Genomic DNA, 45,397 nt, shown 5'->3' with positions numbered 1-45,397 from the left:
TAAAGTAATTCGGCAATAGCGCGGGCATGGGCTTTGATTTTCTCTGCTTTAGATGTGTCCATGATTGTTCTAAGGCCTCAGCACAAATGGGGGCACTTTATAAGATAACCGACGTGAATCATTTCTTTCCCCTTAAGTATTTATGCTTACTTCAAAGGTGAGATGCACCCAACGATAGTGCCCCTGGCGCATCTCTAGCTCAGCCATCTGCACCAACGCCAGAGGATATCGCGGCAGAATTTCCAGGGCCTCTTGGTAAAGTTGCCGAGCCCTTTGACCATCACCACGGCTGGCGTAGAAGCGACCCATCAAGGTACGGGTCCAGGCAGAACTGCCCGCTTCTTGGGGTTCCTCGACTTTGAGGGCAGCTTCGAAGTTTTGGATCGCCAGGGCATCCTCACCTTGGGCGACATGGACTAGAGCCCGCAGGGTGAGGGTCCCCAGGGTGGGAACTTGCTGCACAAGTTGCTCCGCAATTGCTTTAGCTGCGGTCAAGTTGCCCTTGCCTAGGTGAGCCGTAATCAGGATGGATTGAGCTTGTTCGGAAGCGGGCTGGGTGATTAAAACTTGATCGGCTAAGAAAACAGCACGGTCAAAATCATGGCGGGCTTCAGCCACTTTGGCTTGAACAAGTTGGGCTCCCTGGTTGCTAAAGGGGAGCTTTTGCAAAGACTGTTCAGCGGATTGTTCAGCTAGGAGATACCAATTAGCATCGCCCGTGGCGCGGGCAAGGTTGAGATAGGTATTGGCCAGGGCCGATTGGCTAAGACCATCGGTTGGGGTTTGGCGGATGCGATTTTTATGAAAGGCTAGTTCCTCCTCTAGTTGGCCGGTGATGTCACTATTGTTAGGGGAAGAGAAGGGATAGTTATAGGGGTTAGAGCTGAGTAAAGGTTTAAGTTGTTGGAGAATGGTGGCGAAGAGAATGAGACCAAGGCCCCAGAGGAGTTGTTGACGGCGCTGAAGAAAGTAGGGTCTTAAGGTTAAAAGCATGGTTATCTAGGGGATAACGGCGTAGGTGAGACTTAAGCAGAGAATAAACTCAAAGGCTCCCATAAATGGGGGTTTATGGAAACTTTAGGGAGTCTTTGAGAGGCCTGCCATGTTGCAAAAAAATTGATAGCAGTGCCTTTAGCAGGCCCATGGCAGCTAAAGAGAGATCTTCAGAGGGAGCGATCATTTATGACATTGTCGTACCCCCTCTTCTGTCCCCTTAAAAAGGGAGAAATCCCCCCCTAATTAGGCAATGCCAAGTAAGGAAACGCCGGCTGCAAAGGCCGATGTCCCTGGGCCGGATTACCCGGTGTGCCATCATAGGAGACATTGTCTGAGGTTATCACCCCATTAGAAAGAACACTCAACGTAATGTCAATGACATCATCCTTGAGCATACGTCCACGGACAGGGCTCCCTGCCGCATTGAGCTCATTGGCATAGCCACTGGGGCCGTTGGTATCAATCCGCATGACATCGGGTAGGAATGCTCCAATTAGGGCGTTGGTACGTGCTTCATCGTTACCCAGGGCGCGTAATGTTTTCTTCGCTTCGGCGACGATGGGTCCAGCAATGCCGGCGGCGGGTTGTTGCCCAGCCAGAGCAGCGGCTTCGAAGTCAGGACCAACACTGTTGAGGGCATTGAGGAAGTCATTAGTCAAGATCAGACCTTCATTGATGCCTGGTCGGGCTAGACGCTCGACTTGGGCGTATTTGCCATCGGCCCTGGGGGTGGAGATGGTGGTCCAGACATCAAAGACATTGCTGCTGGCATTGCCTTGTAAAAACGACCTAGGAACCCGGACGGCAATGGTATTCACGTTATAGCCCTTGGCGAAGTCCAGTGCTTGGCTAGCGTTACGGAAACCCACGACAGGGCCAATGCCAGCGGCTCCAGCCCGAACGCGGAAAAACTGTTCCACATCAAAGAAGAACGGATCTTCCCGTAGTCCCGCAAAGACAGCTAGGTTTTTGCCCCCAATAGTCAAATTGTTTACACTAGCAGTGTTTTTGAGTAGGGGAGTGGTAATAGCTTCACGCTTGACAACTTTACCACTTCTGATAGCGGTGAGGGTAACTTTCTGTCTCTGTTGGTTGTCAGGGGCACCAAATTCAAAGCGCAGGGTCACATCTGGCTGGCCAGTGACTCTGGCATTCTTATTAGCAACAGAGTCAATGTGAAACTCATAGCGGGCATTGGTGCTGAAGTAATATTGTTGCCGTGCTACAGAACGGGGATTAGTGTTCATCATCAGGATCAGATTATCCCCACCTGCATTGGGGTTTTGGTCCTTTTCCCTAAAAGCATAGAGATCAGTCAGGTTGAGGCTTCGGCCCTTAACATCCACTTCGCCGTCATCATGGTCAGAGGCCTGAATAAAGGTGGCCGTACCCCCCAGGGTGAGGGCGGTAACAAGAACGATACCACTGAGTTTGAGCCAAGTTTGACGTTTGGTGAGGCGGCCTAGGGTGGTTTGTAAAGAGTTCAGCATGGTTTATTTTTCCTTCGGGGGAACGAATAGGATAGAATTTGAGAATTGCACGCATTTCAAAGCAGACCCGGTTGCTTGGGAGCATGGGCCATGACAACATATGGAAAGTCGTCAATACTGTCGGAGCAGCTAATATCTGCTCTACTGGGTAGGGATGATTTGGTGCAATCTGAAAAGGTATACGCTGCGTCTGGCGGATTGGATCTCTCGGTTTCAAAAAAAAGTTGAAATAAATGGCTCGACTACCATCCAAAGATGAAACTGAATTGATTTTCGGCATGGTCCAGGGAGACCAAACAGCCCTGAGTCAGCTCTATGACCGCTACGCCCGGGTGATGTATTCATTGGCATTCAAAATTCTAGGATCGGTAGAAGAAGCAGAAGAAGTTGTCCTGGATGTATTTACCAAGGCTTGGCGAACAGCCGCCCGTTACGATGCCAGTCGTAGTCGGGTAGATTCGTGGCTATTTCTAATGACCCGCAGCCGATCGTTGGATCGATTGCGGCAACGGCAACGGCAAACCAAGGTGGTGGAAGCCGCCACCAATACGGCCCAGGTGAGTTCATCCAATCTCCCTGAGGATGCGTTGATGATTGACGAACGGCGAATGGTGGTGATCCAGGCCCTGACCGAGCTCACCGATGAGCAACGTCTGGTGATTGAGTTGGCCTATTACCGAGGTTACAGTCAGTCGGAAATTGCGCAGCAAACTGGCATCGCCCTAGGGACGGTTAAAACGCGGATACGGCTAGGTTTACGCAAGCTGAAGGCATCCTTGAGTACAGACTAAAAATGAGGTCCAATCCGTCAGAGCCAGCATATACCTCCTATATAGATTCCGGTGTATATGGCCATGCTTATTCTTCAGTCATCGAGTTAATATTAAAGACATGACCACTCCCGAACCCTATCCAAATTCTGATGCCGCGGATACGGCTGCCCTCTATGCCCTGGATGCGCTAGAGACAGATGAGCTTGGGCAGTTTGAACAGATGTTATTGGATAGTAGGGAACTCAATCAGATCGTTCGTGAGTTTGAAGCAACAGCGGCCACATTAGCCTATGGTGCGCCACCGATGTCCATGGCGGCGAATCTAAAGGAGCGCTTATTTCAGCGGATTGCTGTTGACCATATAGGACCCAGTTCGGACTTGGTAAGACTGTTGGATTTGCCCATGGCTGAGCTGAAGCAAAAGGCGGCTGAGTTGAACTGGTCTTTGCTGCCGGGTAATACAGGGGCTGAGTTTGCCACTTGGCAGTTGGATGAACCTTCCCGAGAAATGGCCTTTTTTGTGCGTAAAACTGACGGCGGCCTATTTCCGAACCATGCCCATGCCAGCGGTGAGACCGTCCTGGTATTGGCAGGAGACTTTGTCGTAGATAACCAGGTGTATCGCACCGGAGAACGCATTTCATCGCCTGGTAATACTAGCCATCAGCCAGAAACGATGGCTGGGTGCCTAGTGTTTTGTGTGTCGTCCATGGACGATGATATCTTGGGCGATTGACCTGGTTGACTGGATTGACTTCCTAGGGCCGGGTACCAACTCAAAGCGGAACGTTTTCCCAAGGATAGTATTCAGAAGTCAGGGGTCAGGAATCAGGGCCTCACTGGCTTCTGGCTTCTGGACCCTGATTCCCCACCTAGTCAGGATTTTCCGGCTTAAATTGATACCCCTAGGGCCAATCCCGAGCCAATGGCGGGCAGATGGCAGATGTCGATTATGCATTTGCCAAGCTAATATTAGAGACATGAACAGTCCTGATCTCAACCCAAATGTGAATGCTTCTGATCTGGCCCCCCTTTACGCTCTGGACGTGTTAGAGGCAGATGAGCGTAGGCAGTTTGAGCAGGTTCTACTGGATAATGGCGAGTTGGGTCAATCCGTTCGTGAGTTTGAAGAGATCACGGCCCAGTTGATCTATGGTTTGCCGCCCATAACCATGGCGGTAGATCTGAAGGATCGACTATTTCAGCGGATTGCTGATCTGTCGCTGGGGGCGAGTTCAGACTTATTGCGACTGTTGGATTTGCCCATGGCTGAATTGAGGCAAAAGGCGGCTGAGTTGGACTGGTCTTTGCTGCCTGGGGAGTCAGGGGTAACGGTGGCCACTTGGCAGACCGATGAAGTATCTCGCGAGGCCGCCTTTTTTGCTCGTAAGGTTGGCAAGGGACTATTTCCAAATCATTACCATGCTAGTGGAGAGACTGTGCTGGTATTGGAGGGAGACTTTATTGTGGATGGGCAGGTGTATCATTCTGGTGAGCGGGTTTCTGCGCCTGGGAAAACAAGTCATCAGCCAGAATCTTTGGGTGGTTGTTTGTTGTTGTGTGTGTCGTCGATGGATGACGATATTTTGGATGTTTGAGAGTTTTCCACCATATCCGACGGCAGACAACTGGCTACAAGAGTTCTATGAACCTGGGAGGGGTGTTTATCAACCACGTCCAAGTTGAAACCTTGAGTTTCCTCACCAGAAAGACTACAGTTCTGGACGTGGACAAGGTTTAACTGCCCAGGCGGAATGTTATGGGTAGAAAAATCCCTCAAGGAAGTTTACTATGGATGAAAATTTTTGGTTGCAGGCGTGGAAAACGAATAATATTGGTTTCCACTGGAGTGAAGCTAACCCTGTGCTAGTTACTTACTTCAAAGAGCTTGCTTTAGTCAAAGGCAGCCGTGTATTTGTGCCATTATGCGGTAAAACCCTTGATATTGCTTGGCTGTTGTCCAATGGTTACCATGTGGCTGGAGCCGAACTAGTTGAAATTGCGATTGAGCAATTGTTTATTGAGCTTGGGGTGGAGCCCAAAATATCGGAGCTTGGTCAACTCAAGCAGTACAGCGCCTCCAATATTGACATATTTGTTGGCAATATCTTTGATGTGTCTAGCCAGATACTTGGCTCGGTAGATGCCATTTATGACAGAGCCGCGTTGGTCGCCCTGCCTGATGAAATACGCCATCGATATACGGCACATTTGAGAGAGATTACAGGCCAAGCGCCGCAGTTGTTGGTTAGCTATGAGTATGACCAAAGCCTGATGTCAGGTCCTCCTTTCTCTATTAGTGATGAGGAAGTTAATCAACACTATGGAGATAGTTATGATTTAACTCTCATGGCTAGCACAAATATACCTGATGGTTTGAAGGGAAAATTTGCAGCAACAGAGAATGTTTGGCTACTTACAAATAATGTTAGCGTCCCCGGAGCGAAGTCGTTGGCATAGTCGTTCCAAATCGGCTAGGGGAAGCTGGTGGGGAAAGTTGACTGATGATTCCGGATGGCAAGTGGTTATGGGAGTGTCTTTTGGTGGGCTGGTGAGGAGGCTAAAGATGTTGCTTGGGGTCCCTCCGAGTTCCCCAAACCCCCATGGTTAGGGCCGGAAGGCCGCCCTAAAACCCAACCTACTGTGTTATCCCTGGTGGCATTAAGTTGGGGTTACGGCGGGGGCAATTATATGGGTGCTGACCTGGCTTGTGGAGAAAATTCGGAGCGTAAAATTCTCCAAGCAAATTCTTATCCACTATCAACATCGTAGCCCATACTTTCTCCCCTCCTGGGAGGGGCAACGGGGTGGGTCTCCCGCCTCGCTATCAACCCATAGCTCCCATTTTCTTTTTCCTAGAAGAACCTTCCTGAAGGGGTTTCGGGCTGTGGCGCTAGCGGTTAACCCACCCCGCCCGTTGGGCACCCCTCCCGGGAGGGGATGATGGAAAATTGTTTCAGCGGGAGGACATAGTTCCTCGTTCGTATTATCTCTATCAACGCAAGCCCATACCTATCCCCTCCTGGGAAGGGCAACGGGGTGGGTCTCCCGCTAGCGCTAAGGATATGTAGAGTGGGCACAGCCCACCTTCCCATGGGATTAGAATAAATTCTTACGGAAGATTGTTTTCAATGCGACGGATAGTTTGCTCCAGGCTATCTGCTTTGGGAGATCTTATTTGCTGATAAATGGTCAAGGCTTGATGCAAATAGGTGAGACCTGTCGTAGGTTCTTGTTTTTGCTCAGCAAAGAGTTGGCCTAACCACCATAATGTAGCGGCTTTAGTTTGGACATCACCGATTTTTTCAGTGATGTTTAAGGACTGTTGGAAGAGTGCGATCGCACCCTCCACATCCCCCTGGTCCGCTTTGAGGCTGGCCATTTGGTGCAGGGTGGCGGCTTTGCCTTGTTCATCGCCGATTTTTTCTTTGATGTCTAAGGACTGTTGGTAGAGTGAGATCGCACCCTCCACATCCCCCTGGTTTGCTTTGAGGATGGCCATTTGGTGCAGGGTGGAGGCTTTGCCTTGGACATTGCCGATTTTTTCTTCGATGTCTAAGGACTGTTGGTAGAGTGCGATCGCACCCTCCACATCCCCCTGGTTCGCTTTGAGTCTGCCCATTTGGTGCAGGGTGGCAGCTTTGCCTTTTTCATTGCCGATTTTTTCAGTGATGAAAAAGGACTGTTGGAAGAGTGCGATCGCACCCTCCACATCCCCCTGGTTCGCTTTGAGGATGGCCATTTCGTGCAGGGTGGCGGCTTTGGTTTTGACATCGCCGATTTTTTCAGTGATGGCTAAGGACTGTTGGTAGAGTGCGATCGCACCCTCCACATCCCCCTGGTTCGCTTTGAGGATGGCCATTTGGTGCAGGGTGGCGGCTTTGCCTTGGGCATCGCCGATTTTTTCTTTGATGGCTAAGGACTGTTGGTAGAGTGCGATCGCACCCTCCACATCCCCCTGGCCCGCTTTGAGAATGGCTGACTCATGAAATATTGCAGCTTTCAAAAGTTCATCATCATCAGGACAGGTCTCCAGTGCCTGGTCAAAAAACGTTAATGCCAAGTCAACCTCCCCAATTTCCCTTGCAGAGGTCGCTAATTCATGGGAAAGCTTATAGCTTGTAGTTACCTGAAGAGATTTTTGACAAAGATTGACAGCTTCTTGATATCGACTTTTAACTCTGAACTGTCCAGCTAATCGGTTAGCAATCTCTACTACAATCTCTCCCTCTTCCCCCACCATCGCCAACCGATGTATCTCCAACCGCTGGACCTCACTAGAGCCCTCTGCTTCTTGCCACCACAACCGATACAATTCCTTCGCCGCCAGTCCTGCCAGCTCTTTACTCTCCGGCACCTCCAACGGCAGCACCCTCGGCACCCGCAAACTATCCTCTGTCGTCCGCTCCATCAACCCCAGCGCCACCGCCCGCTCAATGTGCCGCTCCCCATCCCCCACCGCCAGCATCGCCTCCCTCGGCACCGGCAACTCATACACCAGCCCCCGACTCAAAAACTCTCGCATCTCCGCCGACTGCTGCCCTAGCAACGTCTCCGCCAAAATATTCTCCCGAAACTCTTCGGTCTTCTCTGCCATTGCCGCTAAAATCGCCTCAGTGTCAGTTCTCTGATCCACCAACACCTTCGACAACCATTCCAACAATCGCGGATTCCCATCCGACAATTCTTTCGCCTTTGTCTGCAACACCCCATCCACCCCAGACCCCGGCTGAAACGCCGCCAGCCGACTACACTTCTTCTCTAGGTTCGCCCCTTTAAACGTCGCCAATGGCTGCCGATAAATCTGCGACAACCCACTAAACTCAAACTCATACCGACAGGTAATCAACAGCCGATGGTCGCTGTCCGTCTGTTCAATCGCCCACAGCATCGCCTTCAGCAGGTCTGCTATCCCCGGCTTTAACCGCTGCGGATTTTCCGTCTCCAGATTCTGCTCAAAATCGTCCAGCACCAGCAATAACGGCGTTTCCAACTGCCCAAACACCGCCTCTAGCCGATACTTCAGCGGTTCATCCGTCTGCCGTAACCGCTGCTGCAGGTCCGCCCCTTTCACCTGGTCCGCCAGCCGATTCACCAGACCGTTCTCATCCACCGGCCCAATCCACACCACCTTTTCATAGCCCGTCAGCCGATCGCACAGCCGTAGCGCCAGGGTACTCTTCCCATTTCCCCCCATCCCATGGAGCAACACCCCCAGGGCTTCTTCCTCGCCATAGGGCATCAGCGCCCGCAAACAAGCCTGTAGCTCCCGCCGCCGTCCCACAAAACTCTCCCGACCGGCCACCGCCCGACCCACCCCATCCTGATCCAAAAACACCGACACCACCGATGGTTTCGGAGCCTTTTTCCGTCCCTGCGTCCGCATGGGCGTCACCAACGCTCCCGGTATCGCCGCCGCCACGTACAGCCGCAGCAAATGCCAATCCCGTGCCTTGGCCTCTAACATCGCCTGATACGTCAACGCCAACGCCTCCGGCAAACTTTTCGCCGCGGCCAACCCGCCATACAACGCTGCCGCTGCGGTAGTGCCATCCTGGTCTAGCACCGGTTGCCCCCAACCCAGCACCGCCCCCGCCCCATGGCCCAATAGCTGCGCTGCCATGGAGGGTACCGTTCCTGCTTTCCCACTCTGCCCCGTCCGACAACCCGACAAAAACACCACCGCCGGAAACCGAAACTGCACCGCCTTAGCAATATCCTGGGCCGTCGCATCTCGCCGCTGGCCTAACTCCGTTTCGGTGATAAATATCGGTCCATCATCGGTGTGGCCTGCATGGCCCGTCAGATGTAGTACATCAAACCAGCCCCGGTCATGGGAGGCCACCAGATTCTGTAACTCCTCCAGACAGCCACTTTCCTCCACCGTCAGGGCCAGGGGCTGCCTTTTCGTCGCAGTCAGAATGCGCCCCTCCTCCGCTTCAAAGTCCAGCTCCGGCTCCACCCCTGTCGGTGAGGTGGCCATAAACAATACATTTAAAGCCCGGTTAGCCGGTTCAGCCTCTGCCACCGTCAATGGCTGGGTGCCTGTCCCCGACCACCGCACCGGCACCACGGCCCGTGCCAGCTTCGCCACCAAAAACTCTTGCCCATCATGCAGGACTTCCCAAGGTAAATGGGCCAACCGCCCCGCCGCCGCAATGGCCAGCACCGTCAGATCTGGTTCATTACTCAGCTGTCCCGCCAGCCAGCGATCGCTGCCATCCAGCCATTGATATAACCGCTGACCCGTAATTCCATAGTCGTCTGGTAGCAGTTGCACATAATAGTCCCGTTCTGCCCTGGCGATTAAGTCAGAAATCTCTGACATGGGCAGGATTCGTTCTGCGAAGTCGCTCAGATTTTCCCAGCCATAGCGGAGGGCAATGTGCTGATCGTCTTTGGGTTTGAGATCGATGTGAAAAATGCGCATGGCAGGGGGAGCGGAGAGTGAGTCAAGCGGCAGGGGTGTTGACTAGGCCGAGCCTGGGAACCAGAATTATTTTGCTAGGGGTGCCAGTATCTTCGCGATTTCTTCTACGGTGGCTCCTTCTAATAACAGACGCCCCTGGGCAGTGACGATCAGGACCTTCTCAATCTTGGGCTGATCCTGCTGCTGCTCCCGCCAGGCGGCATACCACCTATATATCTGCTCCGCGATGGTCATGACGCCGCCAACGATCCCCACAATGGTGGCCACCGCCGTTAGGCCGCCGTCTTTTTGCACTGCGCCACTGACTTCGTAGCTGCCGTCCACACCGTCTAGGGCGACCAACGCCTCGGCGGCGGTGGCGGCGGCGGCTCCTTCAATTGCAACCTGTAATTCTGCCATAGGTGAATTTATTCCATTGAATCTGGATGGGGGGGCATTTATGCCGATTTCTAATCAATTTTCGTTGGTAAACATAACCTACCCAAATACCGGTGGCGTTGGGGCACCCCATCCCCTATAATTGGGGACCGGAATATTCCTATCAAGGAGACTAAACGCTACATGTCGCGATATAGAGGTCCTCGCCTTCGCATCACCCGCCGTCTCGGAGAACTTCCCGGTCTCACCCGGAAAGTTGCCCGTAAGGCATATCCTCCTGGTCAGCATGGCCAGGCACGGAAAAAGAAATCCGAATATTGCATTCGTCTAGAAGAGAAGCAAAAGCTTCGCTATAACTACGGCGTCACCGAGCGTCAGCTACTGCGCTACGTGAAAAAAGCACGTCGTGCTGGTGGTTCCACTGGGCAGGTCATCCTGCAGCAGCTAGAAATGCGTTTGGATAACACCATTTTTCGACTGGGCATGGGGCCTACCATCCCTGCTGCTCGCCAAGTCGTGAACCATGGTCACATTACCGTCAACGGTCGCGTAGTTAGCATTCCTAGCTACCAGTGCCGCCCCGGTGATGTCATCGGTGTGCGTCCAAAAGACGTCTCGAAGAAGCTGGTGGAAGCCAACCTGGAATTTCCTGGTCTAGCTAACATTCCAACTCACCTAGAGTTTGATAAAGCCAAGATGGAAGCCAAGGTGAATAGCGTCATCGAACGCGAATGGATCGCCCTCAACATCAACGAGCTGCTCGTGGTTGAGTACTACTCCCGTAAAGCGTAGACCTTTTTTCGCTCTACTCAAATATGTTGGGTATACCCGGCTGTATTTTGATTGGGCATTGCTGATTCTCGATGGGCCAACCCTTGATGTTTTGGATCAAGACCGTTAGGCCCCATTGATGTATTCCTCCAGGTCAGCAATCGCTCTTACCGCGCTAGTTTAGTCATTTCCATTAACCCCTAAGGTCCGTCAGCCTTAGGGGTTTTTATTGTGCCTATGGCTGATCCCTGGTTGAGCGGATAGGCCTCGGTAGGCCGACCCGGTTTATAACGGCATCCAGGACAAAACAATTAATTCCCCATGCACTGCGCCAATGTGTAGCTCATAGACAAACTCATATCGATCTTCGTTTCTATCCCAGGCCGTAATCCACAGCTCGTACCCACGGGTACCGCGTTCATAGGTAGACCGGGGGTGCATGGCATCAATCTGATAGCCACGGTAACTTTGTAAAAGATCCGCAACAGCTGCGGTAACTGCCGTCGTATAGTGTTGCTCTGTGTAAGTTTTCGGAAATACCATGGTAGATATTGTGAAGCGATAGAAAAATCATACGTACCGTATAGGTGACGTTACGGAGTTACTGAATAGTTTCAGGGGAAATGTAAAGTTTTGGGAAAAAAGGACCTGGGTTAATGGGTGTAGATACGGAAAGACTTCAATCATTACTCGCCCGTGCTCAGCAGCTAACGGAATCGGAAGTATTGGCTGATCTGCCAGCGGCGGTGGTGGAACGCTTAAAAACAGAGGCTGCTACGCCGTTGGTGGCGGCCCTAGGGCTGAGCGATGCCCTGTGGTTGGATAATCCCTACAAAAGTGAAAAGGGTGCTTCGCGAGCCATTCGCATTGTCCAACGGGATGAGGCGTTGATTCGTGCCCTGGCGTTCTATCGTCTGAAGGGGGGAACTGAGTTGGAGAAAACCGCCGCTTTTTTTGATGAATCCTTTGCGGCGGAGAACAGGCATGATGGCCAAGCCCAGCATGGGGGCTAGAGCTTTGAGTAATGGATTAAATGGATTACTTGTGATGGGTATTACTTGTGGTGATTAATGGTGTGGGGAATTAACGAATGGGGTTTTTCTAGATCGTAGGTTTCCATGAGGCGGTCATTGCTCATGATCTCTCGGGGATGACCGTCGGCAACAATTTTGCCTTGGTACATGACTAGGGTGCGATCGCAAACCTCTAACAAAAATTCCAAATCATGGGAGGCAATCACCATGGTTTGTTCCAGTCCTTGCATAAAGGTAATCAACCGGCGGCGACTGCGAATATCAAGGCTGGCGGTCGGCTCGTCATACAGTACGATCTGGGGCTGCATGGCCAATAGTCCTGCAATGGCCACCATCTGCTTTTCGCCACCAGATAGGTGGTGGGGTGGGCGATCTGCCAGGGACTGTAATCCCGTCATATGGATGGCTGCCTCCACCCGTTCATTCACCTGATGGTGGGGCAAGTCCATGTTGGCGGGGCCAAAGCGAATATCTTCCCTGACCGATGCGGAAAAGAGTTGATCGTTGGGGTTTTGAAACAAAAGACCAATTTGGGGATTAAACCCATTGGCAACTACTGGTTTATCCATCAGCCGAACCGCCCCAGAGGTGGGGGTAAGGGCTCCACACAGGGTCATAAACAAGGTTGTTTTGCCGCAGCCATTGTGGCCAATAATGCCCACCCGTTCACCGGGGTTAATTTGCAAACTGAGATTGTCGAGTACCTGCTGTCGATCGGGATAGGAAAAGCAGAGATGCTCAATGGCAATGGCCGCTACGGTGACGCGGGGGGCAGCCGCTATTGATTTCTCAGACAAGTTTTTAGGCAGTAGAGATGTCATAGATACTACTCAGAAGAGCTAGAGAGAATCATAGTAGGAAGAGATTTAAATCTGTTTTTAGAAATTAGGGAAGATTCTTTAAGGGTATTTACGGATGATCTTTTGGCTGATCTTTATTAGTTGGTCTTTCTTAAGGGCTAGGTGCTACGAACCACATCTGTAAGCTGATCAGGATCAGGGCAATGGTAGCGCATAATCCAGTCGCTGCTAGATCTGCCGGTTGTCCCCAACCCCTAATCTGGGGTGAGAGACGACGACCATAGCCATAGCCCCGCAACCGCATGGCCTTGTAGACCCGTTCTGACTGTTCATAACTACGTATAAACAAGGTGCCCATGACGGTGGCTAGTTGGTGCCAGCTGCGGCGGTTGCCCCTGGGCTGAAACCCTCGGAGCCGCATGGCCTGACGGAGCAAATCTAGCTGATCCGCCATGTCAAATAGGTAGCGGTAAGAGAGCAAGGCCATTTCTGCTAACAGCGGCGGCAGCCCCAGGGAAACCAGGGTGTCGATTAGGGTAAGCAGTGGGGTGGTGCCCAGTAACACCATGCCCAGGGTGACAATGGAGAGAAACCGACCGGCAATCAGCCCCATGGCCAGCAGTCCTTCCTGACGAATGGCTAGGGGACCCCACTGCCACAGTACGGTGCTGCCAGACAGCAGCGGCAGGGCGATCACCAGGCCCAGGAGAAACAAACCGGGATAGCGCAGGCGCGATCTCAAAAAGGACCAGGGCAGACCCGACAGACCATAGAGGACGATCGTCACTAGCAAGCACAGGGGGATCAGCTGCAAGGTTTGGACGGAAGCAAATCCTAGGATGAGTAGTCCCATGCCCACCAGCTTGGCCCGAGGCCACCATTGGTGAATGGGAGACTGCCGCCCGGCATAGGTATCTAGGGTTAGTCGCATAGTCGCTCTCCTGCGCTCACGGATTGACCAGGGTGCTGATCTGGCCGGCTAATGGGGGCCAGACCATTTAATAGTTCTGGTTTGGTCCGTTGTAAAAATGTTACCAACAGGGCCGTAAATACCCCTTCCACAATCACCAGGGGACCATGGGCAAGGCCGAGGGTGAGCAGGGCAGCCCGTTCGGTGGCCACATCAAACCCCACGGGCACGGCAAAGATCAACAGACTGATAAACAGGGTAACGGCTAGGGCCATGCCGATGGCCCCGGCCAAGAATCCGCTGATGCCATAGCTCAGGGCTGGACTCAGGGAGCGGGGTAACCAACGCCGCAGTTGGAAAACGCCATGGCCCACCAGGGCAGGCACGCCGATAATGATGGCATTTACCCCCAGGGTGGAAAGACCGCCATGGCCTAAAAACAGGGCTTGGAAAAACAGACCGATCAAAATTGCGAGGAAGGAGTAGTAGCCCAACACCGCCCCTAGCAGACCATTGAGCACTAGGTGCAAACTCATGGGGGGCAGCGGAATCTGGATGGAAGAAGCGACAAAAAAGGCCGAGGCCAACAGGGCTGCCTTGGGCATTTGGGCCGTTGGATCGGGTTGCCGATTGACTTGTCGTAGACAATGCCAGGTGACTAACCCGCTGAGACCATACCCCACAATGCAAAGTTGGGGTGGGACAAAACCATCTGGAATATGCACTAAGACTGTTTACCTCGCGAAAAAAATAAGGCCGTGCCCACCAAGCCCCACAGGGCGGCTCCGGCACTGGCCCAACGTTGCAGGGGGCTGCTGCTAACAGATGTGGCTATGGCTGTTTGGCTGTTTGTTTGGGCCTGGGCGGTGGACGGTGCCATGGCCACGGGAACGTTCACGGTGGTACCATGGCCCGCCTGCCGAATCACCACCTCCCAGTTTCCGGGCGCATCGGGACTAAATTCAAATTCTCCCTGCTGATTGGTTTGTCCCGTGGTCCACGGTTGTTCGGGCTGGTCAGGGCTGTAAACAACGACCTGGGCTAGGGCCATGGGCTCCCCCGAAGTAAAGGCGGCTTCGATGGAGAAGGTGGGGCTGACGGTTGCGATCGCGCCGTGGGCCCATCCAGGCTGGCTGGATAACAGCATCAGGCCAAGACCATAGAACAGGATGCAACAGCTTCGGTCTCTGGCACTATTAGGCCTGAGACTGTCATGCCTAGCTGGATATCTGACTGGAAACTCCTGAAGCAAGGCGACCATAGCGAAACGTTAGAAATTTCCCCAATAAGTAAATCGCCTTCACTCTAATGGATTCAATGCCCCAGGGGGGGACACGGGGGAAACTCACTGGCAAAACCAAAAAGTCGCTGGCGCCCAACCTAGGGTACCAGCGACTTTAAGAGGAATCGAAAGACTTCTTTATCCCTGGGAAAGGAATAAAGAAATGCAGACTTAGCGAATGCTCACGTTTGCAATCCGACTGGCAAGCAGTTCGGGAGCCGTCAACACCTGAGCATAGAAAGGTCCGTGATCAGCATTTTGGGCCAGGCGGATATTCTGTACCCGGTTAGCCAGTTCAGTGCTTTTCACATCGTAGGTTTGGGTCGCCAGCTTAGGATAGAGACCAATACCAATGATGGGTACGAGCAGGACAATGGCCACAAACGCTTCCCGAGGCTTGATGTCCCAGGAGGTGTTGTTGGGTAGCTCTAGCTCTCCCGCATTGCCAAAGAAGATGCGACGCAGCATGGACAGCAGGTAGATCGGGGACAAAATTACCCCGATAGCGGCCAAAATGACGATAACTGCTTTAAACAGGGTGCTGTAGGCATCGCTAGTGGCAAAGCCTAGGAACACAGCCAGTTCAGCCACAAATCCGCTCATGCCAGGTAGAGCCAAGGAGGCCATGGAACCGGCGGTAAATAAACCGAAGGCCACGGGCATAGCTTTACCCATGCCACCCATTTTGTTCATGGCTAGGGTGTGGGTGCGCTCGTAAGCCACACCGGACAGGAAGAATAACACTGCTGCAATCAGACCGTGGGAAATCATCTGCAGGAGGGCACCGCTCATGCCCAGGGTGGTAAAGGCGGACAAGCCAATGAGCACAAACCCCATGTGGGCGACGGATGAATAGGCCATGCGGCGCTTGAGGTTATCTTGGCCAAAGGCGGCTAGGGATGCATAGACAATGTTGATCACCCCCAGGATGGCTAAGATAGGGGCAAAGTAAACATGGGCATCGGGCAACATCTCGATGTTCATGCGGATCAGCCCGTAGCCTGCCATTTTCAGCAGTACCCCAGCCAAAATCATGGATACCGGCGCTGGAGCCTCACTGTGGGCATCGGGCAACCAAGTATGAAATGGAAATATCGGCAGCTTGACGCCAAAGGCAATCAGGAAGCCGGTGTAGGTGAACAGCTGCATGGGTAAGGAATAATCCTTTGCCGCTAGCTCGCTGAAATTAAAGGTGACGTTGTCACCGTAGAAGGCCATGGCTAGGGCTGCCACCAAGATAAAGATGGAGCCAATGGCCGTGTAAAGGATAAATTTAGTCGCTGCATAGAGGCGCTTTTGGCCGCCCCAGATAGAAATCAGCAAATAGACCGGGACTAGCTCCAGTTCCCACATGATGAAAAACATCAGCATGTCTTGGGCCAGGAAAACACCGACCTGGGCACTAAACATCAACAGCAGCAGGGAGAAGTAGAGGCGAGGCTTGAGGGTGATGTTCCAGGAGGCGACCACCGCCAGGGTGGTGACCAAACCACTCAAAATCACTAGGGGCATGGATAGACCATCCGCCGCCAAGGACCAATTCAGGCCGATTTGAGGTACCCAGGCATAGTTATCAACTAGCTGCAGACCAGGTTGGTGGAGATCGTAGTAATTAGCAAACGTATAAAAAATAAGACCAAGTTCGGCTAAGCAAGCGCCCAGGGTATACCAGCGGAGGGTTTTGCCTTCGCTATCTGGCAGCAAGGAAATGGGAATAGCGGCCAGTAGGGGGAATATAACTAGCGCTGTTAACCACGGAAAGTGTTCAACAATCATGCCAACTCATGCGTACAACTCATTATTCAGAGGCGTGATTTGCCGAGAGGCAGTTGGTCTAGGTGAAGCGAAAAGGCTTATTGTCTGCAACACAACCCTGCAAGGGAACCGATGGATCCTGAAAGGGGATACTGTTTTCGCGGCGGCCTTAGTCGAAGAGGTCGGAGGAATTCAGGAAAGCATTGCATTTATGAAAACGCTAGGCTAACTGACCGGACGGCAATAAGGAAAAATACCTATTGATTTACGCCCAGTTACAGTATATGAAACTTAGTTAACTTTTGATAAGGCCAAATTACCTAAAAGTCAGCTACTTTTCTTGATTTGCCTGGTATGTAAAGCTTTCGGTAAGTATAGAATTTATTACACATTAGACATTGATATGGCTGTAGCCATTCACATTTAGGTAAATCTATATTGATAAAAATACTAAAGAATAAAAAATGCCCTTGATTTTGCTGGGTTAACCCTTGGTGAAACCTTTGTTTCAAAAGGGTTTAGTCGATTAAATGGGCCTGGGTGCCATGGGGATCAATGGCCAATGGGTGGACCGTGTAGGGAATGTTGTTTGCTTGCCAGGGGGTGCCTAGATTTTGGCTGACCCTGGGGGCGGTTTCTGGGCTGGCTAGGGCTAGTAGGGTGGGGCCAGCGCCGCTGATGACTAGGCCCCAGGCGCCTGAGGCTAGGGCATTACTGTAGATGTCGGTGTAGTTGGGGATGAGGGTTTTGCGGTAGGGCTGGTGGATGCGATCGCACAGTGCCTTAGTCAACCATTCACCATTACCGCTAGCTAGGGCCTGGGTTAGTAAAGCCAGATGAGCGGTATTAAAGATGGCGTCGTTGCGGCTGTAGCTACCGGGCAAAACCTGACGAGCCGCCGCCGTAGACAGCTCAAAGTCAGGAATAATCACGATCGGAATAATGGATTCATGCCAGGGGATTTGGCAGAGGGTGAGTTCATCATTTTCGCCCTGGACTGATAAACGGCAGCCCCCTAGGAGGGCGGGGACAACGTTGTCTGGGTGGCCTTCTATATCAGTGGCGAGGGCGGCAATTTCATTCTGGCTGAGGGGATTGCCCGCTAATAGGTTGGCACCGACCAGGCCACCGACGATGGCGGTGGATGAGCTGCCAAGGCCACGGGATAGGGGCACGTGGAGGTCAATGTGGATTTGGACTGGGGGGGTGGGTTTGTTGAGGTGGTGATAAAACGTTTCGTAGGATTTGTAGACTAAGTTGTCGGGGCCGGTGCTGAGGCGATCGGCTTCTTTACCGCTGATGCTGATGGTGAGGGTGTCAGCTGGGGTAAAGGTGAAGTGGTTGTAGAGGGTGAGGGCTGCGCCCAGGCAGTCGAAGCCAGGGCCGATGTTGGCGGTGGTTGCGGGGACTGTGATTTGGGCGGTTTGGGACATTGTTGGGTCGTTGAAATAAACGGGGTGTAATTCCTTTTGCCGGAAATATGGCTGAAGGTAGGGTCCTCCCCTTTAGGGCAGGGCGCCTCTGGGCGGGGCGCCTCTGGGGTAGGTGCTGGGCAGAGGAGGAACCGTTACAAACGCAGCCAACATCCCCGTAGGATGGGTTGAGCCCCCGAAAGCTATTGGGTCAAACCCCGAATAATCCTTGGGGGCCAAACCCATCCCGGTCAGAATTTTTGGGAGATGCTGGAGCAGAACTCACATTAGAAGTACCCGTGGCTATCTAGGGCGGCTTTTAGTCGGGTGATGACGTCGGGCACTGCGATCGCACCTAAATCTCCTGCTTGGCGGGTGCGAATGCTGAGGTTATTGTCCTCTACTTCCTTGGCTCCAATGACTGCCATGACTGGGATCTTGGCTTTTTCGGAGTTGCGGACCATTTTGCCGAGACGTTCGCCGCTGCGGTCGACGACAACGCGGATGCCCAGGGGCTGCATTTGTTCGGCTACTTGCTCAGCGAAGGGCAATTGCTCGGCGGTGACGGGCATTAGGCGCACCTGCTCGGGGGCTAGCCAGAGGGGGAAGAGTCCGGCGTACTGTTCGATTAGAATGCCGATCAGGCGTTCCAGGGAGCCAAAGGGGGCGCGGTGGATCATGACGGGGCGCTGGCGGGTGCCATCGTCGGCGACGTATTCCAGGTTGAAGCGTTCGGGTAGGTTGTAGTCCACTTGGGTGGTGCCTAACTGCCATTCGCGACCGAGGGCATCGGTAAAGATAAAGTCCAACTTAGGACCGTAGAAGGCGGCTTCGCCAATGCCTTCAAAATGCTCCATGCCGAGGGTTTCGACGGCCCGTCGGATAGCGTTCTCGGATTTTTCCCAGACGTCGTCGGAGCCAATGTACTTGTCAGAGTCGGGGTCGCGGAAGCTGAGGCGGGCTTTGAAGTTATCTAGCTGGAGGCTCTTGAAAACGGCCAGGATCAAGTCGACCACTTTGAGGAATTCGTCATCTAGCTGGTCGGGGGTGACGAATAGGTGGGCGTCATCTACCGTAAAGCCACGCACGCGGGTGAGGCCGCCCAGCTCCCCGGACTGCTCATAGCGATAGACCGTACCAAATTCGGCCAGCCGCATGGGCAGTTCTTTGTAGGACCGGAGCTCGTTTTTATAGATCTGGATGTGGAACGGGCAGTTCATGGGTTTCATCACGAAGCCCTGCTCGTTGGCTTTGTCAACCTCTGTTTCCGCCATCATGGGAAACATGTCTTCGCTGTATTTTTGCCAGTGGCCCGAGGTTTTGAACAGGTCTACCTTGGCAATGTGGGGGGTGACGACGGGGAGATAGCCACGCTTAATCTGTTCCTGTTTGAGGAAGTCTTCTAGGGTGTAGCGCAGTATGGTGCCCTTGGGGGTCCATAGGGGTAACCCAGGGCCGACGTCTTCGGAAAATAGGAAGAGGCCCAACTCCTTGCCTAGCTTACGGTGATCCCGCTTTTTGGCTTCTTCCCGGCGGCGCTTATATTCCTCTAGCTGTTCGGGGGTTTCCCAGGCGGTGCCATAGATCCGCTGTAGCTGGGCCTTGGTTTCGTCACCGCGCCAGTAGGCTCCAGCTACGCTTTCTAGGTCAAAGGCTTTGGGATGGAGTTGGCCCGTGCTTGCCACGTGGGGTCCGGCACATAGATCCCACCATTGATCGCCCAGATGGTAAAGGGTAATGGGTTCTTCGATGCGGTCTAAAATTTCCAGCTTGTAGGGTTCCCCTAAGGCTTCAATGCGGGTTCTGGCATCTTCCCGGGATACTTCTTCCCGCTCCACGGGGTAGTCCTTTTTGATGATTTTGATCATCTCCTTCTTGATCGTTTTTAGATCCTTGTCGGAGAAGGGATCGGGATTGTCAAAGTCGTAGTAAAACCCGTACTCAGTCCAGGGTCCAATGGTGACCTGAGCCTTAGGAAATAACCGCTGCACGGCCATGGCCATGACGTGGGAAAAGGTGTGACGAATGCGCTTTAGCTCGTCAGACTCATCCGTTTTGGGAAGGTATATGTTTTCAGGCTCAGCCATGGGGATGGTTTGGGTTTTATAACATCTGTCGATTGCGACACATGCCGCATATTAGCTTAGACAGACGCTATGGCTTTGGCAAGATGTTGCAGATATAGGTTAACTCTGGAGGCAACTGCTCGTAAAAATGCCCAATCCTGGGGATAACTTCAGGAAAGATGCTCCATGAACCTGTAGAGTTTAGTTAGGACATTTATCCCTGGAGTCCTGGCTGTCACTACTGTCTCTTTGAGAATATAAAGAGTTGTGTGGAAAGCCTACTCCATGTGATATGTTTTATCCTTGTGAAATTCAGCGCTGGGAAAGTTGGCGTTTGCGTCCCTGATTTGATGATCTGAGGACCCTGAATTTTTTGATGTTTGACAAAGTTTTTTCACAAAACTAAATCCTTTCATTTATGGCTAAATCCACAACAGCTGTTCCATTGGCCCTACATCCAATGGCCAAGTTTCAGCGTCAAGTGAAGTCCCTCGTAGAATCTGACGTCATTAAACCCACTGATAAACTCTGGAAAATAGCGTTTCTCTTTAGGGATAACTGGCAGCATTGGAAACATGAACTTGAAGAGTTTGAGTTTTCTATGCAAGACCCCATTAGTGCCCTACTGGCGGTAGAAAGCTGGGAAGAAGAGCAGTAGAGTTCTTTTACATCTTCTCTGTCAGGCTAAAAGACAACCATAGGCCCAGGAATGGCACTATAAAAAATACGCCTACTACATAGGCCACCGCCAGGATGCGATAGCGTCGGGCGGTGGCTGCTATGTGTTGGGCCACGGTTAGGGGTATCGTCCGTAGGGCAGGGATACCGTAGATCACGGTTACGGCTAGTAGGTTATAGCTTAAGTGCACTAGGGCCAGCTGGAGTGCCACTGGGCTATGGACTGCCAGGGTGGCGATGAGGGCGGTAATACAAGTGCCGATATTGGCCCCTAGGACAAAGGGGTAGATGTCTTCTAGGGTAACTAGGCCCGCCCCGGCGAGGGGGACGGTGAGACTAGTGGTGATGGAGGAGGATTGTAAAAGAGCAGTAATCCCAACGCCAGCGGCGAGTCCTCCTAGTTTGGAGCCATGGCCCGTGGCCCAGTAAATAGCCTCTTTGGCGGGGGTATCGAACCATCGCTTCAGCAGCCAGCCTAGGGCGGTGACGGAAATCATTAGTCCGGCCACGCTGCTGCCAAACAACAGGAGTGAATCCCAAGGGCCAGCTAGATGGTTCACTCCGTAGGCCATGAGTTGACGGATGGGCTGGGCCAGCACATCGATGGGGGATGCCAGTTTATTTAAATTGTCTAGTAAATTGCTGGGTACGTTGCTGGGCACATTCTTGGTTGCGGTGGCCATGGCAGCACCTTGACCTATAAGCCACTGGCTTAGTTTCTGTAGGGGATGCAGCAGCAGCTCTAGGGGAAAGAAGATCAGGAGGGCGAGGAGATTGAAACAGTCGTGGATGGTGGCGGCGGCAAATCCCCGTTCAAAGTCGTCGTCATCACTGATGTAGCCTAGGCTGACCAGGGTACTGGTGATGGTGGTGCCGAGGTTGGCCCCCATCACCATGGGAATGGCGGTGGCAATGGGGAGTCCGGCGGCCACTAGGGCGACGAGCAGAGAGGTGATAATGCTGGAGGACTGTACCAGGGCCGTGGCTAAAATGCCCAATAGGAGACCTAGCCAGGGGTTGGCGGCTAGGGTTAACAGACCCTCGGCCTGGGGCCCGAGAATGGACTGAAAGCCAATATTGAGCAGATCTACGGAGGTAATCAGGCCATAGATGGCGAGTAAGGCTCCTCCTGCGTAGAGCCAGGGTTGCTCTAAACTGGGTGTCTGGGAACTGGCTGTCTGGGACGTTTCTGATGTGTCAGCGGCGACAGCGGGTTTTGAGACGCTTTCGGAGGAAGGGATCACCATGGATGTTAATGCACTCGTGAACTGGGTTGAAGCATGGGCTCCGCCTGGGTGGCAGGAATCTTGGGATAACTGCGGTTGGCAGATTGAACCGGGCATCCGCGCCCAACCGGCGGGGGTATTGGTGTGTTTGACTCCAACGCTGGCGGTCATGGCCGAGGCGATGCGGCTTAAAGAGGAGGGTGCCCCGGTGAACCTGATTTTTGCGCACCATCCGTTAATTTTTAGTCCGCTGAAGTCTGTGGTGGCGGATGAGCCGGTGGGGGAAATGGTGCGGTTGGGGATGACCCACGGCATTGGGGTATATAGTGCCCATACTAATTTTGATCAGGTGGCGGATGGTACTGCTGATGTATTGGCTCAGCTTTTGGGATTAAAGGATGTGATGCCGGTGGTGCCAACCCAGCATGGGGTGGGCTATGGCCGGGTGGGGGAGTTACCTACGGCCCAACCGCTGGATGAACTGCTGGCGATGATTCAGACCCAGCTAAATCCGTCGAATTTGATTCATTCGCCGACGGCGGATTTACGGCAGAAGATTGACCGGGTGGCGGTTTTGGGAGGTTCCGGGGCGAGTTTTATGGCGGCAGTGGCGAAGACGGGAGCCCAGGCCTATCTGACATCTGATTGTAAGTTTCATCAGTTTCAGGAGAGTCGCGATCGCAACCTCATCCTGATCGACGCCGGTCACTACGCCACCGAACGCCCCGCCTGTGCCAAACTGGTCACAAAATTTCAGCAACAGGGCGTCGCCTGGACCCAACTCAGCAAAATTGACGAAGACTTCCGCCAATTTTGGTAGGCTCTTGCTGAGAGACCACTCATCAGAAGTCCCTATTTCTTTTTGATGCCCGGCTTGCAGGGACCCCCGCCCAATCGATTGATATCTTCCTCTAAACTAGTCGCTTTCCTATCTTTGGATTCTCCCTCTAATGTCTGGGTCAGGTGGCTAATGTAGCAAGACATACTGTGGTCAGTAATCAGATCAAACCCTGTCTCAAAGAGACTCTTGATCAACCCAATAAACCCATCCACAGCTCGGCTGATAGCCTTGTAATTAGCTGTCAACTGCCCCTTAGAATTAATGTATTTAATCGTACCCAGGTGACCATAAAACCGCAGCGAATTTCGAAAAGAGAACGGTGGCGGCACATGGGTAACAATATCATTGTTGTTCACAAAGCGAAAAACCTTACCGGCCAGATTCTTCTCCAACTGTCGGCTAAAGGTGAGATCCCCCACACGGGGCTGGCCAAATGTGTACAAACCCGCAACATTAATCCCATTCTCATGGAGTGACGCCGCCGCCATGGTGGCCAGTGCGCCCCCCAGGCTGTGGCCCGTAATCAGCAGCGGTGGGAGGGGCGACCCCCCAGGTTTCTGGCATTCATTTTGCCAGTACTCTAACTGGGCCAGTACATCGCGTTCAATGTCTGCCCAGCCCAGAAAGAACCCCGTGTGAACTTTACCCTTGTAGGTCGATATGGTGGTTTTACCTGCCCGCCGAATCGTAAAGTTACGCATTTTTATGTCCAGATTGGTGGTCCAATCACGAATCTCTTGGGTGCCGCGAAAGGCCAGTACCATAAACTCATCGGTGCGAAAAATAAGTGCCTGGGTATCCCGCTTGTTGGCATTAAAAAATCGAAAGTTGTTACGAATATCGATTTTCCATAGATTGGCTATTTCAGTAACGTATCGAACATCTTGGTAGACTAGCTGCGATACCTTGGCCAAACTAAGGGCAAGCTCAGTACTGTATTGGTTTACATCCCCTAGTTTCTGAAAATCAGTTCCTTGGTAAGGCGATCGCAAAATACGATAGCCAAATTGATCAAACAGCTGTTTGACCCCATCAAAACCATGGTCATGGATGTAATTATATAGCTGATCGTAAACCCTCGAATCACAGTTACGGCGGTAAGTCTCATCTGCAATCAGCCGGACCCAGTAGTTAAGCCAGGGTTTTACCTCTTTGACTGTAAACACACCAGAATCAACCATGTGACCAAAATGCTCCAAACCGGTGAGCATTTGGTTAAACCAATCACGGACCGATGTCTCGGCATAGTAAGTCTGCATGTCAGACGTATGGGATTGTCCGTCAGAGGGCCACTCCAGCGTTTGTCTGCGATTTTTTCGAGCCTTAGAACTACTCAAGGCTCGGCTGAGGAGGTCATTGGTGACCTGAAACGTGACAGCTGTTTTTTCGGTTGTCCCCGGTGTATTGATTGTATAGTCTCGATATTCTTCAAAATCCAAAATACTGAGTGCTTGGGCAACACCGGGATCATTCTCAAACTCTTGTGTCGCCCGACGCAAAAAATCAATCCGCTGCCACTGGTGATATTTACGGTAGCTGCGTACGCCATAGGCTAAGGCTAGGGAACTGAGCCCTACAGCCGCAGCAAAGGCGGATTGGATCAACAAAAATCGCTTACGGTGACGGGTTTCAAGATCATCATTGGGATTACCGGAGCCGGTCAGGGTCATCACCTCATCTTCAATCCGAGGCAGAATAACCTCTTCGAACTGATTGATGGCAATATTGGCTTGGCTCCTAGACTCCTGGTTTACGGGAACTGCTCCCATCAGAAGTACACCACCAACCAGTGAGAGCGCTACATTTGTACTAATTGAACGAATGCTGGCTGAAAGACGCACTGACTAGTCTCCTGATGAACCATATTCCTTTGATGCTAACGAAGCATACCCCGTTTAGTATAGAGAATCATGAAAATTGATGGACCTAAAACCTGGCCTGTGGATGCAAATCAGGCCATTGCCACTCAAAATCGACTGCGGGGGCAGGTGATTACCACTGACCAATTTGAGACGATTGCCACCGTCGCAGGGGTGGATGCCGGGTTTGAGCAGGAAGGCACCATTGTCCGGGCGGCCGTTGTGGTTTTGCAGCTACCAGATCTGACTCTTTTGGAACAGGCCATTGCCTACCGCCCCACCACATTTCCCTATGTCCCTAGTCTGTTATCGTTTCGCGAAATGCCAACGGTGTTGGATGCCTTGGCCCAGCTCACCTTAGAGCCAGATCTGATTCTCTGTGATGGGGCGGGCATCGCCCATCCTCGGCGGCTAGGGATTGCCAGTCACTTGGGGGTATTGATCGATAAACCCACCATCGGTGTGGCAAAGTCTCGTCTGCTAGGCACCTATGGTGAACTCCCGCTAGAAAAAGGAGCCTGGATGCCACTGATGGATCGGGAAGAACGGATTGGTGCGGTACTGAGAAGTCGGACGGGAACAAAGCCGCTCTATGTGTCTGCGGGCCATCGTATTAGCTTAGAAACAGCGGTTGATTATGTACTGCAATGTACGCCTAAATATCGGTTGCCAGAGACGACGCGGTTGGCAGACCGGCTTGCGTCAAATCGTGGACCGATGCCAACTGTGGGTACATCGGCTAAGGGTGCATCAGGACAGATGGAACTATTTTGAATGGCTTACATTTTGGCTGAAGCTGATTTTGGTTTCTATGGCTTGATTTCTATGGCTAAACCTTGGCTAATTCGGAACCTGGAGTTTTGCTCACCCTGAATCCCTCTCACTTTCCCTCACCCTAAATCCCTCTCCCGGGGGGAGAGGGACTTTGAGGGTTTTCTGGTGACCTGTCTGCTGTGGAGATGCTTTGCGAACGTCCTTCGGGGAAAGGGGGTGAGAGGTGTAGCTTGTTTCCCGTAGGGTGGGTCAGAACCTGGAGGTTCCCTCTCCCTAAATCCCTCTCCCGGGGGGAGAGGGACTTTGAGGGTTTGCTGGTTACCTGTCTGCTGTGGAGATGCTTTGCGAACGTCCTTCGGGGAAAGGGGCTGGGTGTGTGTAGCTTGTTTCCCGTGGGGTGGGTCTGAACCTGGAGGTTCCCTCTCCCTAAATCCCTCTCCCGGAGGGAGAGGGACTTTGAGGGTTTGCTGGTTACCTGTCTGCTCTGGAGATGCTTTGCGAACGTCCTTTGGGGAAAGGGGCTGGGTGTGTGTAGCTTGTTTCCCGTGGGGTGGGTCTGAACCTGGAGGTTCCCTCTCCCTAAATCCCTCTCCCGGGGGGAGAGGGACTTTGAGGGTTTGCTGGTTACCTGTCTGCTCTGGAGATGCTTCGCGAACGTCCTCCGGGAAAGAGGGCTGGGGGGGTAGCTTGCTTCATCTAACTCGAAACCTGGGGTTGGTTTATGTGCTGGTGATTGAATTCACTCTGAATTAGTCGATGGCTTATCTGTGGGGCGATCTGGCTGTTTCGGATGATGTTGCGGGTAGGTAAAACGTGAGTGGCCCATTGCCCTTGCGGGTGTTTTAGCCCAAGGGCAATGGGTGGGGTCTAGGTTAGTGGGTTTTTAGTTATTATGGCGCTGAGAGCGGTTGTAGAGAACAACTTCATGGAGGGTAACGTTACCATCACCATTCCGGTCAGCTTTCATATCAGTAGGACTGACCTGGTCGGCAGTGGCCGCGCTGGTGATGGCCCCCATGGACATTAAAACAGTTAGGACAGAAAGTAAGAAGCGTTTCATGGTAAAAACCTCAATTCGACTAAGGCACGGGCCTACTGGCTACATCGCCTATGGTTCTAAGGTAGAAACGGTTTCTGAATTCTCCCGAATGGTGGAGTGAGAACTTGCTGAGGGAAAATGGTTTGTTGCAAAAAAGCGATACTTTTTGCGATCGCAACCTAACCTCATACATCATCGATCACCCCTACCCGTTCCCTATGACTTCCTCAGAACCCTTTAAGTGGCGTCATTTCAAACCTGAGCTCATCCTGCTGAACGTCCGCTGGTATCTCCGCTATAGCTTGAGTGATCGGGATTTGGAGGAAATGAAGAGCGAGCGTGGTCTGACAGTCGATCACCCAACTATCTCTTTCATCAACGAAATCTTTGGAGAGGTTGCATAACAAGAGTGAGATCGACAGGGATCTTCTCTCTTTATGATCTCTTTGCAACGTAACCTAATAGGTTGCTCTGGAAACCAGTGCTTACGACTTCTGGCTTCTAAAGTTTCTAGGCGTCATCCCCATGACTTTGCGAAATTGCTTACTGAGGTGACTGTGACTCGTGAATCCACAATCCAGAGCAATATCGATGATGGCTTGATCACTGTCTTTCAGAAGGTGTTTAGCGCGTTCTATCCGCTGTTGAATGACGTATTGATGGGGCGAAATCCCGATCGATTGCTTAAACATACGCCCGAAATGGAACGGGCTCATACCCAGCAATCCGGCCAGGTCAGACAGCTTAATTTCCTCGGCTAATCCAGCATCGATGTAGTCGAGGACCTGATGAAGTTGATACGTCGGTAACCCACCTGCATAACTTGGCAACTGAGCCAGACTTGTCCCATGGTGGCGCAGCAACTGCACCGCCAGCATATTGGCCAGTGAGTCTAGATACAGCGCACCGCCAGGTTGATGTTGCTGCGCCTCTACCATCACTAAGTTTGCGATCGCATCAAGCTGCCGATTTCGACTCTGAAACGTTGGTACTAAAGTGAGACGATCGCCGTCCTTACCTAGGGTTTCCTCCGCAACTCGCTGCAGAAACGATGCAGGCAGTTGAATCTGCAGACAATTTTCATTCCCCTCCCACCGCACAAATAGTGGGGTATTAGCGGGGGTGATCAACATATCGCCATGACGATACAGCCCAGTATGGATTTTCCCATCCTGTCTCTGCAAATAATGTATGGGACGGGATGTTAGATTCACAAACAGCGTGTGAGCCGCTTTAGCATGGAAATACCCCTCACCTGGTGGAAATCGCAAATGCTCAATCCGAATTGTCTCTGTTCCCAGGGCTAAGGCGGACTCGCTTGGACGCGAGTCTGCCGGAAATGAATCAGTTGTCTGGGGTTGAGCAATAGCCATAGGTTCAAGGCCGCAGTCAGACTGCTGATAGCAAGATCCTGAGTACACGTCATCACAGGTACATCTCGGGCACTTCATTACAGATTGACATGTTGCTTGATCTTAAGCGCTACTGTCTGGTCTCACAAGTCACCGCAAGAAAGTGACAATCCCGCAAGAAATGGCAAGCGCTAGCCGGCCACTCTTCGTAGGCTAAGGATGTCTTCATTGGGGAATCAATCCATGAAACTTGTCATCTTTGGTGCAACCGGAACCATTGGTCGTCAGGTGGTGCAGCAAGCCTTAGGGCAAGGATATACCGTCACGGCCTTTGCCCGGCATCTAACCAAGCTCGATATCCAACATCCTCAACTCAGCTTCGTCCAAGGAGATGTGATGGAGCCCCAGGCGGTAGAAACCGCCATCCGTGGACAAGATGCAGTGGTCTGTGTCCTGGGCTCTGGCAAAAAATTGACTGGCACCATTCGGTCAGCAGGGACTCAGCAGATTATTCGGGCAATGGAGAAAGTGGGGGTGCGCCGATTAATTTGCCAGTCCACGTTGGGAGCTGGGGATAGCTGGGGCAATTTAGACTTCTACTGGCGGTACATTATGTTTGGCTTCATTCTGCGCCAGGTGTTTGCCGATCATGAACGGCAAGAAGCTCTGGTGAAAAGCAGTAGCCTGGATTGGACCATCGTGCGTCCGGGAGCCTTCACCGATGGGCCACTGACCGGGCAGTATCGCCACAGTTTTCCAAGCACCGACAGGACCATTGCCCTGCAGATTTCTCGGGCGGATGTGGCGGATTTCATCCTGAAGCAGCTTGCTAATCCGTCATCCGTCTATCAGACGCCGAGCTTGTCCTATTGAATGTAGCTTGAATGTAGCCGTTTGCAGAAGGAAGCATCGCACTCGACACGTTTGTTATTCCCGATCTGTTACCCCTCAAATCAGGAGACTCCACCCATGTCAACTGTAGCTAGCTTTCAAATTGTCTTGATCCTCGCAACCTTGCTATGTTCCCTCGTCGCAGGGTTACTGTTTGCCTTTGCCTCAGTCGTTATGCCAGGAATCAGTCAGTTGAATGACCGGGAGTTTATTCGAGCCTTTCAAGCGATCGATGGCATGATCCAGAATAACCAGCCCGTGTTTATTGCCGTCTGGGTCGGTTCCATTGTGGCGTTGCTGGCTGCCGCTGGGCTAGGGATTGGACTACTGGAGGGTACTCAGCGTCTGCTACTGATCTCGGCCCCACTGCTATATATTTTGGGCGTCCAACTTTCCACATTCACCATTAACGTACCGCTGAATAACCAACTCCAAACGCTGCACGTCGATAAGATGGGTGAAACGGCACTCAAAGCAGCTCGCCTGCACTTTGAACCCCGCTGGAACCAGTGGAACGTCAACCGAACCCTGTTGGCCAGCTTGACCTCAATCCTGTTGATGGTGTTGCTCTTGCAACTGTGAGAAAAGAGACTGCCAAAGCAGAGGTGTTTGTTCATTCAATATCTGGACAGATGACCTACCCAACCCAAACTACCAGTACAGAACCAGCGGCATGGCCGGTCGAAAGTCTTTAGTCTGTCCTGCAGTATGGCAATCCAACGTGATTTCCATCAGGTGTTGGTTGGCTGATTGAATCGAGATGCGATCGCACCCAGACGCCAGCTCCAACACCCCGTGAGTATCAGTCGATCGCGTAGAAATGACCACCTCGGTGATCCGTTGGGGATTGCGTTGAGGTTGGGGACGGGGTACGCCCGGATCATGAAATGGAAAATAGAAACAGAGTGGTTCCATCAAATTTCCTGAGTTTGCCCCCACATGAAACCCCTTGGGCGGTGGAAAGTAGTCAGGTTGGTAATGCCAGCCCGGAAACGGCATTTCGGGACTGGCCTGAGCGACGCCAGGAACAAAAATCAGGCCGAATGGGGAGGCATCAGGATCTGCCGCTCGCTCCGGAAAGCACAGATCTCGCCCCGGTCCAGCTCTGGCCTCATCCGCATCCCGCACCCAGAGGAATTCCACCATGCCATTAGCAAAGTAAACTCGTCGGTTGGCGGTGCCCTGCCCCGGATGGGTATTGCCTGACCCCTCTTGAAAGCCCTGTTCAAGCAGGCGATTGGCTACCTCGGCCGCTGGTTCCACCAGCATAAACACGTGATCCAGTTCCAGGTTCATCACTGTTTTATCCCGGCTTTTTGGCGACAATAAACACCGCTTTGCCCTTACCGGGTTGCCACTGGTAATCTAGCTCGAACCCGGCCCTGGTCAGACTATTTTCCAGCGATTGGGAGGTGAAAACAGCGACAAAGGGGAAAAACCCCAGGAATCGGCCAATGGGCGCGATGAGCTTAAACCAGCCCATGGTATCGCCCAGACAGACGGTACTGGTGACAAAGATGCCTCCCGGTTTGAGCATTTGGTAGACCTGTGCGATCGCAGCTTCCTTGTCTTCTAACAGGTGCAAAATGCTGAGGCCTAGCACCGCATCCAGGCTCTGATCCGGCATGTCAAGGTCGGCAATGGTGGCTTATTCAAAGGTAACGTTATCGATGGGCTCAGCCTCGGCTTTGCCCTGGGCAATGGCAATCATGTTGGCCGAGAAATCAATGGCGCGGATATGTTTCACATAGGGGGCATGCAGGATCGCGGTTGACCCTGTACCGCAGCCGATTTCCAGCACCTCCATATCGGGGCGAAAGTAGTCGCGGGTGACCGCTAGTTTTTGCTGATAAGCGGCTTCATCTGCGATCGGCTGCTGAGCGTATTTCTCAGCGATCTTGTCCCAAAATTGGGTTGCTTGAGCCATGGTTCAACTCCTGGGAAACGTAACGTCAGTTTGGGTGGCGATGGTCTGGTAGAACTGAGCGATATCCTGGTGCGATCGCAAGTGATAAACCTGCTTTGTCGTCTGCGCTTGCTTCACATACTCGCGATATTTGGGCGTCAGTTTGGTGTGACATAGCCGGACGGTGGCGTAGGCATTCAGGGTGCCTTTTAGCAGCGGGCTCCGCTCCGGCCAACCGGCAGGCGGCACCCAGGCACTTTGGAGAAATCGCTTGGTGACCCACCAATAATGTCGCCATACAGGCATATCCAGATACACCAGGGTATCGGCTGTGTCCAGCCGTTCCCAGAGCGTATCCAGGGAGCCAAAGCCATCCACGATCCACTGGTCTTGCAGCAGCAGCGCATCATGGGCCGCCTTGAACTCGGCGTGGGGCACTTCGCCGCCACCGGGTTTATATTTCATAGCATCGAGGGGTACCCAGGGGAGCCCCGTCAGGTCTGCCAGGCGTTGGCTAAGGGTAGACTTTCCCGCGCCCGCATTGCCAAATACAGCCACTTTTTTCATGAATATTTCCTCCTTAACCACCGCCAGGCTAGCCCGATGATCAGGGCCAGGGCAATCACTTCTATGCCCAGAATTCGTTGGTACGAACTTAGGATGCGTTTGCCCTGCGATCAGATCCACATAAGTTCTTCATATCTCTCTTTTAAGCTGATAGATAAGGCAGCATCTTAAAGGAGATGATCTCTCATGACTCCCCCAAACGCTAATAAATCCGCCACTCAATTTCAATTTTTAATCATTGGATATGGCAATGAGCTACGGGGCGATGATGCAGCTGGACCTCGGGTTGCCCAGATTGTGGCTAGCTGGCAGCTACCGTCGATCAAGTCTCTGGCGGTGCCTCAGCTTATGCCAGAACTGATCAATGACATCGCGGATACAAACTACGTTATTTTTGTGGATGCTTGTAGTGGTTCAAGCTGTTCCAGTACGATGCAGCTCGACCCGATTATAATCGGTGACCATTCGACTAAATCGCTAGTTGCGCAAGAGACCCACAGATGCAATCCGCTATCCCTGCTCATGCTGACCAAACAACTTTATGATCGCGCTCCGCAAGCCTGGTTTCTGAAGATGCCGGTTGAAAGCTTTGACATTGGTAAAGAGCTTTCTTCTACGACAAAGCGAGGGTGTGATAGAGCAGTCACCACCATAGAGCAATTTATCAGAAGCTATCGACAGCCCGTTTGGCTGCAACCAGAGGCATACATGAAGTCAGCCTGATGGAGCAAGCACTAGCCACTGCCTTGAGGCATGGGTGCCGTTGCAAAAAACGGAACCCGTGCCTACCAAAATAATAAATGACGGATTCGGTTACTCGCTGACCAAATCCGTCACTTGTGAACTATTGACTTGTCCAAAGGTTCCCTCCCGAACCATTCTTAGGTTTACAGAGCTTGTAGTATCACCGTTTACCACTGGCTGGTTCCCTCGCATAGCGTGCTCTTCCAGAGCTGCTGGTTGGCTTCGCCTTCTCTTTGTCGCCGCCGGAGATGGGCTTGCCACTTGTTGCTATGTGCCCCTCTAATTTGAGGAGAGGTTCTCTACAACCTCCACTGCTATATTAGCAAAAATTTAAACCCTTGAGCATTTTTCACGGCCTGAAATTGATATTGCTTAGGGCTGGCTGAATAGTCCAGAAACACTGGTATATAGCCATTTCAACTAACGAAGTCGAAGTTAAGTACAAGACTATTTAAGGAGTTTTTAATGGTTTCAGCCGATTCACCCTTGCACCGACCTATCGACACAGCCTGAAAAGATAACGTATTTGTGTCGGTTCAGCCCTGAAAAAAGCAGATTAGACTTTGTCAGCAAGCCCTACTTATGGGGGTTTGGCCAGTCATCATAACTTCCTCATATTGTTCTTTTACTATTAGTTTGGTTCATTTTTGAGCTTGGTAATGAAAAGCCTTCAAAAGACCCTATAGAGGATTCAACCATGACGCTCGCTACGGACTTTTCTGCGTCTCCCACTGTTACTGTTGAGGACGACCGTACGGGACTTAGCCAAGAGACGCTAAGACGGGCTTTCCTGGATAACCTGTTTTATATTCAAGGTAAGTTTCCTCAGCTTGCGAGTAACAATGATTATTATTTGGCGCTGGCCTATACGGTGCGCGATCGCATGCTTCAGCGCTGGCTAGCCACCACCGCCACCTACCTTGACCAAGCCACTCGCACGGTGTGCTACCTCTCAGCTGAGTTTTTGATGGGGCCACATTTAGGTAACAACCTAATTAACTTAGGGCTGTATGAGCCAATTCGCGAAGTGATGGATTCTCTTTGTTTGGATCTCGACGCGCTGATGGCTCAAGAGGAAGAACCCGGGCTGGGAAATGGTGGCCTTGGGCGACTGGCGGCCTGTTATCTCGATTCATTGGCAACGCTTGAAACGCCTGCATTGGGCTATGGCATCCGCTACGAGTTTGGCATTTTTGATCAGGAAATCAAAGACGGCTGGCAGGTGGAAATCACTGACCGGTGGTTGCGCTATGGCAACCCGTGGGAAATTGCTCGGCCTGAATGGGCAGTGCCGGTGAAATTTGGTGGGCATGCGGAGCCCTATGTCGATGAGGAGGGTCACTACCGCGTACACTGGGCCGCGAATTGGGAGGTGAGCGGTGTGCCGTACGACACGCCGATTTTGGGCTACCGGGTAAACACGGCGAATACACTGCGCCTATGGAAGTCGGAAGCGTCAGAATCCTTCGACTTTGAAGCGTTTAATCGGGGAGATTACAATGGCGCAGTCAATCGAAAAATTGCCTGTGAAAACCTTTGCAAGGTGCTATATCCCAACGATGAACAGTTCAGCGGCAAGCAGTTGAGATTGCAGCAGCAGTACTTTTTTGTATCTTGTTCTTTACAAGATATGCTGCGAATTTTAGAAGGGCAAGGGTTTGCGATTGATCAGTTCCCCGATAAGTTCACCATTCAGCTGAATGACACGCACCCGGCGATCGCCGTGGCCGAACTCATGCGCTTACTGGTTGACTTGCACCATATCAACTGGGAGCAGGCTTGGGATATTACCCAACGCTCCTTTGCCTACACCAACCACACACTGCTCCCAGAAGCTTTAGAAAAATGGCCCGTGAGTCTTTTTCAGGCGCTGCTACCCCGCCATCTTGACATCATTTATGAAATCAATGCTCGCTTTTTAGACACTGTTCGTATTTGGTGTAAGGGTAACAGCGAGTGTCTGAGCCGGATGTCTCTGATTGACGAAAGCGGTGAACGTTATGTGCGGATGGCAAACCTAGCCTGTGTGGGCAGTCATACGATTAATGGCGTTGCCGCGATCCATACCGAACTGCTGAAACAAACGGTGCTAAGAGACTTTTACAAATTTTCTCCAGAGAAATTTACGAATGTGACCAATGGCGTGACGCCACGGCGCTGGATGGTGCTGAACAATCCACGGATGACAAAACTCATCACGGGCAAAATTGGACGTGGCTGGATTACCCGCTTAGAGGATCTGCAGCAATTAGAAGGCTATGTGGAAGATGCGGGATTTCAAACTGACTGGCAGCAGATGAAACAGGCAACCAAACGAGACTTAGCGCATCACATTGAGCAACGTCTGGGAATCATCGTTGATCCGCAATCGCTGTTCGATATACAGGTGAAGCGTCTGCATGAGTACAAGCGACAGCATCTGAATTGCCTGCACATTGTCTCTTTGTACAATCGCCTGCGGCAAAATCCCAATCTAGAAATTCCACCGCGCACTTTTATATTTGGCGGGAAAGCAGCGCCCGGCTATAGGATGGCCAAGCTCATGATTAAGCTGATTACTGCGATCGCAGATGTCGTTAATCGGGATCCGGCAGTTCAGGGTTGCCTCAAGGTCGTCTTCATCCCCGACTTTAACGTCACCAATAGCCAAAAGATCTACCCTGCCGCTGACCTATCAGAACAAATCTCCACCGCTGGCTACGAAGCCTCTGGCACAGGTAATATGAAATTTGCTATGAACGGTGCGCTCACCATCGGCACGTTAGATGGTGCAAATGTGGAGATTCGAGCAGCCGTAGGCGAAGAAAACTTCTTTTTGTTTGGGTTAACAGTAGATGAGGTGAAGGCGCTACGGCAGCAGGGGTATAATCCTCGGGCCTACTATGAGCAAAATGCTGAACTCAGAGAGACGATTGATTTGATTGGTTCGGGATATTTTTCTAAGGGCGATCGCACCCTATTCCAACCCCTGATCGACAATTTACTCAGGGTTGATCCTTACTTATTATTAGCCGATTACAACGCGTATCTATCGGCTCAAGCACAAGTGAGCCAGGCTTATCTAGAGCGCGATCAGTGGTGCCGCATGTCTATTCTAAACAGTGCTCGCAGCGGTCGTTTTTCTTCTGACCGGGCCATTCGAGAGTATAGCGATAGAATTTGGCAGGTAAAACCAGTCTCCATCGACCTAGAAGCCTATAGCTTTGATGCAGGCAGTTGTGAGCTACCGCAAATATCTTGACCTAACCTGTAGCTATATCGTTTGTGCTGTTGAAACTATATAGATGAGTAACTTAGGAGTTTAAAGACATGAAAACACTGACTCAAAAAACGCTGACAGCTTTTTGGCTATCTTTCCTCGGCGGACTATGGATGTTTCTCTCGTGCCGATTTCTGTACGGCAATTTTAGCCGCATGCCTGCTGGTTTGGGACGGCACCATATGATGTGGGGACGGGGCATGATGACTCATTTTGGCTGGGGCTGGCCTTGGTTCGGTCTGATCGCAGGGCTGATTGTGATGGCGTGTGCGATCGCATTTTATTTCTCTCCTCAGCACCAACGTTCCCTCGGTCTAACGATTGTCATTGTTTCCCTGCTCAATCTCTTTTTGGGTATGGGGGGCGTACTTGCCAGTGCCCTGGGCATTGTTGGCGGCGTAGTTGCCCTACTGCCCAGACAGACGAACCACTTAGGCACAGATAGTTTAGAGACAGACCATCAAAGCGGAGATAATCAAGACGTAGAAGGAGCAGATTGATGCAAGTAACCGTGAGTCGCGAACTGCCGCGATCAGAAAAGGCTGATCAGGTCACATCGTAATTGTTTCAATCTACGGCGGGTAGTGTGAGATAGAACGTACTCCCTACTTTTGTTTCAAGATCTATCCAAATGCGCCCACCATAGCTCTCAACAATCTTTTTACAAGTCGCTAGGCCAATGCCTGTACCTGGATATTCCTGTTTGGTATGCAGCCGCTGAAATAGTTGAAAGATTTTTTCAGCGTTTTCAGGTTGGATGCCAATACCATTGTCATGAATACCCAAGCGCCATAGTTTGCCTTGGCGCTCCACGGAAACCTTTACCTGTGGGGACTGCCCTGGGGGATGATACTTTAACGCATTGGTCAGCAAATTTTGCAATAGCTGGCCCAGGTGAGTCTTGCTGATGTTGAGTTTGGGCAGTTCTTTAGTGGTGATGGTGGCTTGGCACTCTTGAATCATCGTTTGCAAATCGGAGAGAACTTGGGCCATCACCTGGTTTCCGTCAGTAGGTTCGCCGCTATGTAAATCTGAGTCTTGAGATTTGTCGACTTTGGAGTAGGCGAGCAAATCTTGAATGAGCTGTGACATGTGCTGACTCGCACTCACAATGTGCTCAATATATTGATTGTTCGGATCGTCAGCAGGATGACTTTGGTGGGTCATGAGCAGGATCTTGGCAAAGCCATAAATCACCTGAAGCGGCTGTTGCAAATCATGGGAAACCACATGGGCGAACTGCTCAAGTTCTTCGTTAGATCTCACCAGCTCCGCATTGAGATGCTGTAGTTCGTCTAGGTGCTGCTGCCGTTCAATGGCGTAGTGAATAGAGCGAATGAGCAGCGTTGTTTGAATTTCGCCTTTGACAAGGTAGTCTTGAGCACCTTCGCGGAGGGATGCGATCGCAATTTCCTCATCATCTAACCCCGTCAGTACCACAATCGTCATCTCAGGGTCAGCCGCGTGCATTCTCTTAACCGTATCAAGCCCGCCCTTGCTATCTGGCAGCGAGAGGTCGAGCAAAACAGCGTCAAAGATCTTTTCGCCTGATTCTACACTATTGCCATTCACCGATTGAAGCACGCGAATGCCTTCGTCTAGCCGCTCAACATGAATTAACTCTACAAAAGGTGTCTTAGATAAGAGCTTTTCCAGCAGATAAGCATCTGCGGGATTGTCTTCAACTAATAGAATTTTGAGTGCATCATTCATCTTGGCTCATGCTTGGCGCTAAGTTATCAGGGCTAATTCATCGGTATAGTGATGCAAATACGGAGGAGACAAATGATTCACCTAGGGGAAAAGGCCTTAGTCCACAGGCGGCAACTTCACGACCGTCAACCAAAAATCTCCGATCGATTCGACCGCCTTGACAAATTGTTTTAGCGTTACTGGCTTAGTAATGTAGCAGTTCGCTCGCAGCTCATAGCTTTTCAAAATATCTTCTTCTGCTTCAGAGGTCGTTAATATGACCACTGGAATAGTGCGCAGCTCTGGATCATCTTTGATTTCTGCCAGTACCTTACGACCATCTTTTCTCGGCAGGTTCAAATCCAGTAAAATCAAGTCAGGGCGAGGCGCTTCTTCAAACGGTGTCACCTGCCGCAAAAACTCCATAGCTTCCACACCATCTTCAACGATGTGCAAATTGTTAAGAACTCTGGCTTTTTGAAATGTTTTAGCCGTCAGCTTAGCATCGCTAGGAGAGTCCTCAACCAGTAAAATGTCAATTGGAGTAGAGTCGCTGATATGCATGTGCAATGATGCCGTATTTAATAACGTGAGCGGTAAGCGTATGAATGCGCCATCACCAGCGTGATTAGATTATGCTATCTGATTGGCAGGTAACCGACTCAAGAGCGTGAAATAAAAGGCCGTACCTTCACCCGGTGTAGACTCTACCCACATGCGTCCGCCATGGCGCTCTACAATTTTGCGACAAATGGCGAGTCCTATCCCCGTGCCTTCATAGTGACGCCGCGAATGCAATCGCTGAAAAATCTCAAAAATCTGATCGAAATATTCAGCGTCAATGCCAATGCCGTTATCTCGAACGCAGAACTCCCATGTTTGCGCATATGGCAGATGTCCGTCTGCTGAGTTTGTTTCAATTTTGCATTGCGTGACCGAAATATGAATGTGCGGTGGCTCTTTTCCTCGGAACTTTAACGCATTGCCGATCAAGTTTTGAAAGAGCTGCTGCATTTGAGACTCGTCAGCTTCTATAACCGGCAAAGCATCGTAGGTGACTTTTGCGTGGGATTCCTGCATGGCTAGCTTTAAGCTGTGGAGGACTGTCTTAACGACCCCTTCGCAGTCAACTGTCGTAAATTCTTGCCCCCGCGTTCCCACCCGAGAAAACGTCAGCAGGTCTTTAATGAGCTGCTGCATACGGTTAGCACCATCCACAATAAACTCAACATATTCATGCGCTTCCCCATCTAGGCGATCGCCATATTCTTCTACCAGCAACTCCACAAAGCTGCTAATCGTCCGCAGCGGTTCTTGCAGGTCGTGGGAGGCCACATAGGCAAACTTTCCTAGCTCCTCGTTAGATCGAACCAGCTCGTGGGCCTGCTGCTCTAGCTCTTTGGTGCGTTCCATGACTTTGGCTTCTAGCCGTTCATTAGCCCGCAAGAGGTCAGCTTCTGCCCGCTTACGATCGGTAATATCACTGCGAATGGCTACATACTGAAGGGTCAAACCTGACTCATCCAAAATCGGCACAATGGTGGTGTGGACCCAGTAATAGCTCCCGCTTTTGGTCAGATTTTTGATTTCGCCTTGCCACACCAAACCACTGCTGATGGTTTGCCACATGTGCTGAAAAAAATCGGGCGGATGGTAGCCCGAATTGACCAGTCGATGGGTTTTGCCGATTAGTTCTGCCCGGCTGTATTCCGAAATGTCGCAGAACCGGTCGTTGACGTGGGTAATTCGGCCCTTGCTGTCGGTAATCGCTAGGATAGAAGAACGATCCAGGGCAAATTTGACATCCGCTAGCTCCTTAAGAGAGTTTTTGAGCTGGATATCCATTTGCTTACGCTCGGTGATATCCCAATTCACGCCAATCATGCGCTGGGCTTTTCCTGCCTCATTCCGCAAGGTAGTGGCATGGGCTTCGATAAACCGCACCTGCCCGTTAGGCCACACCACTCTAAATTCCGTGTGAAAGTCTTTTTCACCTGCGATCGCAGCTTGAATATCAGCATCGGCGGCCTCTATATCGTCGGGATGCACCCCTTGTTTCCACGCCTCATAAGCCCCTCCAAAACTATCACCGTTGATGCCATAAAGCCGATACATGCCTTCGTCCCAAATCAGCCGATTTTCAACTGTGTCATAGTCCCAAACGCCAATTTTGGCAGCACTTGTGGCGAGGGCTAAGCGCTGAGTCATTTCATGGAGCTGAGCGCTCGATTGCTTACTCTCGGTAATGTCGCTAATAGAACCCGCCATTCTGATTGGCTGGCCGCTCTCATCCCAAATCGCCTGTCCCTTAGCGCGAATCCAAAGATAGTTACCCTGTTTACTGCTCAGCCGATACTCAATATCGTATGGACTCTCACCGGCTAAGTGGGCCTGTACAGCGGCTAATACTCGGTCATGGTCATCCGGATGCAGCTGCGATTCAAATGCGCTGAACTCATGGGCAAATTCATGATCTTCGTAGCCCAAAATCTCTTTGAATCGCGATGAATAGTAAACTTCGCTCGTCCCAATTGTCCAGTCCCAGAGTCCCTCACGAGAGGCTGCCATCGCCAACTGGTAGCGCTCCTCACTCTCCCGCAGAGCTGCTTCAGTTTGCTCAAACTTACTCAACTTTTCCTCTAATAGCGCATTTAGCTTGATCAGCTCTGCAGTCTTTAAATTCATAGGTCACTGTCAATAGTAGCCATAAGCCTATGTCACATTGTAAGTAATTCGTCAGCAATTAGTGAGCAATTATTGGCCTCACACTTTCCTCACAAGTTATTTGCAAGATCGACCAGCGCTGCCGCCCGTATCTCAAACCCACATCTTTGAAGAGGTTGCATAACAAGAGTGAGTTCGACAGGGATCTTCTCTCTTTATGATCTTTTTACAACGCAACCTCAATGATCTTTTTGCAACGCAACCCTATTTTTTAAATTGCCACGCAGTGTTATGATCAACCACAAGCTAGGGGTGCCTGTGTTTTCCAGGCTGAGATCACACTCTTAGAACCTGAGACTGGTTAATACCAGCGGAGGGAAGCTGTTTACTAGAGGACATTTAAATATGCGAACGACTTGGCTCGCTACACGCCGAGGTCACTCCAACGTGACCCAAATGCACTATGCTCGTCAGGAGCATACGACCGAAGAAATGCATTATGTCGCGCAGCGCGAAGGGTTGCCCGTTGACCTGATTCGCAATGAAGTCGCGCGAGGGCGAATGATTATTCCTGCCAACATCAATCACCTTAATTTGGAGCCGATGGCGATCGGCATTGCGTCACGCTGTAAGGTCAATGCCAACATTGGGGCGTCACCCAACTCCTCCGGTCTTGAGGAGGAGTTGGCGAAACTGCATCTGGCCGTGAAATATGGTGCTGATACAGTAATGGATTTATCGACCGGGGGCGGCAATCTCGACGAGATTCGTACTGCAATTATCCAAGCCTCCCCTGTGCCCATTGGCACGGTGCCAATTTATCAAGCACTGGAATCGGTGCATGGTAAGGTCGAAAATCTCACGCCCGATGATTTTTTGCACATTATTGAAACCCATGCCCAGCAAGGTGTGGACTATATGACCATCCATGCCGGAATTTTGATTGAACATTTGCCCTTAGTCAAAGATCGCTTAACGGGGATTGTTTCAAGGGGCGGCGGCATTTTGGCCCGCTGGATGTTGCATCATCACAAACAGAACCCGTTGTACACCCATTTCCGCGACATCATCGAGATTTTTCAACGCTATGATGTGTCATTTAGTCTAGGTGACTCACTTCGCCCAGGGTGTTTGCATGACGCATCCGATGCTGCACAGCTGGCGGAACTAAAAACCTTAGGGCAGCTCACGCGTCACGCCTGGGAGAACGATGTACAAGTGATGGTAGAGGGGCCAGGTCATGTGCCCATGGATCAAATTGAATTTAATGTGCGCAAGCAAATGGAAGAGTGCTCAGAAGCGCCATTTTATGTGTTGGGGCCACTCGTGACCGACATTGCCCCCGGTTATGACCACATTACATCGGCGATCGGAGCTGCGATGGCTGGATGGTATGGCACGGCCATGCTTTGCTATGTCACCCCTAAGGAGCATCTAGGTCTGCCCAATGCTGAAGATGTGCGCAATGGGCTGATTGCCTATAAAATTGCGGCCCATGCGGCTGATGTGGCAAGGCACAGAGCAGGTGCCCGAGATCGCGATGATGAGTTGTCTCGGGCTCGCTATCACTTTGACTGGAATCGTCAGTTTGAGCTGTCGCTTGACCCAGAACGCGCTCGAGAATATCACGATGAAACGCTACCTGCCGATATCTATAAAACGGCTGAGTTTTGCTCGATGTGTGGGCCTAAATTTTGCCCAATGCAAACCAAAGTAGATGCGGATGCGCTGACTGAGCTAGAGCGCTTTCTTGAAAAAGAGAACGTGCGATCGCGCTAGAATTTTTATTATCCTCAACAGCACAAAGCGGAGATGAACTGACTACAGTCCATCTCCCTTATGCAAGGCTATTGGCGCGGCATCAGAAAACGCTCTCGTCGTTTGCACTCACACGCATTACGGTGAGTGCAAACGGCTTTGGATTTGTCGTTCAGTCCCTTGGTTTGGTGCACCTTCTTTAAGGGTGTTGCTACTGCCCGCTTCGGGGCGTGCATCATCGATGCCTGGAGGACAAAGCCAGTGGGGCATGTCAGAGCGGTTAGACTATGAGCATAGCCAATCACTCTATGCATTTTTAGACTTCCCTATGCAGTGGCCAGTTTTATTCAAACAGTCTGTCCGTCTGTTGGTAGGCATCTGCCTAATGGTGTCGCTGTGGCTGAGTTGGGTACCCATTGCCGTTGCAATCACCGTTCAAGACGTTCCCAACCCCCGTCAGACCTCCGGAGGCTGGGTGACTGACATGGCCGCATTGCTCTCGCCTGACGCAGAAGCCCAGATTAATCAAATTGCAACCGATCTGGAAGCGGATACGCAAGCTGAGTTAGCCGTCGTTACGGTACCAACAACCGATCCAGCAGCGTCTCCTAAAGCCTTCGCTACGGAACTTTTTAATACCTGGGGAATTGGCAAGGCTGCTCAGGACAATGGACTCCTGATCCTGGTTTCCCGAGATGAGCGCCGAGTTGAAATTGAAACCGGTCGAGGAACGGCCAAGATTCTGCCGGATGCTCAGGTCGCCTCGCTGATTGAAACGGTGATAGTGCCCCGTTTTCGCCGGGAGGACTATGCGGGCGGAATCATACAGATCACCCAGCAACTCGCGGACGAGATTCGGCACAATGCCGATCGGCTCCGGCAGTTTGTCATCCCTCCGGTGATTTGGCAATTGCTGGGGGTAAGTACTTTAGGCTTACTCGGCATTTTGGGGGGTTTGACCTGGCGATCGCGCCAACCGACGCCCCTCAAGATGGGAGAACGGCAAACGCGACGGGATGTTCTTCGTGAAGAAGATTTTGAAACCTGGGTTGGTGAACATCCAGAGTATAAATTTACGGGGTTATTTCTGGCTCCCACTGTAATTGCGATCGCGGTTGTTCTCTATAGCCTCACCTTTATGGTCTTAACAGCAACCCGTTACTGGGGTGGAGCAATTTTTAGCTTCAGCTTGCTGATTCCCATTCTGGCTGCCTTACTGATTTTTGGCGAACTCTTGAAGTTCCTCGTTGATTGGCTGATAAATAATCGGCGTTTCCAGGTTGTACTCTGGGAAGTGATTCAGCCGGAATGGGACGAGGTGGTGTCATTTTTCCTAGTCTCGGTGGTGGTAGTGTTTATCCTAGCGGGGTTTGCGAGTGTCCTGGGTTGGTTTCCTCTTCGAGACTTTGGGTGGTGGATTCAGCGCCCTATGCAGGCGGCTGGGCTGATGGCAGGATGCAGCGTTCTGCTCAGTGGGAAGCTGTTGCAAAAGTTTGAACGGGATAGTTTATCCTATCGCATTCAGCATCAAGCGTTTTGTTGCGATCGCAACCACACCGCGATCAACCTTTTGCAGCCCGAACAGCTAAAACCCCTGCTCACATCCAAGCAAAAAAAGTCTTTAGCGGCTAAAGCTGTCAAAATTTGTGGTTGGCACTGCCCAACCTGCAATGCGGCTATCAATCGGGAAAGCACCCATCTGCAAATCGCTCAGATTTACCGTCCATTGCCATCTTCTGGGTCTAAGAGAAGTGGGCGATCGCGCACGTCCTCTGATTCAGGTTCCGCAAGTAGCACCTACGAACCCAATTACTATCCTGATACGTCGAGCAGTAGCGGCAGTTCTGACTTTGGCGGTGGTGGCAGTGATGGTGGTGGGGCTGGCTCCGACTGGTAAAGGTCTCTGCTTTCTTATTTCCATTTACTCACTTCTTTAGGTGTTCACCCATGGCTCTAAATGCAGGTCATTACTGGCAAAGCTTGATTACCCGTTATGGACCTCCACTCGAACCAGAGAGCTTAAATGCGGAGACCTTTGAATTAGCCGTTGCAGAACGACGAGCATTAAAAGTGATTACCCAACGGGATGGTTCTGGCGGTGGGTATTTGTATTTCTGTCGTGCCCAAATAGATGATGCTCTCAAGAGGGGCATGGATAAATGGCAAAACTACTGTTTCTGCATCGTGTTCCCTCACCCATGTGAAATTACTGATGAGGAAGTTGAAGTACTAGGTCATAGTTATGGCCCATGGGAGAGGTGGGAAGAAGTTTGCGAATTTACCGATGCGATCCTGCGTGAAACTCCTGGTTCGCTGTAGTTTACCAGGCTTGAGGTGAGTCCTCATACCACGCACAAGATTTGTCTGGAACCGGGAAGTCGGACACCGTTCCCGATGTGAGCTGGTGTGAATTTGAAACCATTTTGCCAGAGCTAGGTGAGGCTCGAAGTAGCCGCATCTTTCCCCTTTGCGACTGACTATCTGGTTAGTGATTTTATCGTTTAAGCGTTCTGCTGCAAACCTACCTTTAATCTCTCAGAACGCCACTGTTTTGCTTTATTTGCATCATCGGTGATAATAGTTAGATTTTTTAAGCGTTTTAAGGCAGACACATCGCTCACCTGCGTTTGGCGTAAATCCAAGTTATTTAGCTGAGAGAGCGCGCTCAAGGCAGACACATCGCTCACCTGCGTTTGGCTTAAATACAAGTAATTTAGCTGAGAGAGCGCGCTCAAGGCAGACACATCGCTCACCTGCGTTTGGCTTAAATCCAATTCATTTAGCTGAGAGAGCGCGCTCAAGGCAGACACATCGCTCACCTGCGTTTGGCTTAAATCCAATTCATTTAGCTGAGAGAGCGCGCTCAAGGCAGACACATCGCTCACCTGCGTTTGGCTTAAAGACAAGTAATTTAGCTGAGAGAGCGCGCTCAAGGCAGACACATCGCTCACCTGCGTTTGGCTTAAATACAATTTATTCGTATGGGATAAAACTTGGGCTAAATAGGCATCATGGCTAAAAACATCCCAGCCTCGTCCCAAGGCATACGAGACCTCTTCGAATAGATCATCTAACTCAGATCTCTGTTTTGCATAGTCCACTAAGGCTTCCATAGCGGTACCAGTACCCACTCCAACCAATGCTTTAATACATCGACTAGCTTCCTTCGCAGAATAGCTAGCCTCGTAGTTTAATAGCGGCACCACCTCATTGCCTGCTCTCACCACCATGGCCACTTCATCATCATCCCCTGGTGGCATCGATGCTTTTGCACAGTCTAGGACAGACCGACGAATCTCTGGCTTAACGGTTGTTACTGTTTCTAAACAGGCGACAGCCAACAGATGTAAGTATTTTTTGTTTTTAACCTCGCTATCATCTTTCTCTCGACCCATCAAAGCCTTTAAATTGGTATGGTCCTTACTGGCCACATTGCCATTACCCTGTTCGACCAGAGACTGCAACAGCCTGACCTGTTCGGCAGGTCTAGCTAAACCTGCTGCTGCAATGATCGCCTCCCGCCACTGATCATCTGGAGCTTTTTGCAACAGCTCCTCAAGGCTATCTTCGTCTAACACGGCGCTTGCCGCCAAATATTCCTGAAATGTGCGGTGGGCAAAGTCTACCTGACCCACAATCGGTTCACGCAGTAGTGCCGCTCTGTCTACAAAAAGCGCGCGAATCTGATTCCCGGTAACGGCCTCTGGCAGACTTGTTTTCCTTAACTCTTGATCAAAATGCTCATCCACCCTGACTGTTTCCAGACTAGAGAGATTAAGCCGCATCAGCTTTAGCGCTAAACTTTGAAGCAGTTTCATCTTTTGAGATTCACTCAGCCCAATGGGATAAGACTCATCTAAAGGAATCTTTCGACCCGCATCTCGCTGATTAAGCAACATATCAAGGCAATCACGATAGAGTTCGGGCGTAACCGGTGTTCCTCGGCCATCAGTAAAGGGGCTGAAGTATTGTCAGTTGGAGGTTGTAGAGCATCAAGCAGGAAATAGGACTAGAGTTGGAATATGAACGCCAATCTAGTCCCAACAATAT

Annotated in this window: 39 protein-coding genes, 2 pseudogenes and 1 riboswitch; of the genes and pseudogenes, 18 read left to right on the top strand and 23 right to left on the bottom strand. The window is 51.4% G+C overall.

Going from position 1 to position 45,397, the window contains the following annotated elements; translation table 11 throughout:
• Nucleotides 1-132: 132 nt before the first annotated feature.
• Complete coding sequence (locus VB741_RS08870) at nt 133-993, bottom strand: tetratricopeptide repeat protein (protein ID WP_323364806.1); 861 nt, start codon at nt 991-993, stop codon at nt 133-135.
• Between the two features lie 242 nt (nt 994-1,235).
• Entirely contained in the window at nt 1,236-2,486 is a 1,251-nt protein-coding gene (locus tag VB741_RS08865) for a DUF4331 domain-containing protein (protein WP_323364805.1), read from the bottom strand.
• A gap of 233 nt (nt 2,487-2,719) precedes the next feature.
• Between VB741_RS08865 and VB741_RS08860 the strand changes: the two genes are divergently transcribed.
• The 4 genes from VB741_RS08860 (at nt 2,720) to tmpT (ending at nt 5,719) form a co-directional block, all read left to right on the top strand.
• On the top strand, nt 2,720-3,277 hold the full coding sequence (locus VB741_RS08860) for a sigma-70 family RNA polymerase sigma factor (RefSeq protein WP_323364804.1): 558 nt from the start codon (nt 2,720-2,722) through the stop codon (nt 3,275-3,277).
• A 100-nt stretch (nt 3,278-3,377) separates the two neighbouring features.
• A complete protein-coding gene (locus tag VB741_RS08855) occupies nt 3,378-3,995 on the top strand; it encodes a cupin domain-containing protein (protein WP_323364803.1) in 618 nt (205 codons plus the stop codon).
• A 244-nt stretch (nt 3,996-4,239) separates the two neighbouring features.
• The gene (locus tag VB741_RS08850; RefSeq protein ID WP_323364802.1) at nt 4,240-4,857 is read left to right on the top strand and encodes a cupin domain-containing protein; all 618 of its coding nucleotides are present in this window, start codon (nt 4,240-4,242) and stop codon (nt 4,855-4,857) included.
• Nucleotides 4,858-5,050: 193 nt separating this feature from the next.
• Nucleotides 5,051-5,719 (top strand): thiopurine S-methyltransferase, encoded by a 669-nt coding sequence (gene tmpT, locus VB741_RS08845; RefSeq protein ID WP_323364801.1) that lies wholly within the window; start codon nt 5,051-5,053, stop codon nt 5,717-5,719.
• A gap of 652 nt (nt 5,720-6,371) precedes the next feature.
• Here the strand turns inward: tmpT and VB741_RS08840 are convergent.
• Nucleotides 6,372-9,689, bottom strand: coding sequence for a tetratricopeptide repeat protein (locus VB741_RS08840; protein WP_323364800.1), 3,318 nt, complete (start codon nt 9,687-9,689; stop codon nt 6,372-6,374).
• A 66-nt stretch (nt 9,690-9,755) separates the two neighbouring features.
• Entirely contained in the window at nt 9,756-10,088 is a 333-nt protein-coding gene (locus tag VB741_RS08835; RefSeq protein WP_323364799.1) for a hypothetical protein, read from the bottom strand.
• A gap of 162 nt (nt 10,089-10,250) precedes the next feature.
• On the opposite strand from VB741_RS08835, the gene rpsD reads away from it, so the two are divergent.
• Nucleotides 10,251-10,859, top strand: a complete 609-nt coding sequence (rpsD, locus tag VB741_RS08830; protein ID WP_323364798.1) for a 30S ribosomal protein S4 — start codon at nt 10,251-10,253, stop codon at nt 10,857-10,859.
• A gap of 264 nt (nt 10,860-11,123) precedes the next feature.
• Here rpsD and VB741_RS08825 read toward each other — a convergent pair whose 3' ends face one another.
• Nucleotides 11,124-11,381: a hypothetical protein gene (locus VB741_RS08825; protein WP_323364797.1), complete on the bottom strand. Its 258-nt coding sequence runs from the start codon at nt 11,379-11,381 to the stop codon at nt 11,124-11,126.
• A gap of 113 nt (nt 11,382-11,494) precedes the next feature.
• Between VB741_RS08825 and VB741_RS08820 the strand changes: the two genes are divergently transcribed.
• Entirely contained in the window at nt 11,495-11,851 is a 357-nt protein-coding gene (locus VB741_RS08820; protein ID WP_323364796.1) for a hypothetical protein, read from the top strand.
• Nucleotides 11,852-11,892: 41 nt separating this feature from the next.
• Here the strand turns inward: VB741_RS08820 and VB741_RS08815 are convergent, their stop codons facing one another.
• The 7 genes from VB741_RS08815 to thrS all read right to left on the bottom strand — a co-directional run bounded on the left by VB741_RS08815 (nt 11,893) and on the right by thrS (nt 20,118).
• Nucleotides 11,893-12,693: an energy-coupling factor ABC transporter ATP-binding protein gene (locus tag VB741_RS08815; protein ID WP_323364795.1), complete on the bottom strand. Its 801-nt coding sequence runs from the start codon at nt 12,691-12,693 to the stop codon at nt 11,893-11,895.
• A 130-nt stretch (nt 12,694-12,823) separates the two neighbouring features.
• Nucleotides 12,824-13,603 (bottom strand): cobalt ECF transporter T component CbiQ, encoded by a 780-nt coding sequence (cbiQ, locus tag VB741_RS08810; RefSeq protein ID WP_323364794.1) that lies wholly within the window; start codon nt 13,601-13,603, stop codon nt 12,824-12,826.
• Entirely contained in the window at nt 13,594-14,307 is a 714-nt protein-coding gene (cbiM, locus tag VB741_RS08805) for a cobalt transporter CbiM (RefSeq protein WP_323364793.1), read from the bottom strand. The genes cbiQ and cbiM overlap by 10 nt, the downstream gene beginning before the upstream one ends.
• Nucleotides 14,307-14,729 carry a carboxypeptidase-like regulatory domain-containing protein gene (locus VB741_RS08800; RefSeq protein ID WP_323364792.1) on the bottom strand — a complete coding sequence of 141 codons (423 nt, stop codon included), beginning with the start codon at nt 14,727-14,729 and terminating at the stop codon, nt 14,307-14,309. The genes cbiM and VB741_RS08800 overlap by 1 nt, the downstream gene beginning before the upstream one ends.
• Nucleotides 14,730-15,035: 306 nt before the next feature.
• Nucleotides 15,036-16,640 (bottom strand): NAD(P)H-quinone oxidoreductase subunit 4, encoded by a 1,605-nt coding sequence (locus tag VB741_RS08795; protein ID WP_323364791.1) that lies wholly within the window; start codon nt 16,638-16,640, stop codon nt 15,036-15,038.
• Nucleotides 16,641-17,137: 497 nt separating this feature from the next.
• Nucleotides 17,138-18,052, bottom strand: coding sequence for a homoserine kinase (thrB, locus tag VB741_RS08790; protein ID WP_323364790.1), 915 nt, complete (start codon nt 18,050-18,052; stop codon nt 17,138-17,140).
• A gap of 266 nt (nt 18,053-18,318) precedes the next feature.
• On the bottom strand, nt 18,319-20,118 hold the full coding sequence (thrS, locus tag VB741_RS08785) for a threonine--tRNA ligase (protein WP_323364789.1): 1,800 nt from the start codon (nt 20,116-20,118) through the stop codon (nt 18,319-18,321).
• Between the two features lie 397 nt (nt 20,119-20,515).
• On the opposite strand from thrS, the gene VB741_RS08780 reads away from it, so the two are divergent.
• On the top strand, nt 20,516-20,755 hold the full coding sequence (locus tag VB741_RS08780) for a DUF4327 family protein (RefSeq protein WP_323364788.1): 240 nt from the start codon (nt 20,516-20,518) through the stop codon (nt 20,753-20,755).
• A 7-nt stretch (nt 20,756-20,762) separates the two neighbouring features.
• On the opposite strand, the gene VB741_RS08775 is transcribed toward VB741_RS08780, so the two are convergent.
• Nucleotides 20,763-22,022 (bottom strand): Na/Pi symporter, encoded by a 1,260-nt coding sequence (locus VB741_RS08775; protein WP_323364787.1) that lies wholly within the window; start codon nt 22,020-22,022, stop codon nt 20,763-20,765.
• Between VB741_RS08775 and VB741_RS08770 the strand changes: the two genes are divergently transcribed.
• Entirely contained in the window at nt 22,021-22,821 is an 801-nt protein-coding gene (locus tag VB741_RS08770; RefSeq protein ID WP_323364786.1) for a Nif3-like dinuclear metal center hexameric protein, read from the top strand. The genes VB741_RS08775 and VB741_RS08770 overlap by 2 nt on opposite strands.
• Nucleotides 22,822-22,853: 32 nt before the next feature.
• Here VB741_RS08770 and VB741_RS08765 read toward each other — a convergent pair whose 3' ends face one another.
• Entirely contained in the window at nt 22,854-24,611 is a 1,758-nt protein-coding gene (locus tag VB741_RS08765) for a lipase family protein (protein WP_323364785.1), read from the bottom strand.
• A 141-nt stretch (nt 24,612-24,752) separates the two neighbouring features.
• Between VB741_RS08765 and nfi the strand changes: the two genes are divergently transcribed.
• On the top strand, nt 24,753-25,475 hold the full coding sequence (gene nfi, locus VB741_RS08760) for a deoxyribonuclease V (protein ID WP_323364784.1): 723 nt from the start codon (nt 24,753-24,755) through the stop codon (nt 25,473-25,475).
• 883 nt (nt 25,476-26,358) lie between these two features.
• Here nfi and VB741_RS08755 read toward each other — a convergent pair.
• A complete protein-coding gene (locus VB741_RS08755; protein ID WP_323364783.1) occupies nt 26,359-26,535 on the bottom strand; it encodes a hypothetical protein in 177 nt (58 codons plus the stop codon).
• A 197-nt stretch (nt 26,536-26,732) separates the two neighbouring features.
• Here VB741_RS08755 and VB741_RS08750 point away from each other — a divergent pair.
• Nucleotides 26,733-26,882 (top strand): annotated as a pseudogene (locus tag VB741_RS08750) (IS6 family transposase); the annotation flags it as partial.
• Nucleotides 26,883-26,999: 117 nt separating this feature from the next.
• On the opposite strand, the gene VB741_RS08745 reads toward VB741_RS08750, so the two are convergent.
• Nucleotides 27,000-27,887, bottom strand: a complete 888-nt coding sequence (locus VB741_RS08745) for an AraC family transcriptional regulator (RefSeq protein WP_323364782.1) — start codon at nt 27,885-27,887, stop codon at nt 27,000-27,002.
• A gap of 222 nt (nt 27,888-28,109) precedes the next feature.
• Between VB741_RS08745 and VB741_RS08740 the strand changes: the two genes are divergently transcribed.
• Both VB741_RS08740 and VB741_RS08735 read left to right on the top strand, forming a co-directional pair.
• Nucleotides 28,110-28,739, top strand: coding sequence for an NAD(P)-dependent oxidoreductase (locus tag VB741_RS08740; RefSeq protein WP_323364781.1), 630 nt, complete (start codon nt 28,110-28,112; stop codon nt 28,737-28,739).
• A 96-nt stretch (nt 28,740-28,835) separates the two neighbouring features.
• Nucleotides 28,836-29,339, top strand: a complete 504-nt coding sequence (locus VB741_RS08735; RefSeq protein WP_323364780.1) for an anthrone oxygenase family protein — start codon at nt 28,836-28,838, stop codon at nt 29,337-29,339.
• A 69-nt stretch (nt 29,340-29,408) separates the two neighbouring features.
• Here the strand turns inward: VB741_RS08735 and VB741_RS08730 are convergent, their stop codons facing one another.
• The 3 genes and pseudogenes from VB741_RS08730 to VB741_RS08720 form a co-directional block, all read right to left on the bottom strand.
• A complete protein-coding gene (locus tag VB741_RS08730) occupies nt 29,409-30,053 on the bottom strand; it encodes a VOC family protein (protein ID WP_323364779.1) in 645 nt (214 codons plus the stop codon).
• Between the two features lie 7 nt (nt 30,054-30,060).
• Nucleotides 30,061-30,684, bottom strand: a pseudogene (locus VB741_RS08725) (class I SAM-dependent methyltransferase).
• A 3-nt stretch (nt 30,685-30,687) separates the two neighbouring features.
• Nucleotides 30,688-31,230 carry an adenylate kinase gene (locus VB741_RS08720; protein ID WP_323364778.1) on the bottom strand — a complete coding sequence of 181 codons (543 nt, stop codon included), beginning with the start codon at nt 31,228-31,230 and terminating at the stop codon, nt 30,688-30,690.
• Between the two features lie 186 nt (nt 31,231-31,416).
• On the opposite strand from VB741_RS08720, the gene VB741_RS08715 reads away from it, so the two are divergent.
• The 3 genes from VB741_RS08715 to VB741_RS08705 all read left to right on the top strand — a co-directional run bounded on the left by VB741_RS08715 (nt 31,417) and on the right by VB741_RS08705 (nt 35,733).
• Nucleotides 31,417-31,953: a hydrogenase maturation protease gene (locus tag VB741_RS08715; protein WP_323364777.1), complete on the top strand. Its 537-nt coding sequence runs from the start codon at nt 31,417-31,419 to the stop codon at nt 31,951-31,953.
• 718 nt (nt 31,954-32,671) lie between these two features.
• Nucleotides 32,672-35,215, top strand: coding sequence for a glycogen/starch/alpha-glucan phosphorylase (locus tag VB741_RS08710; protein ID WP_323364776.1), 2,544 nt, complete (start codon nt 32,672-32,674; stop codon nt 35,213-35,215).
• A 68-nt stretch (nt 35,216-35,283) separates the two neighbouring features.
• The gene (locus VB741_RS08705; protein WP_323364775.1) at nt 35,284-35,733 is read left to right on the top strand and encodes a hypothetical protein; all 450 of its coding nucleotides are present in this window, start codon (nt 35,284-35,286) and stop codon (nt 35,731-35,733) included.
• A 67-nt stretch (nt 35,734-35,800) separates the two neighbouring features.
• Here the strand turns inward: VB741_RS08705 and VB741_RS08700 are convergent, their stop codons facing one another.
• From VB741_RS08700 to VB741_RS08690, 3 genes are all read right to left on the bottom strand, one after another.
• Nucleotides 35,801-36,946, bottom strand: a complete 1,146-nt coding sequence (locus tag VB741_RS08700) for an ATP-binding protein (protein ID WP_323364774.1) — start codon at nt 36,944-36,946, stop codon at nt 35,801-35,803.
• Nucleotides 36,947-37,042: 96 nt separating this feature from the next.
• Entirely contained in the window at nt 37,043-37,489 is a 447-nt protein-coding gene (locus VB741_RS08695) for a response regulator (RefSeq protein ID WP_323364773.1), read from the bottom strand.
• Nucleotides 37,490-37,558: 69 nt separating this feature from the next.
• The gene (locus tag VB741_RS08690; protein ID WP_323364772.1) at nt 37,559-39,610 is read right to left on the bottom strand and encodes a PAS domain-containing sensor histidine kinase; all 2,052 of its coding nucleotides are present in this window, start codon (nt 39,608-39,610) and stop codon (nt 37,559-37,561) included.
• A 277-nt stretch (nt 39,611-39,887) separates the two neighbouring features.
• Nucleotides 39,888-39,985, top strand: a riboswitch (TPP riboswitch).
• A 9-nt stretch (nt 39,986-39,994) separates the two neighbouring features.
• On the opposite strand from VB741_RS08690, the gene thiC reads away from it, so the two are divergent.
• The 3 genes from thiC to VB741_RS08675 all read left to right on the top strand — a co-directional run bounded on the left by thiC (nt 39,995) and on the right by VB741_RS08675 (nt 43,666).
• Nucleotides 39,995-41,368 carry a phosphomethylpyrimidine synthase ThiC gene (thiC, locus tag VB741_RS08685; RefSeq protein WP_323364771.1) on the top strand — a complete coding sequence of 458 codons (1,374 nt, stop codon included), beginning with the start codon at nt 39,995-39,997 and terminating at the stop codon, nt 41,366-41,368.
• A 220-nt stretch (nt 41,369-41,588) separates the two neighbouring features.
• Nucleotides 41,589-43,244: a TPM domain-containing protein gene (locus VB741_RS08680; protein WP_323364770.1), complete on the top strand. Its 1,656-nt coding sequence runs from the start codon at nt 41,589-41,591 to the stop codon at nt 43,242-43,244.
• Nucleotides 43,245-43,294: 50 nt separating this feature from the next.
• Nucleotides 43,295-43,666: a hypothetical protein gene (locus VB741_RS08675; protein WP_323364769.1), complete on the top strand. Its 372-nt coding sequence runs from the start codon at nt 43,295-43,297 to the stop codon at nt 43,664-43,666.
• Nucleotides 43,667-43,848: 182 nt separating this feature from the next.
• Here the strand turns inward: VB741_RS08675 and VB741_RS08670 are convergent, their stop codons facing one another.
• Nucleotides 43,849-45,246: a leucine-rich repeat domain-containing protein gene (locus tag VB741_RS08670; RefSeq protein WP_323364768.1), complete on the bottom strand. Its 1,398-nt coding sequence runs from the start codon at nt 45,244-45,246 to the stop codon at nt 43,849-43,851.
• Nucleotides 45,247-45,397 lie beyond the last annotated feature (151 nt).

It is taken from the genome of Leptothoe sp. PORK10 BA2 (assembly GCF_034932105.1).
Taxonomy (GTDB): Bacteria; Cyanobacteriota; Cyanobacteriia; order Phormidesmidales; family Phormidesmidaceae; genus Leptothoe.
The sequence above is the reverse complement of the archived record's forward strand: the minus strand, read 5'-3'. Positions and strand labels throughout refer to the sequence as shown.

Excerpts from the sequence above, each read along its gene's own strand:
- VB741_RS08855 (WP_323364803.1), top strand. The coding sequence starts at position 3,378 with ATGACCACTCCCGAACCCTATCCAAATTCTGATGCCGCGGATACGGCT.
- VB741_RS08865 (WP_323364805.1), bottom strand. The coding sequence starts at position 2,486 with ATGCTGAACTCTTTACAAACCACCCTAGGCCGCCTCACCAAACGTCAA.
- VB741_RS08700 (WP_323364774.1), bottom strand. The coding sequence starts at position 36,946 with ATGAATGATGCACTCAAAATTCTATTAGTTGAAGACAATCCCGCAGAT.
- VB741_RS08800 (WP_323364792.1), bottom strand. The coding sequence starts at position 14,729 with ATGCTGTTATCCAGCCAGCCTGGATGGGCCCACGGCGCGATCGCAACC.
- VB741_RS08715 (WP_323364777.1), top strand. The coding sequence starts at position 31,417 with ATGACTCCCCCAAACGCTAATAAATCCGCCACTCAATTTCAATTTTTA.
- VB741_RS08735 (WP_323364780.1), top strand. The coding sequence starts at position 28,836 with ATGTCAACTGTAGCTAGCTTTCAAATTGTCTTGATCCTCGCAACCTTG.
- VB741_RS08835 (WP_323364799.1), bottom strand. The coding sequence starts at position 10,088 with ATGGCAGAATTACAGGTTGCAATTGAAGGAGCCGCCGCCGCCACCGCC.
- VB741_RS08730 (WP_323364779.1), bottom strand. The coding sequence starts at position 30,053 with ATGAACCTGGAACTGGATCACGTGTTTATGCTGGTGGAACCAGCGGCC.
- VB741_RS08680 (WP_323364770.1), top strand. The coding sequence starts at position 41,589 with ATGCCTGGAGGACAAAGCCAGTGGGGCATGTCAGAGCGGTTAGACTAT.
- VB741_RS08695 (WP_323364773.1), bottom strand. The coding sequence starts at position 37,489 with ATGCATATCAGCGACTCTACTCCAATTGACATTTTACTGGTTGAGGAC.
- cbiQ (WP_323364794.1), bottom strand. The coding sequence starts at position 13,603 with ATGCGACTAACCCTAGATACCTATGCCGGGCGGCAGTCTCCCATTCAC.
- VB741_RS08850 (WP_323364802.1), top strand. The coding sequence starts at position 4,240 with ATGAACAGTCCTGATCTCAACCCAAATGTGAATGCTTCTGATCTGGCC.
- VB741_RS08675 (WP_323364769.1), top strand. The coding sequence starts at position 43,295 with ATGGCTCTAAATGCAGGTCATTACTGGCAAAGCTTGATTACCCGTTAT.
- VB741_RS08770 (WP_323364786.1), top strand. The coding sequence starts at position 22,021 with ATGGATGTTAATGCACTCGTGAACTGGGTTGAAGCATGGGCTCCGCCT.
- VB741_RS08745 (WP_323364782.1), bottom strand. The coding sequence starts at position 27,887 with ATGGCTATTGCTCAACCCCAGACAACTGATTCATTTCCGGCAGACTCG.
- VB741_RS08710 (WP_323364776.1), top strand. The coding sequence starts at position 32,672 with ATGACGCTCGCTACGGACTTTTCTGCGTCTCCCACTGTTACTGTTGAG.
- VB741_RS08705 (WP_323364775.1), top strand. The coding sequence starts at position 35,284 with ATGAAAACACTGACTCAAAAAACGCTGACAGCTTTTTGGCTATCTTTC.
- nfi (WP_323364784.1), top strand. The coding sequence starts at position 24,753 with ATGAAAATTGATGGACCTAAAACCTGGCCTGTGGATGCAAATCAGGCC.
- VB741_RS08670 (WP_323364768.1), bottom strand. The coding sequence starts at position 45,246 with ATGTTGCTTAATCAGCGAGATGCGGGTCGAAAGATTCCTTTAGATGAG.
- VB741_RS08840 (WP_323364800.1), bottom strand. The coding sequence starts at position 9,689 with ATGCGCATTTTTCACATCGATCTCAAACCCAAAGACGATCAGCACATT.
- VB741_RS08740 (WP_323364781.1), top strand. The coding sequence starts at position 28,110 with ATGAAACTTGTCATCTTTGGTGCAACCGGAACCATTGGTCGTCAGGTG.
- VB741_RS08795 (WP_323364791.1), bottom strand. The coding sequence starts at position 16,640 with ATGATTGTTGAACACTTTCCGTGGTTAACAGCGCTAGTTATATTCCCC.
- VB741_RS08870 (WP_323364806.1), bottom strand. The coding sequence starts at position 993 with ATGCTTTTAACCTTAAGACCCTACTTTCTTCAGCGCCGTCAACAACTC.
- VB741_RS08765 (WP_323364785.1), bottom strand. The coding sequence starts at position 24,611 with ATGGGAGCAGTTCCCGTAAACCAGGAGTCTAGGAGCCAAGCCAATATT.
- VB741_RS08690 (WP_323364772.1), bottom strand. The coding sequence starts at position 39,610 with ATGAATTTAAAGACTGCAGAGCTGATCAAGCTAAATGCGCTATTAGAG.
- VB741_RS08815 (WP_323364795.1), bottom strand. The coding sequence starts at position 12,693 with ATGACATCTCTACTGCCTAAAAACTTGTCTGAGAAATCAATAGCGGCT.
- rpsD (WP_323364798.1), top strand. The coding sequence starts at position 10,251 with ATGTCGCGATATAGAGGTCCTCGCCTTCGCATCACCCGCCGTCTCGGA.
- VB741_RS08860 (WP_323364804.1), top strand. The coding sequence starts at position 2,720 with ATGGCTCGACTACCATCCAAAGATGAAACTGAATTGATTTTCGGCATG.
- VB741_RS08820 (WP_323364796.1), top strand. The coding sequence starts at position 11,495 with ATGGGTGTAGATACGGAAAGACTTCAATCATTACTCGCCCGTGCTCAG.
- thiC (WP_323364771.1), top strand. The coding sequence starts at position 39,995 with ATGCGAACGACTTGGCTCGCTACACGCCGAGGTCACTCCAACGTGACC.
- VB741_RS08825 (WP_323364797.1), bottom strand. The coding sequence starts at position 11,381 with ATGGTATTTCCGAAAACTTACACAGAGCAACACTATACGACGGCAGTT.
- thrB (WP_323364790.1), bottom strand. The coding sequence starts at position 18,052 with ATGTCCCAAACCGCCCAAATCACAGTCCCCGCAACCACCGCCAACATC.
- VB741_RS08780 (WP_323364788.1), top strand. The coding sequence starts at position 20,516 with ATGGCTAAATCCACAACAGCTGTTCCATTGGCCCTACATCCAATGGCC.
- VB741_RS08755 (WP_323364783.1), bottom strand. The coding sequence starts at position 26,535 with ATGAAACGCTTCTTACTTTCTGTCCTAACTGTTTTAATGTCCATGGGG.
- VB741_RS08720 (WP_323364778.1), bottom strand. The coding sequence starts at position 31,230 with ATGAAAAAAGTGGCTGTATTTGGCAATGCGGGCGCGGGAAAGTCTACC.
- tmpT (WP_323364801.1), top strand. The coding sequence starts at position 5,051 with ATGGATGAAAATTTTTGGTTGCAGGCGTGGAAAACGAATAATATTGGT.
- thrS (WP_323364789.1), bottom strand. The coding sequence starts at position 20,118 with ATGGCTGAGCCTGAAAACATATACCTTCCCAAAACGGATGAGTCTGAC.
- VB741_RS08775 (WP_323364787.1), bottom strand. The coding sequence starts at position 22,022 with ATGGTGATCCCTTCCTCCGAAAGCGTCTCAAAACCCGCTGTCGCCGCT.